51 protein-coding genes and 2 tRNA genes (2 of these 53 cut by a window edge) are annotated in these 57,671 nt (G+C 41.2%); 26 read left to right on the top strand and 27 right to left on the bottom strand.

Features of this window, described 5'->3' with window-relative positions; genetic code table 11:
• Positions 1-402, bottom strand: partial view of a ribosome assembly cofactor RimP gene (gene rimP, locus DX873_RS13705; protein ID WP_116185050.1) — the 5' portion only. The gene continues 60 nt to the left of window position 1, outside the view; the window shows 402 of its 462 coding nt (coding positions 1-402); its start codon is at positions 400-402; its stop codon lies off the left edge, out of view.
• A gap of 152 nt (positions 403-554) precedes the next feature.
• Positions 555-1,241 carry an ion channel gene (locus DX873_RS13700; RefSeq protein WP_116185049.1) on the bottom strand — a complete coding sequence of 229 codons (687 nt, stop codon included), beginning with the start codon at positions 1,239-1,241 and terminating at the stop codon, positions 555-557.
• Between the two features lie 207 nt (positions 1,242-1,448).
• Here DX873_RS13700 and DX873_RS13695 point away from each other — a divergent pair, with 207 nt between their 5' ends.
• Together DX873_RS13695 and DX873_RS18940 are read left to right on the top strand one after the other, a co-directional pair.
• Positions 1,449-3,935, top strand: coding sequence for a PA14 domain-containing protein (locus DX873_RS13695; protein WP_116185048.1), 2,487 nt, complete (start codon positions 1,449-1,451; stop codon positions 3,933-3,935).
• A gap of 86 nt (positions 3,936-4,021) precedes the next feature.
• Entirely contained in the window at positions 4,022-4,180 is a 159-nt protein-coding gene (locus DX873_RS18940; protein ID WP_181899514.1) for a hypothetical protein, read from the top strand.
• 22 nt (positions 4,181-4,202) lie between these two features.
• Here the strand turns inward: DX873_RS18940 and DX873_RS13690 are convergent, their stop codons facing one another.
• The 6 genes from DX873_RS13690 to DX873_RS13665 form a co-directional block, all read right to left on the bottom strand.
• The gene (locus tag DX873_RS13690; protein ID WP_116185047.1) at positions 4,203-5,822 is read right to left on the bottom strand and encodes an alanine/glycine:cation symporter family protein; all 1,620 of its coding nucleotides are present in this window, start codon (positions 5,820-5,822) and stop codon (positions 4,203-4,205) included.
• 103 nt (positions 5,823-5,925) lie between these two features.
• Positions 5,926-6,948 carry a hypothetical protein gene (locus DX873_RS13685; RefSeq protein WP_116185046.1) on the bottom strand — a complete coding sequence of 341 codons (1,023 nt, stop codon included), beginning with the start codon at positions 6,946-6,948 and terminating at the stop codon, positions 5,926-5,928.
• Between the two features lie 196 nt (positions 6,949-7,144).
• A complete protein-coding gene (locus tag DX873_RS13680; protein WP_181899513.1) occupies positions 7,145-8,116 on the bottom strand; it encodes an alpha/beta hydrolase in 972 nt (323 codons plus the stop codon).
• Complete coding sequence (locus tag DX873_RS13675) at positions 8,109-8,447, bottom strand: DUF3291 domain-containing protein (RefSeq protein ID WP_116185044.1); 339 nt, start codon at positions 8,445-8,447, stop codon at positions 8,109-8,111. Before DX873_RS13675 ends, DX873_RS13680 begins: the two co-directional genes overlap by 8 nt.
• A gap of 32 nt (positions 8,448-8,479) precedes the next feature.
• Positions 8,480-9,628: a serine hydrolase domain-containing protein gene (locus tag DX873_RS13670; protein WP_116185043.1), complete on the bottom strand. Its 1,149-nt coding sequence runs from the start codon at positions 9,626-9,628 to the stop codon at positions 8,480-8,482.
• 111 nt (positions 9,629-9,739) lie between these two features.
• Positions 9,740-10,873: a helix-turn-helix domain-containing protein gene (locus DX873_RS13665; RefSeq protein WP_116185042.1), complete on the bottom strand. Its 1,134-nt coding sequence runs from the start codon at positions 10,871-10,873 to the stop codon at positions 9,740-9,742.
• Between the two features lie 226 nt (positions 10,874-11,099).
• On the opposite strand from DX873_RS13665, the gene DX873_RS13660 reads away from it, so the two are divergent.
• Both DX873_RS13660 and DX873_RS13655 read left to right on the top strand, forming a co-directional pair.
• Entirely contained in the window at positions 11,100-11,960 is an 861-nt protein-coding gene (locus DX873_RS13660; RefSeq protein ID WP_116185041.1) for an alpha/beta hydrolase family protein, read from the top strand.
• A 62-nt stretch (positions 11,961-12,022) separates the two neighbouring features.
• The gene (locus DX873_RS13655; protein ID WP_116185040.1) at positions 12,023-12,586 is read left to right on the top strand and encodes a hypothetical protein; all 564 of its coding nucleotides are present in this window, start codon (positions 12,023-12,025) and stop codon (positions 12,584-12,586) included.
• A 25-nt stretch (positions 12,587-12,611) separates the two neighbouring features.
• Here the strand turns inward: DX873_RS13655 and DX873_RS13650 are convergent.
• Positions 12,612-12,683: transfer RNA gene (locus tag DX873_RS13650), tRNA-Gln, on the bottom strand.
• Between the two features lie 193 nt (positions 12,684-12,876).
• Here DX873_RS13650 and DX873_RS13645 point away from each other — a divergent pair.
• The gene (locus DX873_RS13645; RefSeq protein ID WP_116185039.1) at positions 12,877-16,209 is read left to right on the top strand and encodes a glycosyltransferase family 117 protein; all 3,333 of its coding nucleotides are present in this window, start codon (positions 12,877-12,879) and stop codon (positions 16,207-16,209) included.
• A gap of 23 nt (positions 16,210-16,232) precedes the next feature.
• Here the strand turns inward: DX873_RS13645 and DX873_RS13640 are convergent, their stop codons facing one another.
• The 4 genes from DX873_RS13640 to DX873_RS13625 all read right to left on the bottom strand — a co-directional run bounded on the left by DX873_RS13640 (position 16,233) and on the right by DX873_RS13625 (position 19,409).
• Positions 16,233-16,529, bottom strand: coding sequence for a thioredoxin family protein (locus DX873_RS13640; protein WP_116185038.1), 297 nt, complete (start codon positions 16,527-16,529; stop codon positions 16,233-16,235).
• A 163-nt stretch (positions 16,530-16,692) separates the two neighbouring features.
• Positions 16,693-17,196, bottom strand: a complete 504-nt coding sequence (locus DX873_RS13635) for a hypothetical protein (protein ID WP_116185037.1) — start codon at positions 17,194-17,196, stop codon at positions 16,693-16,695.
• 204 nt (positions 17,197-17,400) lie between these two features.
• Positions 17,401-18,633, bottom strand: coding sequence for a metallophosphoesterase (locus DX873_RS13630; protein WP_116185036.1), 1,233 nt, complete (start codon positions 18,631-18,633; stop codon positions 17,401-17,403).
• 56 nt (positions 18,634-18,689) lie between these two features.
• On the bottom strand, positions 18,690-19,409 hold the full coding sequence (locus tag DX873_RS13625) for a copper homeostasis protein CutC (RefSeq protein ID WP_116185035.1): 720 nt from the start codon (positions 19,407-19,409) through the stop codon (positions 18,690-18,692).
• A gap of 39 nt (positions 19,410-19,448) precedes the next feature.
• Here DX873_RS13625 and DX873_RS13620 point away from each other — a divergent pair, with 39 nt between their 5' ends.
• From DX873_RS13620 to DX873_RS13595, 6 genes are all read left to right on the top strand, one after another.
• The gene (locus DX873_RS13620; protein WP_116185256.1) at positions 19,449-20,438 is read left to right on the top strand and encodes an isoaspartyl peptidase/L-asparaginase family protein; all 990 of its coding nucleotides are present in this window, start codon (positions 19,449-19,451) and stop codon (positions 20,436-20,438) included.
• A gap of 33 nt (positions 20,439-20,471) precedes the next feature.
• Complete coding sequence (locus tag DX873_RS13615) at positions 20,472-20,951, top strand: GyrI-like domain-containing protein (RefSeq protein WP_116185034.1); 480 nt, start codon at positions 20,472-20,474, stop codon at positions 20,949-20,951.
• Between the two features lie 93 nt (positions 20,952-21,044).
• Positions 21,045-23,447 carry a penicillin acylase family protein gene (locus DX873_RS13610; RefSeq protein ID WP_116185033.1) on the top strand — a complete coding sequence of 801 codons (2,403 nt, stop codon included), beginning with the start codon at positions 21,045-21,047 and terminating at the stop codon, positions 23,445-23,447.
• Positions 23,448-23,496: 49 nt separating this feature from the next.
• Positions 23,497-23,700: a DUF6980 family protein gene (locus DX873_RS19215; protein WP_116185032.1), complete on the top strand. Its 204-nt coding sequence runs from the start codon at positions 23,497-23,499 to the stop codon at positions 23,698-23,700.
• A gap of 101 nt (positions 23,701-23,801) precedes the next feature.
• Positions 23,802-26,636 carry a DNA polymerase I gene (polA, locus tag DX873_RS13600; RefSeq protein ID WP_116185031.1) on the top strand — a complete coding sequence of 945 codons (2,835 nt, stop codon included), beginning with the start codon at positions 23,802-23,804 and terminating at the stop codon, positions 26,634-26,636.
• 270 nt (positions 26,637-26,906) lie between these two features.
• Entirely contained in the window at positions 26,907-29,453 is a 2,547-nt protein-coding gene (locus DX873_RS13595) for an adenosylcobalamin-dependent ribonucleoside-diphosphate reductase (protein ID WP_116185030.1), read from the top strand.
• Between the two features lie 52 nt (positions 29,454-29,505).
• Here the strand turns inward: DX873_RS13595 and DX873_RS13590 are convergent, their stop codons facing one another.
• Complete coding sequence (locus tag DX873_RS13590; protein WP_116185029.1) at positions 29,506-29,970, bottom strand: MarR family winged helix-turn-helix transcriptional regulator; 465 nt, start codon at positions 29,968-29,970, stop codon at positions 29,506-29,508.
• Positions 29,971-30,127: 157 nt separating this feature from the next.
• Here DX873_RS13590 and hppD point away from each other — a divergent pair, with 157 nt between their 5' ends.
• The 5 genes from hppD (at position 30,128) to hisC (ending at position 35,780) form a co-directional block, all read left to right on the top strand.
• Positions 30,128-31,264 carry a 4-hydroxyphenylpyruvate dioxygenase gene (gene hppD / locus DX873_RS13585; protein ID WP_116185028.1) on the top strand — a complete coding sequence of 379 codons (1,137 nt, stop codon included), beginning with the start codon at positions 30,128-30,130 and terminating at the stop codon, positions 31,262-31,264.
• Between the two features lie 14 nt (positions 31,265-31,278).
• A complete protein-coding gene (locus DX873_RS13580; RefSeq protein ID WP_116185027.1) occupies positions 31,279-32,436 on the top strand; it encodes a homogentisate 1,2-dioxygenase in 1,158 nt (385 codons plus the stop codon).
• Positions 32,437-32,587: 151 nt separating this feature from the next.
• Positions 32,588-33,808, top strand: a complete 1,221-nt coding sequence (gene fahA / locus DX873_RS13575; RefSeq protein WP_116185026.1) for a fumarylacetoacetase — start codon at positions 32,588-32,590, stop codon at positions 33,806-33,808.
• Complete coding sequence (locus tag DX873_RS13570; RefSeq protein ID WP_116185025.1) at positions 33,805-34,674, top strand: flavin reductase family protein; 870 nt, start codon at positions 33,805-33,807, stop codon at positions 34,672-34,674. The genes fahA and DX873_RS13570 overlap by 4 nt, the downstream gene beginning before the upstream one ends.
• A 2-nt stretch (positions 34,675-34,676) precedes the next feature.
• The gene (gene hisC, locus DX873_RS13565) at positions 34,677-35,780 is read left to right on the top strand and encodes a histidinol-phosphate transaminase (protein ID WP_116185024.1); all 1,104 of its coding nucleotides are present in this window, start codon (positions 34,677-34,679) and stop codon (positions 35,778-35,780) included.
• On the opposite strand, the gene DX873_RS13560 is transcribed toward hisC, so the two are convergent.
• The gene (locus DX873_RS13560) at positions 35,777-38,428 is read right to left on the bottom strand and encodes a DUF5916 domain-containing protein (protein WP_232520937.1); all 2,652 of its coding nucleotides are present in this window, start codon (positions 38,426-38,428) and stop codon (positions 35,777-35,779) included. The two genes, hisC and DX873_RS13560, sit on opposite strands and share 4 nt — an antisense overlap.
• Positions 38,429-38,667: 239 nt before the next feature.
• On the opposite strand from DX873_RS13560, the gene rplM reads away from it, so the two are divergent.
• The 4 genes from rplM (at position 38,668) to tsf (ending at position 41,761) form a co-directional block, all read left to right on the top strand.
• Positions 38,668-39,123: a 50S ribosomal protein L13 gene (rplM, locus tag DX873_RS13555; RefSeq protein WP_116185254.1), complete on the top strand. Its 456-nt coding sequence runs from the start codon at positions 38,668-38,670 to the stop codon at positions 39,121-39,123.
• Positions 39,123-39,509 carry a 30S ribosomal protein S9 gene (gene rpsI / locus DX873_RS13550; RefSeq protein ID WP_116185023.1) on the top strand — a complete coding sequence of 129 codons (387 nt, stop codon included), beginning with the start codon at positions 39,123-39,125 and terminating at the stop codon, positions 39,507-39,509. The genes rplM and rpsI overlap by 1 nt, the downstream gene beginning before the upstream one ends.
• A 207-nt stretch (positions 39,510-39,716) precedes the next feature.
• Positions 39,717-40,853: a 30S ribosomal protein S2 gene (gene rpsB, locus DX873_RS13545; protein ID WP_116185022.1), complete on the top strand. Its 1,137-nt coding sequence runs from the start codon at positions 39,717-39,719 to the stop codon at positions 40,851-40,853.
• Between the two features lie 83 nt (positions 40,854-40,936).
• Complete coding sequence (gene tsf / locus DX873_RS13540) at positions 40,937-41,761, top strand: translation elongation factor Ts (RefSeq protein ID WP_116185021.1); 825 nt, start codon at positions 40,937-40,939, stop codon at positions 41,759-41,761.
• 69 nt (positions 41,762-41,830) lie between these two features.
• Here the strand turns inward: tsf and DX873_RS13535 are convergent, their stop codons facing one another.
• The 4 genes from DX873_RS13535 to DX873_RS13520 are packed head-to-tail and all read right to left on the bottom strand — an operon-like array spanning position 41,831 to position 44,930.
• Entirely contained in the window at positions 41,831-42,655 is an 825-nt protein-coding gene (locus tag DX873_RS13535; protein WP_116185020.1) for a DUF4097 family beta strand repeat-containing protein, read from the bottom strand.
• A gap of 2 nt (positions 42,656-42,657) precedes the next feature.
• The gene (locus tag DX873_RS13530) at positions 42,658-43,521 is read right to left on the bottom strand and encodes a DUF4097 family beta strand repeat-containing protein (RefSeq protein ID WP_116185019.1); all 864 of its coding nucleotides are present in this window, start codon (positions 43,519-43,521) and stop codon (positions 42,658-42,660) included.
• 60 nt (positions 43,522-43,581) lie between these two features.
• A complete protein-coding gene (locus tag DX873_RS13525; RefSeq protein ID WP_181899512.1) occupies positions 43,582-44,373 on the bottom strand; it encodes a HEAT repeat domain-containing protein in 792 nt (263 codons plus the stop codon).
• Between the two features lie 2 nt (positions 44,374-44,375).
• Positions 44,376-44,930, bottom strand: a complete 555-nt coding sequence (locus DX873_RS13520) for an RNA polymerase sigma factor (RefSeq protein ID WP_116185017.1) — start codon at positions 44,928-44,930, stop codon at positions 44,376-44,378.
• A 153-nt stretch (positions 44,931-45,083) separates the two neighbouring features.
• Between DX873_RS13520 and pyrH the strand changes: the two genes are divergently transcribed.
• From pyrH to DX873_RS13490, 6 genes are all read left to right on the top strand, one after another.
• Complete coding sequence (gene pyrH / locus DX873_RS13515; protein ID WP_116185253.1) at positions 45,084-45,791, top strand: UMP kinase; 708 nt, start codon at positions 45,084-45,086, stop codon at positions 45,789-45,791.
• 41 nt (positions 45,792-45,832) lie between these two features.
• Positions 45,833-46,387 (top strand): ribosome recycling factor, encoded by a 555-nt coding sequence (gene frr, locus DX873_RS13510; protein WP_116185016.1) that lies wholly within the window; start codon positions 45,833-45,835, stop codon positions 46,385-46,387.
• A 70-nt stretch (positions 46,388-46,457) separates the two neighbouring features.
• On the top strand, positions 46,458-48,851 hold the full coding sequence (locus tag DX873_RS13505; protein ID WP_116185015.1) for an efflux RND transporter permease subunit: 2,394 nt from the start codon (positions 46,458-46,460) through the stop codon (positions 48,849-48,851).
• 93 nt (positions 48,852-48,944) lie between these two features.
• Positions 48,945-50,378, top strand: a complete 1,434-nt coding sequence (asnS, locus tag DX873_RS13500) for an asparagine--tRNA ligase (protein WP_116185014.1) — start codon at positions 48,945-48,947, stop codon at positions 50,376-50,378.
• 42 nt (positions 50,379-50,420) lie between these two features.
• Positions 50,421-51,878 carry an RNA polymerase factor sigma-54 gene (gene rpoN, locus DX873_RS13495; protein WP_116185013.1) on the top strand — a complete coding sequence of 486 codons (1,458 nt, stop codon included), beginning with the start codon at positions 50,421-50,423 and terminating at the stop codon, positions 51,876-51,878.
• The gene (locus DX873_RS13490) at positions 51,878-52,480 is read left to right on the top strand and encodes a hypothetical protein (protein ID WP_116185012.1); all 603 of its coding nucleotides are present in this window, start codon (positions 51,878-51,880) and stop codon (positions 52,478-52,480) included. The genes rpoN and DX873_RS13490 overlap by 1 nt, the downstream gene beginning before the upstream one ends.
• Here the strand turns inward: DX873_RS13490 and DX873_RS13485 are convergent.
• The 8 genes from DX873_RS13485 to DX873_RS13450 all read right to left on the bottom strand — a co-directional run.
• Positions 52,475-53,161, bottom strand: a complete 687-nt coding sequence (locus tag DX873_RS13485; RefSeq protein ID WP_116185011.1) for a porin family protein — start codon at positions 53,159-53,161, stop codon at positions 52,475-52,477. The two genes, DX873_RS13490 and DX873_RS13485, sit on opposite strands and share 6 nt — an antisense overlap.
• A gap of 197 nt (positions 53,162-53,358) precedes the next feature.
• Positions 53,359-53,841, bottom strand: coding sequence for an ExbD/TolR family protein (locus DX873_RS13480; protein WP_116185010.1), 483 nt, complete (start codon positions 53,839-53,841; stop codon positions 53,359-53,361).
• Between the two features lie 12 nt (positions 53,842-53,853).
• Complete coding sequence (locus tag DX873_RS13475) at positions 53,854-54,459, bottom strand: ExbD/TolR family protein (RefSeq protein ID WP_116185009.1); 606 nt, start codon at positions 54,457-54,459, stop codon at positions 53,854-53,856.
• A 14-nt stretch (positions 54,460-54,473) separates the two neighbouring features.
• Positions 54,474-54,911: a hypothetical protein gene (locus DX873_RS13470; protein ID WP_116185008.1), complete on the bottom strand. Its 438-nt coding sequence runs from the start codon at positions 54,909-54,911 to the stop codon at positions 54,474-54,476.
• 28 nt (positions 54,912-54,939) lie between these two features.
• Positions 54,940-55,674: a MotA/TolQ/ExbB proton channel family protein gene (locus DX873_RS13465; protein ID WP_116185007.1), complete on the bottom strand. Its 735-nt coding sequence runs from the start codon at positions 55,672-55,674 to the stop codon at positions 54,940-54,942.
• 78 nt (positions 55,675-55,752) lie between these two features.
• Positions 55,753-55,840, bottom strand: a tRNA-Ser gene (locus DX873_RS13460).
• Positions 55,841-55,907: 67 nt separating this feature from the next.
• Complete coding sequence (locus tag DX873_RS13455; protein ID WP_116185006.1) at positions 55,908-56,939, bottom strand: asparaginase; 1,032 nt, start codon at positions 56,937-56,939, stop codon at positions 55,908-55,910.
• 3 nt (positions 56,940-56,942) lie between these two features.
• Positions 56,943-57,671: the 3' portion of a TatD family hydrolase gene (locus DX873_RS13450; protein WP_116185005.1), read on the bottom strand. It continues 39 nt past the right edge of the window; the window shows 729 of its 768 coding nt (coding positions 40-768); the start codon falls outside the window, past its right edge; its stop codon occupies positions 56,943-56,945.

Genomic DNA, 57,671 nt, shown 5'->3' with positions numbered 1-57,671 from the left:
CTGTACTGTAACTTTTCCTTTACCCACTGGTTTGGGCTCACGCGCCTTCCATTCTAGGGTAATACTATTTTCTGTGGTCTGGGTCAGGGTTCCCTCACATTCTTCCTCTTTGGTCCTGACCTTTAATTTTCTACCAATATTCTTTTTGTACTGACGCGGAAGGATTAATGGCGATGTTGCTCCTGCGGAGGTGACTTCCAAGGAAAAATCCTCTTCTTCCCTGTCCAGATTGTGCTCAATGGCTCTACTGATTTTCATACAGTCCTGAAGATTGACCCCATCATCACCATCAAGAACCACCCTAACTGTATTGTCGCCACCTACAGTAAAATCAATCAAAAACAAGGTTGGATGCTCTTCCAGTGCCTTGTCCAACAAAGACCTTACTTTCTCCTTAAGCATAAATTCAAGTAATAAAAGAGGGGACCCAAAGTCCCCTCATGAATACTTCTATATCCGTTCAGTGGTGCAAATATAGGACATAAATATCGTTTCCACAAGCCATATAACGCCCATTAATAAATGGATTTAATTCAAGAAGAATACTTTATGTTTCAATTGTCTGCCGAATGCCGAATGTACTTTTCCACAACCACGGCGGTAACGATAACCAGATAGAACTGTCCAACAAGTCCAACCAGCATTGCAGCTTTTTGGGCAATAGGAATAACAGGAATGATTTCACCGTAGCCAATGGTCAATAACGTGATATACGAATAGTACAAAATGGCTTCACTAAAACCTACAAAATCTTTTGATTGCAACAGAGCCCCTTGGAATGCTCCGGGATGGGTCAACTCTATGGACATAAAAAGAAAGAAAGCCAAAAAACCCAACGAGATATAACCGCTCATCAATCCCAAGATTACATTTTTGTTGACTCTTTTTGCCCGCCACACTTGCTGGACAATATTCCATGCAACAACAATATGAAAGACAAAGTAAATGGACAATCGCATTAGAATATTGGCCTGGGATTCCTGACGATAGATCATGGAGCTACCAAAAATGCCAACAGAAACGGCAAATAACAGGATAAAGAACCATGTTAGTTTTTTGCGTTTGGAAATCATAAGGATTCCTGCCAAAATACTGATCAAATACAGTAAGGGTAAAACAGTGAATTCAAAAAAATCTGCTGGTACAATCAAAGAACCGAACAGTATGAGGAGCTGTGTGGTCAGAAAAATTTCAAACCTGATTTTATACAACCTTTTTACAGTTTTTGATAATGCCTTCATATAAAATTGCTTACGAACAAATTTAAGGATTGTGAAAAATTGAAATATGAATTCATTTTATAATCTGTTTATAGATTTCACCTAGCAATTCAGAAGTAAAAAAAGAATATCTCAACTTTGAAGTTAACATCCATATTCCCTTGTTTCACAACAATTATTTTCCGTAGCGGTTTTCCTACCTAGCTTTGTGTTTCAGAAACCGTTAGCATGGAGATATCCCCTTTCACATCCAGAAAGGTTAAGCGCTTATCTTTTTCACGCATACTTGTTCCCATTTTCTTTTTATGGGGCACACTTTCTCTTTGTGCACAAACCACCATTTGGAGTGAAGATTTTAATAGTTACGCCAACGGAACGGAAAGCGGTACGGCAACAGGCGCAGCCTATACCGACTGGACCACCGACCGCCCTGGGAGGCTCAATGTGAGAAACGGATTTATACGGGGCCGAAATTTGGATGCGGAAAGTACCTGGGCCACGGGGGCTATCAACATCTACGGATATACTTCGGTGAGTTTCAGTATGGATGTAACGGTGAACAACGCCAACAACTTTGAGCAGGGTTCGGATTATTTTATTGGGGAATATCGTATTGACAGTGCTGGTGCCTGGACAGAATTTGAAAATGCTTCGGGTGACGCAAGTCCCTCTGACCCCTTGGACCCCTCATACACTGTAAACCTACCAACAACAGGTTCCACCTTGGAAATCAGGGTCCGCATGTACAATACCTCCAATAACGAGCACTACTATATAGACAATGTTTTGGTAGAGGGTACACTCCCCTTATGTTCTGGGGAAGTGGATTTTGAGTTTTATGACAGCGTTCCCTCCGGGAATACCGTGGATAATATTCCAACATCGGGTGCTTTGGGCACAGGAGTTTTTAGCAGTTTTGATGTCGATGCGTTACAAAATCAAGAAGATCCAGGTGACACAAATACATTCAGCATTCGCTATATCGGATACATTCAGATAGATACCCCAGGTTCTTATACTTTCTATACCTCTTCCGATGACGGTTCAAAACTTTATATTGATGGAACCGAAATTGTGAGCAATGATGGCCTCCATGGAATGCAGGAAAGATCGGGAACGGTTTCATTGACCACTGGTTTACACGATATCATCGTAGTGTTTTTTGAAAATGGCGGAGCCGAAGCTTTAACCGTGCAATACGAAGGCCCTTCAATCTCCAAACAGAATGTTCCCTTTAGCAGTCTGTATTCCAATTGTGGAGTACCGGTTGTTCCTGATGAACCTCCAAGTATTACAGCAACAGGAGACCAAATATTCTGTCCGGGTTCCACCATCCAAATAATTGAAAGTGTATCTATTACCGACCCGGATGATACCACTTTAGATGCAGCTTATGTTCAGATTACCGCAAACTACGACAATACAGGTGACCAGTTATCCTTGACCGGAAGCCACCCTAATATAACCCCAAGTTGGGATGTTTCCGAAGGAAGACTGACCCTGACAGGTCCGGCAACGCTTGCAGAATTTGAAGCCGCCCTACTCGATGTTGTTTTTCAGACTACAGCAACCGTTTCTTCTGGAGAGACCCGAACCTTTTCAACGGTATTGAACGAGGCAAACTACCTTGCCTCCACGGGTCACTATTACGAATATGTACCCGCATTGGGGATTACCTGGACATCCGCTCGAGATGCCGCAGCGCTGCGCACTTTCTATGGACTTCAAGGATATTTGGTGACCATAGGTGCCCAAGACGAAGCAACCCTAGTGGGAAGTCAAGCTCCAGGTGCCGGTTGGATCGGTGCCAGTGATGAAGCTACTGAAGGAGATTGGCTTTGGGTCACAGGACCTGAAGCAGGAACGCTTTTCTGGCGTGGAACTTCCGGAGGAACCGCATTTGGTTTCGAGTTTTGGAACACTGGAGAGCCCAACCAATCAGGTAATGAGGATTACGCCCATATTACCGCACCGGGTGTTGGCCCGGATGGGTCATGGAACGATCTTTCAAACACGGGCGCCTCAAGTGGTGTATATCAGCCCCAAGGCTATTTGGTGGAGTACGGAGGCATGCCGGGCGACCCTGCTGCTCCCAATATTTCGGCCACCGCAACAATTACTGTTGACACAACAGCTCCAACGGCCAGCACCCCGACTCCAATCACAGTGTATTGCAGTGCCGATATTCCCGCAGCCGATATCAACATCATTACTGATGAAGCGGATAATTGCGACCCCAGTCCAACTGTAACACATGTCAGTGATGTTAGTGATGGAGGAACCAATCCCGAAATTATAACCAGAACCTATCGGGTTACGGATGCCATGGGCAATACAACCGATGTGCAACAAACCATAACCGTTACACCCTTTTCCTTCACTGCCCAACCGAGCGATCAAACCATAATTACAGGAAATAATGGCAATTTCTCCGTGACAACCAGTGGTCCTGACACCTATCAATGGGAAGTGAGTACAGATGGTGGTTCCAATTTTAATCCAATAGCGGACGGAGCTGATTACACCGGCACCCAAACAGCAAACTTGACCGTTACCAATCCGGGGACGGACAAAAATGGGTACATCTATCGAGTGATAGCTTCCAATGCAGCTGCATCATGTAGCGCAATCACCTCTAACAATGCCACCTTGTCCATAAACGTTGGAACCGTTATTACCAACCGAAGAATTACACACAGGGTCAATAGGAACTGATCAACACCGTGACATTCCGAGATGCAGGGGTCTAAACTTTCCGATTCATGCGTTAAATTGGCATATAAATTACCTTTCCACCAATAATGGCCTACAGTAAGGAAATAAAAAACGACGAGCTTTACGTTTACATGAACGGCAAGCTGATCTATAAGCGATGGTTGAAAACTGGGCAATCAAAAATTTTTGATGTCGCAGCTTATGATAAATACACTTTAAAATCCATCAAAAAAGATGAACCATAGGTTCATCCAACCATACTCTTTTTTATTCTGATTTCTTTTTTGACACCAAAGTGATGTATTTTGTGAATTCAGCTTTCACTTTGGGAAACAGAATCAATAGCCCAATCATATTCGGAAACACCAAGGCCAATATCATGGCATCGGAGAATTTTATAACCGCATCCAACGTGATTGCAGCTCCCAAAACCGTAAAAACCAGAAACAACAATTTATAGGTCAAATCGGTAAGCTTTCCACGACCGAAGAGATATTTCCAAGCCTGAAGTCCATAATAAGACCAAGATAGAATAGTGGAAAAGGCAAATAGGCAAACCGCAACCATCAAAACATATGAGGAACCTTTGATTGAATCCTCAAAGGCCAGCGAAGTAATATTGACACCTCCCAAGCGGCTTCCATCTTTTAAAAGTGCCTGACCGTCCACTACATTTCCGTACATAAATGTACCATCCATATTAAACAGAATAATGACCACTGCGGTCATAGTGCAGACCAAAACAGTATCAATAAAAGGTTCCAACAGCCCCACCAACCCTTCTGAAGCCGGGTAGGCGGTATTCACTGCGGAGTGTGCTATGGCGGCCGAGCCAGCTCCCGCCTCGTTTGAAAATGCTGCACGCCTAAAACCCTGAATCATCACGCCGGCAAATCCTCCTGTGATCGTGGCCCTCGGTGAAAAAGCTTCCGAAAAAATCTGGGCGATAGCTTCATCAACGATATCAATTTTGGAAAAAATAATGAACAGTGCGGCACCCACATATAGAATTGCCATAAAGGGCACTACTTTTTCAGTTACTTTGGCAATTCTTTTGATTCCTCCAATAATCACGATTCCTGCCAAAACTGCAAACACCAACCCTATTATACTTCCTGTTGCTGAACCGGTAAGTCCAAACAGCCCTATGATCTGGGCTGCAGCCTGATTGCTCTGAAAAGCATTACCCCCGCCAAAAGATGCCCCCACACAGAGGACCGCAAAGATTATGGCCAAAAATTTCCCTAAATGCCCCAGCCCTCTTTCCTTAAGTCCCTTGGACAAATAATACATTGGCCCACCAAAAACCGTCCCGTCTTTATCAATATCACGGTATTTTACCCCTAGGGTACATTCCACAAATTTTGTGGACATTCCTAACAACCCGGCCAGAACCATCCAAAAAGTGGCTCCAGGTCCTCCAATAGATATGGCAACGGCAACCAGTGCAATATTACCAAGACCAACAGTACCGGAAACTGCGGTTGCCAAAGCTTGAAAGTGATTGACCTCTCCCAGATGACCCTCATCCTTAATAGTTCCTTTTACATCTCCATCGACCTCATGCACGATGGTCTTCAACACTGACTTCTCCTTCTCAAGCTCATCATATTTTCCCCTAACCACCTGTATCGCTGTTGGAAAATGACGGATATTGACGAAACCGAAATAGAGAGTAAAAAAAAGAGCGCCCAAGATGAGAAGAATCAACACCAAAGGAATTCCATTGCCAAAAATTGCCACCTCAGCCAAGATCAATTTTTCCCACCAAATAGCAAAAGGCATAAAGCCTTCATTGATTCTTTCGTCCAATCCTTTTTCTGAAGAAGAAGCAATTATTTGTGTTGATGAAAGTAATTGTGTGCCAAAAAAATAAAATATTCCCATAATCCAAAAGTTTCTGAAATTTCACGAGCAGAATTGGATTAATCGGGTTTTGTCGGAATGAATATGAAAATGTCAGTAGCTGAAAAACTGACAAATCAGGAGTTTACCCTTCATTTTCTATGGTAATATTTTCCTTGGGAAGTAGTAGCCTGATTTTTCTTTCCCTTTGTTCCGACATTTCAAATAATGTAGTTTTTAAAGGAACAAAGTGTTTATCCTTTGTCCAGCAGTTTTTGCCAAAGAGTCCATCCAGCAAAGCTGAAATAAGTCTTTTTAACTCATTATGGTCATTAATATCATAGGTTTTGGAGACATCGAAATTTTTGGGTTTTATTTCGAGCCATCCATCGGCTTCGACAAGTTTACGTTCTGCAAAGAGCTTGAACAGTTTATATAGGGCCGGGGTAAGCGACACCACCCTATCTTCATTTCTTGAAAATCCTTGCATGGAAACCTGAAAGTTTTCTTTGTTTGGCAATCCGCTCTTTCTGAAAAAATGAAGTTTTAGCTGGTGCGGTGCAGGAATTACAGTTTCGGTGAGTTCCTTAACCCAACTTAGGGCCAAGGCAAAGAAAAGCATTATCAAGGATGTCTTAAATATGGCCGAGAACAACAATAGGTTAATGGTATCATCCAAAAGCTTGTACATCTGGGCCAATAGGGTAATAAAAACTGTAATTATGGAAAGCCAACCAAGTAGCGGCAACCTTCTTTTCACAAATGATTCCCATAAAACAAAGCCCAGGAAAAACAAGGTCAGTATGGCATAATAAACATCCAGTTCGCTGATTATCGATGCGGTGCTTGCCAGGAACATTTTATGGAGCGTGGGCAAAAGAGCAAAAACAAATGGCACTCCAATAACATAAGGCCAAAAATTGGACTTGATCAAAGGTTCAAACGGCTTGGGAAGATATCTAAACCACGGTAGGGCAAGGAGTATAAAAAGACTGTTCAGTAATGAAAATATGCTTCTAAACCCTTCTTTAAAATGCAGGCCCAGCCCCATGTTCTCCCAGGAAACAATTTCAACCAATCCGGAGAATGACCAACAAAGAATTGAAAGTGCCAACCATACTTGGCCAAAATCATCTTGTTTCTTGCCAATATGATACCAGATGGACATTAAAGCCAGGAATGCGAAAAAACATACGGAAAACTGCCACCAACCGTAGAAGGTGGAGACTTGAGTCAAAGAAACTACGTCCAAATTGTATTTATCAAGTTAAAGCTATTCACTAAAAATAATGAAAGTTTAAGCAACCCATAAAAACCTATCCTCTCAAAACCCTTTTAGGAACGGAGACCAGGTCATATTACAGTTATTCCCACTTGAAAATCCAATTGGAAATATCATGAATAAGTTGCATCGCCTCACCAATGTTCTTGGGATGGTTCCAAAATGTATGGAACATATTCTTATATGTTCTAAAATGTACTTTGGTATCCATTTTCAATAGATTGTTTTGGAATTCTGAAACTTGGCTGAAGAGAATCTCGGCACTTCCCACACTTACAAATGTTCTTGGCATGGAGATAATATTTGACTTGTCAAATGTCATGGGGTGCTCTGGATTTTCAGTTTTTTGTCCCAGATAAAGTCGATAACAATTCGTAACAAATGTTCGGTTTCCAACATCATTATCGGCATTGTAATTTATGGAACCTGCACTTGCCAATGGATCAATCCAAGGAGAAATTAAAACTGTTCCTGAAATCTTATCCTTTTCCACTGCTTTTAGATTTTTAAATGTTGATAAAACCAGTGCAGCTCCTGCAGAATCCCCCATCAAAAGTAAATCATCATAGTTTCCTGAAATGTCCCTCACAAAATCAATGCTTGAAGTGTGGGCCTTTGGATATAACATTTCTGGCGCCTTTGGATAATCAGGAACATATATGGCCAGGTTTGAGCAAGAACTCAGTTTAACTGAAAATTCCAAGGTCGCTTCCGGAGAACCCAAAACATACCCACCCCCATGAAAATAAATAATGGCACTATCGCTTTTATAGGGTTTTAGCGGAGTGATTTTCAAAAATACAGTTCCATTTAAGGTCGCATGTTCAATATTGACTTTCTTTCCCATCTTAGGTTTAGGGGTAAATTTTTTGGATAAGCTTTTAAGCCATGGCAGTCCATATTCATTGGAGGATAAAAGAGTCAATCGCGATGTGGCCCATATGATTTCTGTTTTCAAAGACCAATTAGGGTATTTTTTAATGTTAAAAATTCTTCGAAAAAGTACACGAGTAATGACAAATACTAGATTGAAGGTGTATTTTGATTCATTCATACTTGTGAATTTTACCAGAATGAGCCAGTAGAGTCTTAGCTTCTTTCCAATTTGGGAACTCATCCATATTTAGGATTGCAACTCTTATTTCCTTAGCAATGAATCTACTCTTGCCCATGGCATATAGGTGATTTCCATTTCGTGAGAAATTCTGCATTTCTTCTTTGTCTCTCCACAAGGTAATTGTATAGTGTTTTTTCCAAAACCCTGTGGTTCTATAGTCTATACATGAGGAGTTCTTTAATTGATTTATCACTTGTAGTGAAACCAGTGATAATCTGAAGAACAAAAGGGGCGATTTTAATTCGATGCTGGTTATTGCCAATACCATAATTCATTTTTTTATTGATGGCTAAGTATTCCCTAATTGCCCTTGTAATATTCCCTAACCTTTCTCACTATGGAGTAAGATAGTTCTTGACTAGCATCTCCATTATTGGTCAATATGATTATTTCAAGATTTAGGTTCGGGTTAATGGATAAAATACTGCGATACCCATCAAATCCACCAATATGCCAATAATCATTGGAGTCTGTAAGATTGGCATCTTGATGCCAATAATTGGTTCCTGTGCCTGTAATCCAACCAAGGCCATAATCCCCCAACCAGGAAATTGATGAGGAGGGTTGTATCATTGACTGTAGTGTGGTTTCAGAAACAATCTGATTTAACAGTATTGCCTCAACAAATAGATTAAGGTCATTGATGGTACTTACTATTCCACTTGGGCCATAAATCAGGGAATCAAAGCCTTTTACCTTAATTAAATTACCAAAATTTAGAGCGTAGTTGCCATTCTTATCTCCCAAATGTTCATTTTCATTAATAACAAAGGTGTTGCTCATTCCAAGTGGTGCAAATATGTTGGTTTGCATATAAGATGGGTAGCTCATTCTACTTATTCGCTCTATGATCAAGGCTAAAAAAACATAGCCGGTGTTGGAGTACTCAGCCGAAGTTCCGGGTTCAAAAAGTAGATTTTCTAATCCAGATATCGGAATCAAATCCAGCACTTGAGAAGTGGTAACTCCATCCAAAGTGGATAAATCATTGTTGTCATCAATATAATCCAAAAGCCCCGCACTATGGTCCAGCAATTGCTTTACGGATATACTACTAAAGGCATCGGATAACTCAGGAATAAAATCCATAACCTTGTCTTCTAAAGAAATCAAATCCTGCTCCACTAGTTTCATTATCCCTAGGGCCGTAAAGGTTTTGGTTATGGAACCAATTCGAAATCCAGTGTTGGAATTTATGGAAAGATTATCACTGGTTCTTGCTAGACCTTTGGTCTGTTGATAAACTACATCTCCATCTTTTCTTACTAAGACGGCAACTCCAGGTCGGTTAGAAGCCTGCTTTTCTAAAACATCGTCAATTACAGCAGAAAGATTTTGGGGTATATCATTGCTGCTATCATCGCTACTGCAACTCTGCAACCAGTAGATGAACATGAACAAAAGGGACGCATAGAGGTATTTCTTGATTATTGAAAACTCGTTTTTCATTTTAAATAGAAATTTGGATTGTTAATTGTTTTGCGCAAATATCCGTTCACGGTACACGATAAATGCCTCATGCGGTAATTTGAGACCAATTAACTTTTCGGAAAACCCTGTTCAGGAATTGAAATTATGCTGGGATTTTTGGAACTCCTTCGGAGATTGCCCCTCATAGTTCTTAAAAACCCGATTCATTGAAGCTTTAGAATTAAAACCACTTTCAATGCCTAAAGAAAGAATTGTGAACTTTCTATGATTTGGGTCTGAAAGCAATTTTTTGAAGTATTCAACACGGTAACGGTTTACAAAGTCATAGAAGTTCTTGTTTGACCTTGAATTGATTACTTGGGAAATTTTATGCACTGAAATATTGAGTTTTGAGGCTACGTCATCAATTTTTAATTGGGGCTCCAAAAAAACTTTCTCTTCATCAAACAATTGTGTGATTTCCTGGAAATGGAAATCGATACTTTCATTGTCCAGATTGGAAGACTGGTACTTCTCAATAGGCTGGGATTTTGTTTGGGAACCTAGCTGCTTGTGATTCATATCAGCAATGGTATATTGTCTTATTCCATTGTAGCACAGATAAAATAGGAGTAGTATAAAAATTATGTACTCAATCCCGAATGGAATTTCAATGTTATCAATTATTCCAAAGCTGAAACACAGAAAGACAACAAATCCAGATGAACTTAAACCAAGAAACGATAGTATAAAATAACGGAACCAGTTTAAATTGATATGTTCTATTGAGGAATGAACATTTTTAATCTTTGCGGTATAAGCGTTAAGTTTTTTTGCCAGCCATACCAGTAACACTATAACATATATATATTGGGTGATATAAAAGAAGAGCTGATATTTTGTTGGCCTATCAAATAAGGATTGCATATCAGCAAAGGAACTGTAATCATTGAACACCAAAATATCCAGCACCAAGAATACATTATAAATGATGGGGTAACAGAAAATCCACAACCAGTTTTTGTTGAGCTTGTTTTTTCCATCCAACAGAATGAGCCCGTATATCACGAGCACTGGAAAATAGTACGTATTGAAAAAGAGGACAATTAAATAGACCACAATGGAGGGCCATGTTTCCATTAAGATATGCGACCCGAGAATGCCCACAAAAAACAAGATTATGGCAATCAGGTAATAATCGCTCAAAACCTTGTTCTTTTTGTTTATGATGAACAAAAAGAATATTGACAGAATGGTCAAACCAATTACAATGGGAAAAATCATTGGGTTAAAATCATTTTTATTGACATCCCCTTCTTAAAGACGGACATTTCTAAAATACTCAAAATAGCAAAGTATGTTGAACAAGGCCCATATCCTATTTTGTTTCAAACTCTTCTTGCAAAAAATATAAGGTCTCATTAGCCAAACATAGACTCAAACTATAACATGAGGCATTTAGCTTTTCAAATATGTTCTCCTTTGCAACTCATCATAAAACTAAAACAAAATGAGATATTCGCTAATTTCAGTAATACTGCTAGGTTTTTTTATTTCCTGTTCCAAGGAAGATGATTCAATTCCCTCTGATCAGATTGAGCGCCAAGGTATATTTACGACCCAAGTCGAAAATGGCTCTATAGAAGGTGAATTGTTTTTACCTGATGGAAACGGACCCTTCCCAACAATGATTATCGTTCCAGGTTCTGGAGAAGAAACAAAAGCCGGTCTGACCAACTTTGTTTCCCTGTTTAATTCATTTGGCTATGGACTTTACATTTATGATAAAAGAGGTCTAGGTAATTCCACAGGCTCTTATCCCATCGAGATTCCTGAGAATCCATTGGAATTTTTGTCGGCACGTGCTGATGATGTTATCAGCATAGTGGAACTATTAAAGACACATGGGTTGATTGACACAAATAAGATTGGATTGTTCGGCTCTAGCCAGGGCACATGGGTCAACACAATTGCTTATGACAAAATTGGTAAAGACATTGGATTGATGGTAATGGCAAGCGGAGGAGCAACCTCAACTGGTATTGAACAACACTATGAAAATCTAATCGAACAATCCAACTATTCCATTGAAGATGCAAACGAGGCCTTAAACGAATATGACGGACCTCTTGGGTACGATCCAAAACCAACTCTAACAGAAACTGACGTGCCCACACTTTTTATTTTAGGTGGTAAAGATCAAAGCCATCCCACTTTATATGATAAGGCTTTGATAGAAGGAATGCAGAAATCAAAATTCACCATTCATTTCTATGAAAATGCAGACCATGACTTATTGGACATAGACACGCAGGCTTATCCCAGTATGTTGCTTCAAAATTTGGAGAATTGGTTGAATGACAACAAATAATCTGGATTTTAGAAGATTCACTGCCAATACAATAACGAATCAACCATTTTAATTTATAAAAGATGAACAGTAAAAGTGTATCCTTGGGAATCGTTGTATTAATCAATATTCTGTTTATTGGTTCAGCATTTATCTTTTTAGGGAAAATACCCGCGCTTATCTTTTCTTCGGCTTCCATAGGCGGATTTCTCCTTTGGATTTTCACCACCTTTAGAACACCCATATCCACTAGAAAGATAATTGTTCCATACCTATTCACGGTAATGCTATTCATCATTCATGTTTACGAAGAGTATATAACAGATTTTGAGGTTGCCATGACCGAAATCACTGGATTTCATATGTTGGAGAAAAATTTCGTGACCATTGCGGCCTTTGCAGCCCCAATACTATGGGTTACCGGCGCAATACTGATTATTAAAGAGACAAGGGTGGGACACTATTTACTATGCTTCTTTTTTGTGGCAATGACCATTTCGGAGTTGTCACATTTTGTCTTTCCTTTTATACATGATGGCACCTTTCACTATGTTTCTGGCATGTATACAGCAATATTTCCATTAATACCGGCATCCTATGGCTTGTATATTATGATGGAGTCTGTCAAAAAGAACAAAACCCCTTAAAAACGAAGTTTTTAAGGGGTTTCTGTTGGCCTACAAGGACTCGAACCTTGAACGACTGAACCAAAATCAGCTGTGTTACCAATTACACCATAGGCCAGTACCATAATTTAAGTTGAATCAACTTCAGCTTTCGAGCGTGCAAATTTATAACAAACTTTGGCTTCTACAAATAATTTCCAAAGAATACGGTCTATTTTTCTACCTGTCTGCTGTTAAAGCTTTTGCAAAATTGGTCAGGCTTCTCTCTTATATTTACTAAATTCGCCCCAACTCGGTTAACAACCATTCATATGTTCGCAAAAGACTTCAAAAAATGGGACACCATTCTAGGGTGGGTTTCCTTCCTAATAGCCTTTATCGTATATGCACTTACCGTTGAACCCACTGGGAGTTTTTGGGATGCCGGGGAGTACATTACCACTTCTGCAAAATTGCAGGTGGGCCACCCTCCAGGAGCGCCACTTTTACAAATGATAGGCGCCTTTTTCGCCCTTTTTGCCTTTAATGATCCTTCCAAGATTGCACTAATGGTGAATGCCGTCTCCGTGGTATCAAGTGCTTTGGCAGTTTTGTTCACCTTTTGGACCATAACCAACCTTACCAAAAAACTCATTTCAAAGAAGAAGGCCGTAACCAATAGCAAAGCTATTGCCATTTTTGGAAGCGGAATGGTCGGAGCGCTTGCCTTCACGTTTTCAGACAGTTTTTGGTTCAATGCCGTAGAAACTGAAGTATACGCTATGGCCAGTTTTATTATGGCCCTATTGCTTTGGTTGGGACTGAAATGGACGGACAATCTGGATGAACCCCGAGGACACAGATGGTTATTGCTCATTTGTTTTGTGATAGGACTCACTTTCGGAATACAGTTTATGGGCTTCTTGGCCATTCCCTCTATAGGACTCCTGTTCTATTTTAAGAAGTACAAGAAGACTACGGTTAAAGGCTTTCTACTGGCCAACCTAGCAGTAATCGGTGTGTTGATTTTGGTCTATAAGTTTTCCCTTACCTATGTCTTGAAACTTTTTGGTTGGAGCGAGGTCTTCTTTATCAACGAGGTGGGACTCCCCTTTAATTCAGGAACCATCATAATGGGGCTGATTTTCATCTTCGCCTTCTTTTTTGCACTTCGATATACCCGAAAAAATAACTTTCATACCGGAAACATCATTGTACTCTGTTTGATGTTTTTGATTCTTGGTTTTTCCTCATGGTTGATGCTTCCGATCAGAGCCAATGCCAATACCGTGGTCAACGAGAACAATCCTTCCGATGCACGTTCTCTTTTGGCGTACTACAATCGTGAACAATATCCCGGAGTGGACAGTCCGTTTTATGGCGCCTATTATTCAGACACCTTTGCACCTGCAGGCGAGGACAAGGACGATCGCCCCAAATACGAAAAAGATGAAAAACTGGGCAAGTATGTCATTGTGAACAACTACAAGAACGCAATGCAAGGGCCCAATGAAAAGCACGTTGGCATCATGCCCAGGATGTGGAGCGACCAACATGCCGAAAACTACATACGCTATTTTGGGGAACTGGATTTTAGGATAAAATCAGAATACATTTCCAATAATGATCTAAGGCAAGCCGTAGGACAATTTAAAACGGCTTATCAACAAGGTGAGCTAGATGCTGAACAATATGTTCGTTTTCTTAGGGAATTTGGTGAATACATTGAGGTTGAACCTCCAACCTTTGGACAAAACCTGCGCTATCTCTTTCAGTTTCAGTTTGGCTATATGTATATGCGCTACTTTATGTGGAACTTTGCTGGAAGACAAAATGATGTCCAGGGACGATATGATGAAAATGGACATTGGCTAAGCGGGATCGGATTCATTGACAGTCTTAGACTGGGTAGTCAGGACAACCTTCCTTCGGATTGGAAAAACAACAAGTCAAGAAACACCTATTTCTTCCTACCACTTCTGTTGGGAATCATTGGCATTGTATTTCAAATTTCTAAAAACCCGAAGCACTTTTGGGCGCTTTTGGTATTTTTCCTTTTCACCGGATTGGCCATACAGTTCTATACCAACCCCTATATCTTTCAACCCCGTGAACGGGATTATTCCTTGGTGGGATCGTTCTACGTGTTCTGTATTTGGATAGGAATTGGGGTATATGGACTGTATGATGAATTCCGAAAATTTCTGTCGGCCAAAATAGCCGCTCCCGTTATCACCACACTCTGTCTTTTGGCAGTTCCGCTGTTGATGGCCTTCCAGAATTGGGACGACCATGACAGATCAGGACGCTATACGGCGCGGTCCACGGCCAAGGCCTATCTGGATTCTTGCCAGGAAGATGTCGGTGCCATTCTGTTCACCATTGGTGATAATGACACCTTCCCGTTATGGTATGCCCAAGAAATTGAAGGACACCGCACCGATGTTCGTATTGTGAACACCAGTCTCTTTGCCACCGACTGGTACATTGACCAAATGAAACGCAAAGCATACGAAAGTGACCCCATTCCATCGCAATTGACCCATGATAAATACCGATATGGCTCAAGGGATGCTGTGTACTATCAGGGAATTACAGAAAGTAGGTGGAACATCAAGGATTTCATGAACTGGATTGGAAGTGATAAGCCCCAGACCAAATTCAAATACCTGCTGGAAAAACAAGGGGCCGACCTCAGCAACTATCCAGAAAGCAATCTGGATATTGTGTATTATCCCACCAACAAAATAAGGATTCCGGTCAATAAAAAGAACGTATTGGAAAGTGGCATCGTTAAGGAAAAGGATTCAGCCCTTATTGTGGACTATATCGATATTGATCTTCCGCAAAGTGCCCTTCCAAAAAACAGAATTCTAATGTTGGACCTTATTGCCAACAACGATTGGAAGAGACCTGTTTATTTCTCAGGAGGAAGTTTTGACCGAGCCGAATACATCTGGATGAAAGACTACCTTCAACTGGATGGATTGGTCTATAAATTGGTTCCCATTAAGACCAAAAATGAAAGCTCTTTTGAAATGGGACGTATTGATACCGATTTGATGTATGAGATTGTCACCAAATGGGATTGGGGCAATTCTGGGAGTGATAAAATTTATCACGATCCACAAACCCGATCACAAGGACTCTCTTTCCGAAGCAATTTAGCCCGTTTGATGGAAACCCTGATTGCTGAAAACAAAATTGACAAGGCCAAGGACATTATTGAAATAGCCATGACCAACATGCCTGTGGAACATTATGGCTTTTATGCCTTTGTTGAACCTTATGTAGATGGATATTACAAAGTTGGAGAAACGGAAAAGGCACATGCATTATTCGAAAAGCTGAAAAAAGTCTATCAAGAACGTTTAGAGTACTACGCCGGCGTACCCTTGGATGAGCAATACGAAAAAATTGATGACATCCTTGCCGACATGCAGGCCTACAGAAGGAACATTGATATCCTAATAGAAAACGGAGATAGGGAACTGGCCGAATCTGAAATGATCATCTTCAATGAATACATTGATAAATTCTCGCAATTTATGGGAAGTGACGATGATACCTTTGAAGAAGACCCGGTTCAAGACCCAGACCTTCAGGACTCAGTTCCTATGGATACCATAGAGGCCGTTCAAGATTCAGCAGTACTGGAACAATAAAAAAGCGAGGGTAAAACCTCGCTTTAAATATATTCGTTCAAGATGCCTATGAGTGTGTTGGCATCCTGTTCTCCACTTTGTCGCCAGACCATTTCACCCTTTTTGTAGATCATCAACGTAGGCAATCCCTTGATTCTCAAAGCCTGGGAAAGCTCCTTGTTTTTATCCACATCAATCTTGATCACTTTACCCTTATCACCAAGAGCCGCAGCAACATCGCGCAAAACTGGGTGCATGGAGGTGGACTGTTCGTTCCACTCCGCGTAAAAGTCCAACAGTACAGGGACGTTTACATCTATGAGTTCACCAAATTTAGACATGTGTATTCAATGGTTTACCAGCCAAAAGTAAGAAAATTTGTTAAAGTTTTACATGAAGTCAATGCTTTACCGTATTGAGACTCGTTAAATTCAAGTTAAAGCTTTCTTTTTCACTTTGGATACATCAATGCAGATTTATCGGTACCCTTAAGGCAAGATTCGTTCAATTTTTTTGATATATGGTGAAAGAATAGGCAATGTCATCCATTGCAGATGCGTCCCAGGGATATTGAATACGCATTGAACCATCATTTTCAATAGTTATTTCGGGATATCTGCTTTCTTCGGACATATCTCCGAATCTAAGCAATTTTAACTCGTAATTTGCATCAGGGAAATTGACATCATCAATTTCTCTAAATTCTCCCGGCCTCGTACTAGCAAGGACACAATTACCCTCATCAAGAACATGATTGTCTGTTTCAAAAGTACCATCTACAAAAAATGTGATTTTTTGAAAAACACCACATGGGTCATCAGCAGATTCTTCACTATTGTCATCATTGACCACACCTATCTGAAATGCGGTCCATTCACCAATCAATGGACTGTCGCTAAAATCATCTATCATTTCATCCTCATCATCACTAGTATTGTTATTATTTGAACAGTTGATGCTTAAAAAGCAACAAACAAAAACGATTAAATAAGCCGGTAGGGTTTTCACAACGTAGTTTTACGTCTTTAAGATAAACAAAAAATCATGCTTTTTTCGCATTGCGCAAAAATGACTTCCGATATTCTACTGTTTTGGGATAAAAACACAAGATATAGATAGTGAGGCTATTGGATAAAGCCATACTTTCAGCAAGAAGTGAATTAGCTTATGGATTGAGAAGAAAACCTCTGTAAAAAATAACTGCTAAATCAGTTAAGCATTTCGTTTTTTAAGGGTAATCACAGAAATCTCCGGCCAAATTCCAACACGTCCAGGGTAACCGATAAATCCAAAGCCTCGGTTTACATTAATGAACTGCCCTAATTCTTTGTACAGTCCGGCCCAATATTTATAGCGCCATTTTACCGGGCTCCATTTTACCCAGCCTGGAATCTCTACACCAAACTGCATCCCGTGGGTATGCCCACTTAAGGTCAAGTGGAAGTGATAATCGTCCTTGAGCACGATATCTTCCCAATGCGAGGGATCGTGGCTCAACAATATTTTAAAATCGTCTTTGGAAATACCTTCTTTGGCCTTATTTAGGTCCCCGGCTTTTTTAAATCCTCCCCGGCCCCAATTTTCCACCCCGACCAAGGCAATTTTTTGACCATCTTTTTCTAAATATCTATGCGAGTTTAGAATCAAATCAAAACCCATCTCTTTTTGCAGTGCTTTGAGGTCTTCCAAGTTCTGTACTTTGGCCTCTTCGGTCTTCCAACTGGTATAATCTCCGTAATCATGGTTACCCAAAATGGAGAACATACCATCTTTGGCCTCAAGTCGGGAAAAAACATCCTTCCAGGGTACCATTTCCGAAGTTTTGTCATTAACCATATCCCCTGTAAAGAAAATGACATCACTCTGTTGTTCATTGATCAGGTCGATACCGTAGGCCACCTTTTCCCTATCATCAAAACTACCACTGTGCACATCGGAGATTTGGGTAATCTGATATCCATCAAAAGCATCGGGAAGATCATCAAACTCCAATTCGTACTTTAATACTTGATAGTTGTATTTACCTCGGTACATGCCATAGAGCAAAGCTCCGAAGGGAATGGAGGCCAAACCTACCGCAATGGCGCTGACAAACTTTCTTCGCGAAGGGAAATAACCGGTCTGGGATTCGGACAATCCTACAATCTTATTATAGCCAAAAGCAAACAAGCGACCTATATCCTCCAACAACATAAAGGAGCCCAACACAATCGCCAAAAGAAAAAACGAAAAGAAAATACCGGATGCCACGGCCACGGTTCCCCTGAATCCATCTCCGGGTTCATAGGCTAATACCTTGATGATCAAAAACAACAAAGCGCCCAAAAAAAAGACCCCGTAGGCCCAATGCGCCCATTGATTTTTGAACACTGTCTTGAAGGCCTGAAAGCCATAAATGGCCATCACAATGTAGATTAGTGATAATATGATTACGAATCGAGGCATATCAATTTTTTTTGCAAAATTATTGGTAATTGGCTGAAATCAGGGCCGTTTTAAGTTTATTTAACGATTTGCACCACCTGATGCACAAGTGCTTCGTCGGTTTGGGGCACCTTGTTTTCCACCCAATGTTTGGACGAATTCATGCTGATATTGTTACGTAAATCCAAAGAATTAACAAAGTGGGTCCCTGATAAATGCAGGGCCCGTAACCCAGCCTCTTTAAACATTGAAGCATTTTTAGATGAAACTCCTCCACCTGCCATGATGGTCATTTCCGTCTGATCTTGCCATTTCTTTAAATTCTGAATACCAGATGCGGCAGATTCAAAGGTTCCCGACGTCAAGACGGTCGATGCACCAATTTCTTCCAATTGCCTTAAGGCAAGTTCGGGGTTCATCACCCAATCAAAAGCACGATGAAAGGTAAAATGTAAACCCTCGCCCAGTTCCACCAATGCTTTGGTGCGCTCAACATCCAGGGTAAAATCCGCTTTCAAAATTCCAGAAACAATCCCATCAACCCCCAACTCCCTACATTTTTCAATATCCGCCTTCATGACCTCAAACTCCATATCCGAATAGGTAAAGTGACCACTCCTAGGACGAATTAACAGATGGACCGGAATAGTAAGCTGTTTTTTTACCATTTCCAAGAGTCCAAAGGATGGTGTAACCCCTCCCACACTGAGTTCCGAACAAAGTTCAATACGGTCCGCCCCTGCCTTTTGGGCACTGATTGCCGATTCCAAAGAATTGGCACAAACTTCTACCAGCATTTGGCTATCTTTAATTCCCTAAAATTAAACAACCAGTCCATGAAACGACGCAAATTCTTGAAAAATTCCGGCTTAACCACAGCTGGGTTCTTATCTACATCTATTCTGGCCTCCTGTAAAACCGAAAACAAAATTGAACCTGAAAGCGCTACCCTCCCTCCCATCAGACCTGTGGCAGTTTGCACATGGAACTTCTTAAATGCCACTGCCAAAGCTTGGGAAGTACTTGATGCCGGAGGAAGTGCCCTCGACGCTGTGGAACAAGGAGTTCGAGTGGAAGAAGCTGACGTGACCAACGAAACCGTGGGCAAAGGGGGAAGACCGGACCGAGATGGCAATGTAACCTTGGACGCCTGCATCATGGACAAAGATGGTAATTGTGGCTCTGTAGTGTATCTTCAAAATATTGCACATCCCGTTTCTGTGGCCCGAAAAGTCATGGAAGAAACTCCCCATATTATTTTGGCCGGAAAAGGCGCAGAACAATTTGCCTACGAACAAGGTTTTAAAAAAGAAGACCTCTTTACAGAAAGTACTCGAAAGCAATATGAAGAATGGAAAAAGACCTCAAAATACGAGACCACCATCAATATTGAAAACCACGATACCATCGGTATGTTGGCCATTGATAAAAATGGTGACATTGCCGGGGCCTGTACCACTAGCGGCATGGCCTACAAAGTAGCAGGGCGCGTGGGAGACTCCCCGATAATTGGTGCTGGATTATTTGTGGACAACGAAGTGGGTGGTGCCACGGCTACCGGAGTTGGAGAAGAAGTCATCCGGACCGTGGGTAGTTTTTTGATTGTGGAGTTGATGCGACAAGGTATGAGTCCGCAGGAAGCTTGCGAAGAAGGTGTGAAACGCATTATGAAAAAGAACGAGGGCCGTGAGGATTTTCAAATTGGGTTTCTGGCCATCAATAAACAAGGTGAAACTGGAGGCTACTGCGTGCATCCCGGTTTTACCTACCGTGAATACAGTGAAAGTGGGCATGAGAACAATACCGTAAAGAGTTTTTATTCATAAAACCATAGGATTTAACCCCAACCAAAAACTAGTATGGTTCCCAGAATTGAAAAATTAAAAGAAAAAAAGTTAGTGGGGCATCACATAAAAATGAGCCTCATTCAGAATAAAACAGGGCTACTTTGGAAAAGTTTCGCTCCAAAAATCAAGGAAATACAGAACAAAGTGTCCCAAGACAAAATCTCCATGCAGATTTACCCGGCTAACTATTATAAAGATTTCAGCCCCGGCAATGAATTTGAAAAATGGGCTACGGTAGAAGTGGAAGATTTTGAAAGTGTTCCAGATGGAATGAACTCCTTCAATTTAGAGGGAGGTTTATATGCAGTTTTTGATTACAAAGGTTCCAGTACTGACACCTCCATATTTGAATATATCTTTAGGGAATGGTTGCCTGCATCCGATTTTCAAATTGATGACAGGCCCCACTTTGAGGTATTGGGAGAAAACTATAAAAACAATGACCCAGATTCTGAAGAAGAAATTTGGATACCTGTTAAAGAAAAAAGTTAAATCCAAGCTGAATCAATTTAAAGCTCAAACAAAACAACAATTAAAATGTCATATTTGATTAAAACATAAATCACCTTAGCAAAAACCGAAAGCATGAAACATCTATTCAAATTGGTTGTAGTTGTAGTCTTCCTATCCTGCAACAATTCTAATACTATCCCTGAAAACGAATTGCAAGCAGACGGACTTAAAGAACCCGTTGAGATTGTTAGAGATAAATGGGGAATCAACCATATTTATGCGAAAAACCAATACGACCTCTTCTATGCTCAAGGTTATACCGCAGCAGCGGATCGACTTTTTCAGTTTGAGATTTGGCGAAGACAAGCTACGGGTACTGTTGCTGAAATTCTTGGGGAAGAAGAATTAAACCGGGATATTGGTACACGCCTCTTTAAATTTCGGGGTGATATGACCACCGAAATGAATCACTACCACGATGATGGTGTTGAAATCATTACAGCTTATACTGATGGGGTAAATGCCTACATCGATGCTATTTTAAAGACACCGGAAAAATTACCAATAGAGTTCAAACTTTTGGACATACAACCACAAAAATGGACTCCTGAGGTAGTTATTTCAAGACATCAAGGTTTATTGGGAAATATCCTTCAAGAATTACAAATTGGGAGAGCCGTAGCTGAGCTAGGCCCTGAGACCGTCAAAGAATTGTATTGGTTTCATCCAAAGGAGCCTGATTTGACAATTGACCCCGGCATCAATACAGATTTGCTATCGGATGATATTCTTGCATTATACAAAGCCTACCGCAAACCTGTGGAATTCAAAAAAGAACATATTATTCCCGCTTATCAAAATACCAAAGAAGAAGAAACAATTTTATCGCTTTGCGAAGAAAAAAATGATTCTTTGTCCATAGGCAGTAATAATTGGGTAATTAAGGGCAGTCTTATGGCTGATGGCAACAGCTATATGGCCAATGACCCACATAGAACCATTGCCACACCGTCTTTGCGATATATGAGTCATTTAGTTGCGCCGGGTTGGAATGTTATCGGAGGTGGAGAGCCAGAAATACCAGGGATTTCTATCGGCCATAATGAGTATGGCTCTTGGGGGCTGACTGTTTTTAGAACAGATGGCGAAGATTTGTACGTCTATGAATTAAATCCTGACAATCCCAATCAGTATAAACATAAAGGCGATTGGGTGGATATGACCCAGATTTCAGAAACTATAAAAGTAAAGGGCCAAGAAGACCATACCGTACAATTATCCTATACCCTGCATGGCCCCGTTACCCATATTGATGCCAAAAACAATGTGGCCTATGCCGTACGATGCGCATGGCTGGAACCGGGAGGTTCTCCATATCTGGCTTCGTTGCGCATGGACCAAGCGAAAACATGGGAGGAATTTCGGGAAGCTTGTAACTATAGTCATATCCCAGGGGAAAATATGATATGGGCCGACAAAGAAGGAAACATTGGCTGGCAAGCTGTGGGCATTGCCCCTGTTCGCAAAAATTTCAGTGGCCTTGTTCCTGTTCCAGGTGATGGGCGATATGAATGGGACGGTTATTTGCCCATCATAGAAAAACCTAACGCTTACAATCCCACCGAAGGCTTTCTCGCTACAGCAAACCAAAATGTAACCCCAGAAGATTATGCCCATTGGGATGCCATTGGTTTCTCATGGTCAGACCCATATCGCGGAGACCGCGTGAACGAAGTATTGGGGGCAGATAAAAAAATGACCATGGAGGACATGAAGGCCTTACAAACAGATTATCTCTCAATTCCTGCAAGAATCTTAGTTCCTATGCTTGAGCATATCGTATTTGATGGAAAGGCTGCTGAGGCCAAAAAAAGGTTGGCCGATTGGGATTATAAACTCGAAGCTAGTTCCATTCCAGCTGCCATATATGTAGCTTGGGAAAACCAAATAAAAAAAATGGCAAATGAACGGTTCATTCCCGCTGAAGGAAAGGGCTTAGTTCCAGGAATTCAGCTGGCGCGAATTATGGAGTGGCTTAAAGCACCTGATGAAAGGTTTGGGGCAAACCCAATCTTAGGCAGAAATGAACTTTTGAGTAATGCCTTTAGCAAGGGCGTAGCTGACTTGGAAAAAGCCCTAGGCTCAGACATTGATTTGTGGCAATATGGACAAGAAAAGAACAAGCATACTTATATACAACATGCCCTGAGCGAAGCCGTAAATGATTCCACAAGAGCTAAACTAGATCATGGACCATTGCCTAGGGGTGGCAATGCCTACACTCCCGGCTCAACGGGCAGTAATTTAAAACAAAGCAGTGGAGCTTCTTTTCGTATTATTGTGAATACTGGGAATTGGGATGCTGCAGTGGGCTCCAATGGCCCAGGACAATCTGGTGACCCAGATAGTCCGTTTTATGACAACTTGTTTGAGCCTTGGGCCAATGATGAATATTTCCCTGTTTATTATTCTCGTAACAAGATTGATTCCGTAGCCACAAGCCTTACAAAATTGATTCCTGTGAAGAAACAATAAGTGGATGGGCATCTCAAGTTATAACCCTTAATTAAAGTTCAAATAGACGATGTCAAAAAAGAAATCATACTGCTGCGAAATGATGAAGACGAATACATCATTTAACTGTGATTTACACGTAGACAAATATGACTGTCCCGATACTTTGATTGACCATAACATAGAATCGAGCTATTTTTCAATAATTATTCATGATGGTGGAACTTCTGGAATAGAAATCAACTTTTGTCCATGGTGTGGATCCAAACTATAGAACTGAATTAAAAAAACAATACAAAAAAAACGATTATTAAAATCGTAATTTTAAAGTCTGTCCATTGCTTAATGCAAATTGTTAATTGACAACTAAAAACTATGTCCGACCAAAAAAGACTTTTCCTGCTAGATGCCTACGCGCTGATTTTTCGTGGTTACTATGCTTTGATCAAAAATCCAAGAATCAACTCCAAAGGCATGGACACTTCTGCCATTATGGGGTTTGTGAATTCCTTATTTGATGTAATCAAACGTGAAAAACCAGACCATTTGGCTGTAGCCTTTGATAAGGGTGGTAGTGTGGAACGCACAGAGCTTTTTGAAGATTACAAGGCCAATAGAGATGAGACTCCGGACGCCATTCGCATAGCCGTTCCTTACATTCAAGATATCTTAAAAGCCATGAAAATTCCTGTAGTGGAACTGGCAGGATATGAAGCTGATGATCTTATCGGAACCTTAGCCAAACAGGCCGAAAAAGAAGACTACAAGGTCTTTATGGTGACTCCGGATAAGGATTTTGGTCAGTTGGTGAGCGAAAACATCTTTATGTACCGCCCCGCTCGAATGGGAAATGGCATTGAAATCTGGGGAATTCCAGAAGTACAAAAACGCTTTGGGGTGCAACGCCCCGAACAGGTCATAGACTATTTGGGAATGATGGGCGATGCCAGCGACAATATACCCGGTCTTCCCGGTGTTGGGGACAAGACCGCCAAAAAATTCCTGGAAGAATTCGATTCCCTAGAAGGTCTGTTGAGCAATACGGACAAGCTGAAAGGAAAAATGAAAGAGAAGGTGGAGCAAAATGCTGAGCTGGGAAGGTTGTCCAGAAAACTGGCAGAAATCAAGATTGATTGCGATGTTACCTTTCAAGCTGAGGATTATGAAATGTGCCCTCCTGATGCGCAAAAAGTGCAAGAGATTTTTGATGAACTGGAATTCCGTCGACTCAAAGAGCAGTTTGTAAAAATATTTTCAGAGGAACCCCAGACCGAAACTACTTCTGCAAAGGTAGAGACACCCAAACAGGAACCCAAGGTGGCCGGAAGCGGACAATTTACCCTATTTGGTGGTGACCCAACCGAAGCACCAGCAACGATTAAAGACACCCACGGCAGAAAGACGGTCAATGATGTCCCTCATTTTTATCAAATGGTGCAGGATGGTTTGGCCATGGAGCTTTTCCTGGAAAAACTCATGGCACAGACCTCAGTTTGTTTTGATACGGAAACCACCTCCATCAACCCGCTCGAAGCAGAGTTGGTTGGTATTGCCTTTAGCTGGGATGTCGGTAAAGGATTTTACGTACCATTTCCCGAAGGGAAAAACGATGCCATGCCACTGATTGAAAAATTAAGGCCATTTTTTGAATCGGAAGCCATTGAGAAGGTTGGGCAAAACCTAAAATATGACATCAAGGTAATGCAGAACTATGGCGTGGAGGTCAAAGGACAACTTTTTGACACCATGCTGGCCCATTACCTCATCAATCCGGATATGCGCCACAACATGGACGTACTTGCGGAGACCTATCTGAACTATACCCCCGTTTCTATTACAGAACTCATTGGTAAAAAAGGCAAGAATCAGTTAAGCATGCGCCAGGTACCTTTGGATAAGCAAACCGAGTATGCTGTGGAAGATTCCGATATCACCTTTCAATTGGCACAACATTTTAGACCCGAACTAAAGGAAGCACAAACTGATAAACTTTTTAAGGAAATCGAGGTTCCCTTGTTACGTGTTTTGGCCGATATGGAAAGCGAGGGCATTAATTTGGATGAAGATTTCTTGAATGCGCTGTCCACGGAACTGGATGAGGACATCAAAAATCTGGAGGCCAAAATTTACGAGCAAGCCGGGGAACAATTCAATATTGCTTCGCCAAAACAATTGGGAGAAATTCTTTTTGGTAAAATGAAGTTGGTGGACAAACCCAAAAAAACCAAAACGGGACAATATTCTACTTCTGAAGATGTGCTTTCCTATTTGGCCAAGGACCATGGAATCATTCAAAATGTGCTGGACTATCGTGGGCTTGCCAAACTCAAAAGCACCTACGTGGATGCTCTTCCCAATGAGGTGCAGCAACATAGTGGTCGAGTTCATACCGATTATATGCAGACCGTAGCGGCAACAGGCCGCTTAAGCAGTAACAATCCAAACCTCCAGAACATTCCTATCCGAACAGAAAGAGGGCGGCAGGTAAGAAAGGCATTCATCCCTCGAGATGACGACCACGTGCTTTTGGCAGCGGATTATTCTCAAATTGAACTGCGCATCATCGCAGCATTGAGTGAAGAGGATACCATGATCAACGCTTTTAAGAATGGAGAGGACATTCACGCCTCCACAGCCTCCAAAGTATTCAATGTTCCCATTGAAGAAGTAACACGGGAACAACGTGGCAACGCCAAGACTGTGAATTTTGGAATTATTTATGGAGTATCTGCCTTTGGATTGAGCAACCAAACGGATTTAAGTCGGACCGAGGCCAAGGAACTCATTGAAACCTATTACAAAACCTATCCCAAATTACGCAATTACATTAGTGAGCAGATAGATTTTGCCCGAGACAATGGGTATGTACAGACTGTTCTGGGAAGAAGAAGGTACTTAAAGGATATCAATGCCGGTAACCAGGTGGTTCGCGGAGCGGCAGAACGAAATGCTGTTAATGCTCCCATACAAGGAAGTGCAGCTGATATCATTAAAATTGCCATGATCAACATCCATCAAAAACTTTCAGAAGGAGGATACAAAACCAAAATGTTGCTACAGGTACATGATGAATTGGTGTTCGACTGCTACAAACCGGAATTGGAGGCCATGAAAGAACTCATCAAGACCGAAATGGAAAATGCTTATAAGCTGGCAGTGCCTTTGGATGTAGAGGTAGGAATAGGGGAAAATTGGTTGGAAGCTCATTGAGGCATCTAAAAAAAGTCGGGAAAAATTTATTGTCCTAAACTACTTTGTCCTGTTTGAATCTCAGCAAAATCAACACAGGGAAGAAAAAACAGAAACTTGCATTTTTTGTCAACATTTTGCTGTTTATAAATTTTTAAATTGCTTAAAAACAGTGGTTTAACCCCTATTTTGTGTAAACTTCCTGATTTTTATCATGTTCCATATTTCTCATTTGTACCTACCTTTATCCTGCCCTTACGTCTACAAGTAAACCAAAAAAACTTTTTATCAATGCAAAACACCAAGGTCCGTTCCCACAAAAAAACCTATTCCCAAGATGAAGCTTTTAAAGCTTCCCTGGACTATTTTAATGGAGATGATCTGGCCGCCATGGTCTGGGTCAACAAATATGCCTTAAAAGATTCCGAGGGCAATATTTATGAGAAAACTCCAGATGATATGCACAACCGCATCGCGGAGGAAATCTCCAGAATCGAGAAAAAATACCCCAATCCATTGACCAAGAAGGAGGTTTTTGACCTTATTAAAAACTTCAGGTACATCGTTCCTCAAGGAAGTCCCATGGCCGGTATTGGGAATCCATTCCAAATTGCGTCACTATCCAACTGTTTTGTAATTGGTACAGAAGGTAAATCCGATTCGTACGGCGCCATCATGAAAATTGACCAGGAACAAGTACAGCTCATGAAAAGACGTGGAGGTGTAGGACACGACCTGTCCCATATCCGACCCAAGGGATCTCCCGTTAAAAACTCGGCGCTGACATCGACCGGCCTTGTACCTTTCATGGAACGCTACTCCAACTCTACCCGGGAAGTAGCACAGGACGGACGTAGGGGAGCTTTGATGCTCTCAGCTTCCATCAATCATCCAGATGCCGAGGATTTTATTGATGCAAAGACAGAACAAGGGAAGGTGACCGGGGCAAACATTTCGGTTCGTATTGATGATGGTTTTATGCAAGCCGTTGAGAGTGAAGGGGCTTATGTTCAAAAATTTCCGGTTTTCAGTGAAAAACCTAAGGTGAGCAAATCCATAGAAGCCAAACCACTTTGGGACAAGATCGTGAACAACGCTTGGCAATCCGCTGAGCCGGGAATTCTCTTTTGGGATACCATTTCCCGTGAATCTATTCCAGATTGCTACGCGGATTTCGGATACCGGACCGTTTCCACCAATCCTTGTGGTGAAATTCCGTTGTGTCCGTACGATTCTTGCAGATTGTTGGCCATCAATCTTTTCTCCTATGTTGAGCAACCTTTCACCAAGGAGGCTACCTTCAATTTTGAACTTTTCAAAAAGCACGTAGCCTTTGCTCAGCGAATCATGGACGACATTATTGATTTGGAACTGGAAAAAATTGATGCCATTCTGGACAAAATCAATAGCGACCCTGAACTGGAGGAAACAAAAGCTGTAGAACTTAGTCTCTGGAACAAAATTCGCCATAAAGCACATGAGGGAAGGCGTACGGGAATTGGAATCACCGCTGAAGGCGACATGCTCGCCGCGCTCGGATTGCGCTATGGCTCCGAAATTGCCAACGAGTTTTCTGTGGAAGTCCACAAAACCATTGCCTTGGAAGCTTATAGAGCTTCAGTAGAGACAGCCAAGGAACGTGGAGCTTTTGGAATTTATGATGCAGAGTTGGAGAAAGACAATCCTTTTATCCAAAGATTGCGAAAAGCAGATGAAAAACTTTATTACGAGATGCTGGAGCATGGGCGACGCAATATCGCTTTGTTGACCATTGCCCCTACGGGAACCACCAGCTTGATGACGCAAACCACTTCCGGAATTGAACCTGTCTTCTTACCTGTTTACAAAAGACGTAGAAAAGTGAATCCCAATGACAGAGCTGCCAAAGTAGATTTTGTGGACGAAGTTGGGGATTCTTGGGAAGAGTATATTGTTTTCCACCATAGATTCAAGCAATGGATGGAAGTTCAAGGAATAGCCACCGATAAAGACTATTCTCAAGAGGAATTGGACGACCTCATCAAAAAATCTCCATACTACCGGGCCACTTCCAATGATGTGGATTGGTTGAGTAAAGTACACTTACAAGGGGCGGTACAAAAATGGGTTGACCATAGTATCAGTGTCACCATAAACCTGCCCAATGATGCATCCAAAGAATTGGTCGGGAAACTCTATCTCGAAGCCTGGAAGTCTGGCTGCAAAGGAGTAACAGTTTACCGCGATGGATCTCGTTCCGGGGTGTTAATATCCGCTGACGACAAAAAAGAAGAGGGGAAATTGAACCCCTTCCCTACCAAACGGCCCCAAGTTTTACAGGCCGATGTGGTACGATTCCAAAACAATAAAGAAAAATGGATTGCCTTCATAGGCCTGATAGATGACAAACCTTATGAAATCTTTACCGGATTGGCGGATGACGAAGATGGTATCTTGCTACCTAGATGGGTAACCGAAGGTATGATTATCAAGAACAGGGACGAAGAAGGAGTTTCCCGATATGATTTTCAGTTTAAAAACAAAAGAGGTTACAAGACTACCATCGAGGGACTCTCCCATAAATTTGACCCAGAATATTGGAACTATGCCAAATTGATTTCGGGCACCCTACGCCATGGTATGCCCATTGAAAATGTGGTTGACGTTATCAATAGCTTACAATTGGATAGTGAATCCATCAATACCTGGAAAAATGGGGTAGCTAGAGCACTTAAACGATATGTTGCTGATGGCACTTTGGCCAAAGGTCAAAAATGTGATAATTGTAGTTCAGGAAATTTAATCTATCAAGAAGGATGTCTTACCTGCAAGGATTGTGGTTCTTCCAAATGTGGATAATCCAAAGATGAGATTTATTCAAAAACGCACTTCAGACCTTGGGGTGCGTTTTTTATTCCTCGTCATTGGAACCAAAACCAACATAATTGTCCCCGATTTGTTCTAAAACCTTAAGAAAGGTTTCAAACTCGAGGACATTCAAATCTTTAATGGCCAGTTTCCGAAGTTTTACCGCATGGGGCAATACCAGCTCAATGACGCTTCTCCCTTTTTGGGTCAATTCCAGTTTGAATCGTTTTTGATCACCGTCAAAACGGGTTTTATTGATCCAATCCTTGTTTTCCAGTCTACCAATTACCCTTGAAGTAGTTGCCCTGTTCCGGAAATTGCTGCGGACAATATCTCGTTGGCTTGCTTTATCTCCCAGCTCGTATATGCGGTGTAAAATCACCCACTGTTCAATGGTCATATCAACCTCAAGCTCCTCAAACTTTCTCAAGTAAGCATCTTGGATTTTGCGAAGCACAAGATCCAAATGAAGTCCTATCCCCTGTATTTCATCAATTTGGTTCAACATCGATCACTAAATTTAGTTAAACAACCTTATACCTGACAGTGAATGACTTTCAATTTTAACGCTATTTTTTTATTTCGAAGGCGTTTTGTTATTCAAAAATAATTATTTTTGTTGCATTAACAACAAAATATATTGAATTTCAAAAACATACAGCGACATGGAAACTTCTACTTTGGAACAACAAAAGGATAACCAGGCACAGGATTTCATGCCCATCAACGGAACAGATTACGTTGAACTTTATGTGGGCAACTCAAAACAGGCAGCTCACTATTACAAAACTGCGTTTGGATTTCAATCTTTGGCCTATGCCGGATTGGAAACAGGACTAAAGGACAGGGAAAGCTATGTGGTTGTTCAGGATAAAATTAGGTTGGTCCTTACTTCGCCCCTAAAAAGCGGCACCAAAATTGGCAAGCACATTGACCAACATGGTGATGGCGTAAAAGTTGTTGCACTTTGGGTAGATGACGCCACCTATGCGTATGAGACCGCAATGGCTCGCGGGGCCAAATCCTATATGGAACCCACAACCGAAGAAGACAGTACCGGTAAAGTGGTACGCTCTGGAATTTACACCTATGGTGAGACCGTTCACATCTTTGTTGAGCGCAAAGATTATAACGGAACTTTCCTTCCAGGATTCAAGAAATGGGAAACCCCAGACTACAATCCTACATCTACCGGATTAATGTTCGTGGACCACATGGTAGGCAACGTAGGTTGGAACAAAATGAACCACTGGGTGAACTTTTATGAGGATGTACTTGGGTTCAAAAACATACTATCTTTTGATGACGATGATATTTCCACTGAGTATACCGCTTTGATGAGCAAGGTAATGAGCAATGGAAACGGAAGAATTAAGTTCCCAATCAACGAACCGGCTGAGGGCAAGAAAAAATCCCAAGTTGAGGAATATCTAGATTTTTACGAAGGCGAAGGCGTGCAACACATTGCCGTGGCCACCGATGACATTATCACTACAGTTCGCGATCTTAGGAGCAGAGGTGTGGAGTTCCTCAGAGTTCCCGAAACCTATTACGATGCGGTAACCGATAGAGTGGGAAAAATTGATGAGGATATTGCCCCACTTCGTGAATTGGGAATTTTGGTGGACCGTGATGATGAAGGGTACTTGCTTCAGATTTTTACAAAACCTGTGGAACCAAGACCTACCATGTTCTTTGAAATCATTCAAAGAAAGGGCGCAAAATCATTCGGAAAAGGTAACTTTAAGGCATTGTTCGAAGCCATAGAGCGCGAACAAGAGGTACGTGGAACACTTCACTAACTAAAAACAACAGTATGCCGATATATCACAAACTCGGAAAAATTCCGCAGAAACGGCACGTCCAGTTTGAAAAACCCGAGGGCGGTCTGTATTACGAGCAGTTGTTCGGCACCATCGGTTTTGATGGAATGTCGTCCCTACTCTACCAAGTACACCGTCCAACTCAGGTAAAGGAAATTGGCAAGGCCTTGGATGTGAGTCCCAAAATAGCAGTGGAAAAAAACATCACCTCCAGAAAACTTATCGGTTTTGATGTAAAGCCACAAAACGATTTTTTGGATGCTCGTGAGCCTCTTTTAGTCAACAGTGATGTACATGTTGGACTTGCGGCTCCCAAAAAATCCCTAACGGAGTATTTTTACAAAAATGCCGATGCAGACGAGATGCTCTTCATCCATAAAGGTTCTGGAACCCTCCGGACTTTTTTGGGAAACATTCCTTTTGAGTATGGGGACTACCTCATCATTCCAAGAGGGATGATCTATCAAATAGATTTTGACACTGAGAACAACCGTATTTTGTATGCAGAATCGTTTGACCCGATTTATACTCCCAAGCGTTACCGAAACTGGTTTGGGCAAATGCTAGAGCATTCTCCATTCTGTGAACGGGATTACAAGCTTCCCCAAGATTTGGAAACTTATGATGAAAAAGGAGAATTTTTGATCAAGGTAAAAAAACAGGGGATGTTGCACCAATTGGTCTATGCCACCCATCCGTTTGATGTTGTGGGATGGGACGGTTATAATTTCCCTTATGGTTTTTCCATACATAACTTTGAACCCATCACTGGTCGCGTACATCAGCCACCTCCGGTGCACCAGACCTTTGAAACCAGTTCCTATGTGATATGTTCGTTCTGTCCAAGGTTATATGACTATCATCCAAAGGCCATTCCGGCTCCCTACAACCATTCCAATATTGACTCGGATGAAGTACTTTATTATGTTGATGGCGATTTTATGAGCAGAACGGGAATAGCCCCGGGACATATTTCCTTGCACCCTGCGGGAATTCCTCACGGACCGCACCCAGGCACCTACGAAGGAAGTATCGGCAAAAAAGGCACGGAAGAACTGGCGGTAATGATCGATACCTTCAAACCTTTGATGGTAACCGAAAATGCCCTTAAAATTGATGATGGGAATTATTTTAAATCTTGGGTGGAGTAAACATTAAATACAGCACTATGTCATTTCGAAAGGAGTCCCAACAGTTATCGGGACGATTGAGAAATCTGGAATTGAGATTTCTCACTTACGTTCGAAATGACAAATTATAATCGATTCCTTCCTTCACAGGAATGACATTAAAAACGAATTCATGATCATACATATACCGGAAAATTCAGATTTTTCCATACACAATATCCCTTTTGGAATTTTTTCCACTAAGGACAGAAGCCCAAGGGCCGGAGTAGCCGTTGGCGACCATATTTTGGACTTGGTGGCTGTAGCTGAACTTGACGTTTTCAATTTCAATACTGCAGTGCTGGAGCGCGAAGACCTAAATGATTTTATTTCATTGGGAAAAGAAATCACTTCTAAAGTGAGGACAGACATTCAATCTTGGTTGCAAGATGATAATTCCATTTTGGCGGGTAAACCAGAACTTTTCGTAAAGCAATCCGAAGCTCAAATGCACATGCCTGTGTGTGTTGGTGACTATACCGATTTTTACTCCAGTATTGAACATGCCACCAATGTGGGCAAAATGTTTCGAGATCCCGAAAATGCCCTGTTGCCCAATTGGAAGCACATTCCCGTAGGTTATCATGGAAGAGCCAGCTCTATTGTTGTTAGCGGACAACCTATACACAGACCTAAAGGTCAGACGCTTCCCAAAGATTCCAATACACCTGTTTTTGGACCTTCTCAACGTTTGGATTTTGAACTTGAGATGGGATTTGTTGTGGGCAAAAACACTGCAATGGGAGATACTGTCACTACTAAAGATGCCGAAGATTATATCTTTGGAATGGTATTGTTCAACGATTGGTCCGCCAGGGACATTCAAAAGTGGGAGTATGTGCCGCTGGGGCCTTTTTTGGCCAAGAATTTCGCTTCCTCTGTCTCACCATGGATTGTGACTTTAGATGCTCTGGAGCCGTTCAGGACTGCAGGCCCCAAACAAGAACCAAAGGTTCTGCCCTATTTGGAATACGAAGGGGATAAAAATCTTGATATCAACCTTGAAGTGGCCATAACACCGGATAGTGGCGAAGAGACTACAGTATGCCACAGCAACTTCAAATATATGTACTGGAACATGGCACAGCAATTGGCCCACCATACCGTGAATGGTTGCAATGTACATATCGGAGATATGATGGCTTCCGGAACCATCTCGGGAAAAGATGAAAATAGCTATGGCTCCATGCTGGAACTGGCTTGGATGGGAACCAAACCCGTGAAGATGAAAGATGGTTCAGAGCGAAAATTCATTAATGATGGAGACACGGTCACCATGCGAGGTTTTGCTCAAAAAGATGCTATTAGGGTAGGATTTGGAGAGGTTTCAACTAAAGTGCTTCCGGCCAAATGATAAAAACCGTAGATCCATCTCAGATTCCTCAACCGGAGCTCCATGGCATACTATTGACAGCCGTGGCACCCAGGCCCATTTGTTTTGCCAGCACAGTGGACAAAGAAGGAAATGTGAACCTGAGTCCATTTAGCTTTTTCAATGTATTCAGCTCAAACCCACCCATGTTGATTTTTTCGCCAGCACGTAGTGGAAGGGACAACTCCATGAAGCATTCCCATCAAAATGTGAAGGAAGTACCTGAAGTGGTCATCAATATTGTCAACCACGATATGGTAGAGCAGATGTCGCTCGCCAGCACAGCTTACGAGAAAGGAGTAAACGAATTTGTTAAAGCGGGATTCACGCAGGTACCCAGTGAGAAGGTGACACCTCCAAGGGTTGGAGAAGCCCCAGTATCCTTTGAATGCAGTGTACAAGAAGTCATTGAATTGGCCCAAAGCCCAGGTGCCGGAAATTTGATTTTGGCCAAGGTTGAGCTCATCCATATCAATGAAAATTACCTTACCGAAGGTAATTTGGATACCAAAAAGCTAGATTTGGTGGGCCGTATGGGAGGTAGTTGGTACATTAAGGCCAATGGCGATGCCCTATTTGAAATCCCTAAACCGATCACCACTAAAGGTATAGGTGTCGATGCTCTTCCGTTGGGAATTCGTGAGAGCGACATACTAACGGGCAACAATTTAGGACGATTGGGCAATCTAGAAAAACTTCCTTCTGCTTCAGAAATTGAGGCAATTGGGAACACGAAAGAAGTACAGAATCTGACGAAAAAAGAAATCCATGTATTGGCCCAGCGGATTTTGGAAGAAGGAAACACACAGAAGGCCCTTACACTTTTGTTGCACGCAGAAAACTTATAGAAATGACAAAGAAGGGGATCGAATCTATCTTCAAACCACATCTTGAACCCAAAGAAGTATACAAAGGGGGTAAAAATATTCCTCCCAGTAACAAAAAAATATACAAGCTCTCTTCAAACGAAAACCCTCTAGGCGCTTCGCCAAAAGCTGTTGAAGCGATTAAAGCAGCTTTGAACAAAATAGATCTGTATCCAGACCAAACTGATATTCGGTTGCGTGAGGCCCTTGTAAAGGATTTTAACGGTCAACTGGACAGTGATCAGTTTATTACGGGCAACAGTGGTTCCGAGATTATTGATATGGTTCTGAGGGCTTTTATCAATGAAGGAGATGAGGTCATCTTTTCCAATCCTTGTTTTTTGCCCTACTCTGTTTTTTCGAGATGGTATGGTGCAACCCAAATTGATGTTCCTTTAAAGGAACCAGATTACAGCTTGCATGTTGAAGGTATTTTGAATGCCATCACCGAAAGGACCAAAATCATTTTTTTGACCAGTCCCAATAACCCGACCGGGACCTATATTCCCAGAGCGGTTTTGGAAGATTTTCTATCTAGGATCCCCAAAAACGTTGTAGTCATATTTGATGAAGTGTACCAACATTTTGCCGATGCCGAAGATTACGTATCCGCCCTGCCCTACGTGTTGGATGGCCAAAACGTTATAGCGCTGAACAGTTTTTCCAAAACCTATGGTCTAGCGGGTCAGCGGGTAGGTTATTGTTACACCACAAAAACCATAGCCAATTACCTTCGTCTGATCCATAAGCCATTTTTACTGCCTTTAACTTCTATGGAAGCCGCAATTGGCGCTTTAGAAGACCAAGAGTTTATCGCTCAAACGGTAGAAACTGTTTTGGAAGGGAGAAAGTTTTTGGCAGCTGCTTTTGAAGAACTGGGAATTAAGTATTGGCCAAGTCAGGCCAATTTCTTTATCATTGACCCTCCCCTTCCAGAAATGGAATTCACAGATAAAATGATGGACGAAGGTATCATGGTGCGACCTGTTTCGCAATTTGGTGCTCCAGGAAAGGTCAGAATTACAATTGGGAACCAAGAAGCCAACAAGGCCTTGGTTAACGCGCTCAAAAAAATAAGCTCCCTTTAAAACACAAAACGATAGGTAGCCTTTAGCAGAAAAATGTTCTGCGGTTTTTGTCCAAAAACATTATCTCCCAAACTGGATAAGAGTCCAGATTCTGGGTCACCATCTCGGGATACATCTTGTGACCATACAAGAAAGATTTCAGAGCCAGGGATATACTCCCATCGGATGACCAAATTGGAGCGAAACTGTACGAAGGAGAAATCAGGATCATCAAAACTAAAGTCCTCTGCACCATCCAAATTCTCATCTATGGAATACGTGCCGTCCGCAAAGGAAACCTGACTCCCTTCATATTGGGTAAATCTATCCTCAAAAGAGCCTGCAGTGGCATTGGTGACATGCTTAAAGTTGGAATACCTTCCTCTGGAAATAAATGGTTGCCCCCAATATTGAATGGTTAAATTTGGATTTATGGTATAATTCAATCTAAAGGACATACTCAAGGTACGCTGATCTATTTCCCCGTTCAAATATCTTGGGGTCCCGTTCACTTCATCAAAATTATCAATGAATTGAAGTTTATCATGGTTGATACGCAATGACGGAAATGCCGAAATGCGCAGAGCATTTATTGGCTGATAGGTAAAGCCTGCCTCAATATTGTACGATTTAAAAGAATCATCCAGAGCCTTTCTTCCATTTTGAAAGGCACTGAAACGAAGTTTTTTTCTATTATCAGTTCTGATACTGTTCCAAAAACTCATCCACGGAGACAATCTTAGTCTAGGACCTCCGCGTAATGCAAAGTTGGAATATTGTTTAGGGGCATAGTTTAAACCTAGGTTAGTAAACCAGTTGCCCTTCCAATTCTGCCAACTGTTGGTGTTGAACTGAAGGTAGTTATGGTTGCCATCAAAATCCCAAGCGGTCCAATGGTTGTAATTGATACCTACACGTCTGAAGGTACTGTCCGGTTTCAATGTTTGATAACCAATCCAGGTGTAATGGCGAATATCATCTGCTTGCCTTTGGAAACCGATATCATTCAGTTCCAGTTCAGGCGACCTCCAAGTTCCGCCCGATTCAAACCTCCAATGCCCATTTCCAATTTTACCAATCTGAATGTTCCCTCCTGTTCCAGTCATGGATGTTCTGGTAGTGTCCACAACCACATGGCCAGCATCGACCCTTTGGAATAAATGGGTAATGGATTCCTGGGTATTTCGAATGGCCTCTTCGCTACCCTGGACGTGACTGAAGGTAATGTTCCCACCAACATACCAATCCCTATTGTGCCACTGATGTTTGAAATCCAGAGCACCGGTATAGGCAGATTTGTGCAAAAAGTCCAATTCGGAGGTTAGGTTGTCCCTATTGGTCCCCGTAAAGATTCCACCGATATAGGAGTTTCGTTCATTAAAGTCCTTCTGTAGCCTCCCCACAAAATAGTTGGTCAAAGGCTCTACCATTTCGCGTCTCCTTACTCCATTTTCATTACTTATGGATGCAAATCTTCGGGAGGTTACACTTTCCAGTATACCTATGGCCCATCCATTCTTTGTTTTTCCACTAAATTTTGCCGCTCCAATTATTGGGGTATTGTCTGGCTGATCTACATACTCACCATCTTCTGTATCTGGGGAGCCCTGCGGACTTCTTCCAATCCGTCTAGAATAAAAAATGTTATCAGAGCCAAAGGTATTTCCAGCTTCTGATCTGGATACATTGAAATCAAAAATGTTCTTGTTCTCCACAAAAAAGGGCCGCTGTTCTCTAAAGAAAATCTGAAATCCATCCAGAGCAATGGCAGATGGGTCCGCTTCCACCTGACCAAAATCGGGATTGACCGTAAGGTCGAGGGTAAGATCGTTTGTTATTCCTATTTTGGCATCAAGACCTACAGTGAGGTCACTTTCGTTTCCATCCCTAAAGGGATTTCCTTCCTCTGCCTCATAGGTCTCTCCACTAGTTACCGTATAGGGCTGAACTTCCAACTGTTTTTGGGGCTGAATGTTTTTCAATCCATGCAGCTCCCCAAATTCGCTTACCCATCCGGGCTGGTCTATAGGCTTTCTTTGCCATAGAGAACGTTCCTCGGCTCTAAAAAAACGTCTTGTTGACTGCAATCCCCAAACTTGGTTTTCCGCGTCCCCAAACTTCAATTGGCTCAAGGGAATCCTGATTTCGGCTGTCCAACCCTCTTCATCAATATTGGTTCTAGCATACCAGATTGGATTCCAACTTGAATCCCATGTGTTACCGTTATTTGAAACAAACTCATCTCCTTTAACACCCGCTGCAGTAATAGTAAAGGAGAAAGCCGTTCTTTTATCATGATAGCTATCAATATTGAACTCTACCCAGTCACCTTCAAAACCATCTCTTCGCGATAAACGCTTTACAATTTTCTCTGGTTCGGAATCATAACATCTGACCCCGATATAAAGGTTTTTACTGTCATATATGATTTTGAACTTTGTTTGATCGGAGGGCGGAGTGTTTTCATCAGGTTGCCATTCTACATAGTCCCCTCCCCACTCTACAAGGTTCCAAGCGGCATCATTTAACAACCCATCTATACTAGGTGTTGTTTCTGCCCCCAAGTTTTTTGTAACATAAATCTTTTTGGGAACCACCTGAGTGGAATCTTGGGCTTGCGTAAAAATTGGAAATAGGGCTAGTGCAAGGATAATACCAGATAGTCTCACTGTTCGTTTTGGATTTGATTAGTTGAAATAAAGACCTAGTAAAATCAAATGAGTTACAGTTGAGTAAAATTTTAACTTTTTTTAACATTGAAAATTGCAACCCTTCTATTTTTGCAGGAAATTGGACGGAATTAAAAACAAAAAAATATTCCCAATCAACCGTTTGTAATTCAATCTAATAATTGTACATTTGCAGCCCGTTTATCGGGATAGGTTTCAAATTCAATAATATTCAAGAAGTGGATACATTAAGTTATAAGACTGTTTCTGCCAATAAATCTACCGTTGACAAGCAATGGTTGTTGGTTGATGCTGAAGGACAAACACTGGGAAGATTGGCCTCCAAAGTGGCTAAATTGCTTAGAGGTAAATACAAAACCAATTTTACCCCCCATGTAGATTGTGGAGACAATGTTGTTATCGTCAATGCTGAAAAAATTGATCTTTCTGGAAAGAAATGGGACAACAAGGAATACTTAAGGTATACTGGTTATCCTGGAGGTCAACGTTCCACATCTGTTAAGGATATGTTGGAAAAACACCCAGAACGTATCATTGAGAAATCTGTTAAGGGCATGCTTCCAAAAAACAAACTTGGAGCGGAGCTTTTCAGAAATCTTAAAGTATACGCAGGACCAGAACATGGTCATGAGGCACAAAAACCAAAAGCAATAAACCTAAACGACTACAAATAATGGAAGTGGTTCATAAAATTGGTAGAAGAAAAACTGCAGTAGCAAGAGTTTATGTTTCCGAAGGAAAAGGCAACATTACCATTAACAAAAGAGATCTTAAAGATTATTTTACTACTGCTACCCTTCAATATAAAGTAAAACAACCTTTCGCTTTGACCGAAACTGAGGACACTTACGATGTAAAAGTAAATGTTTATGGTGGTGGAATTACAGGTCAAGCTGAAGCTGTTCGCCTTGCACTATCAAGAGCAATGTGCGAAATAAATGAGGAAAACAGAACTGTTCTTAAACCAGAAGGACTTCTCACAAGAGATCCAAGAATGGTGGAAAGAAAGAAATTCGGACAGAAGAAAGCCCGTAAGAAATTCCAGTTCTCCAAACGTTAATATTCGGTGCTTTGCACCACATTATTATAAAAGTTCATTGAAAACCCTGATATGTTTCAGGGTTAAATTTTTAACCAAGTTGTCGTTGTTCCAAAAAGGAAAAAAATCGACTTTTTGGAATTTAGTTTAGCATCTAAATGGATAGGGCGAACGTATGTGACCACCAATCCATTGCTACTACAACGGAACGTAAACTAATTACAAAAGATGGCAAGTAAAATTGAAGTCAAAGACTTACTAGAAGCTGGTGTACACTTTGGACACCTTACCAGAAAGTGGAATCCCAACATGGCTCCCTATATCTACATGGAGCGTAACGGAATTCACGTAATCAACCTTTACAAAACAGTTGCAAAACTTGAAGAGGCCAATGAGGCTCTTAGAAAAATTGCAGCATCAGGCCGAAAAATACTTTTCGTAGCCACAAAAAAACAAGCCAAGGACATTGTTGCTGACAAGGTTTCCAAGGTAAATATGCCCTATATCACCGAAAGGTGGCCAGGTGGTATGTTGACCAACTTTGTGACCATCAGAAAGGCCGTAAAGAAAATGGCCTCCATTGATCGCATGAAGAAAGATGGTACGTTCAACACGCTTTCCAAAAAAGAAAGACTACAGGTTGATCGTTTGCGTGCAAAATTGGATAAGAACCTTGGTTCTATAGCTGATATGACACGTTTACCTGGTGCAATTTTTATTGTGGACACCATGCGTGAGCACATTGCGGTCAAAGAAGCTCAAAAATTGAATATCCCAATTTTTGCAATGGTGGATACCAATTCTGACCCAAGACCTATAGATTATGTAATCCCTGCAAATGATGATGCCGGTAAATCCATTGAGGCCGTTCTTACCGAGGTGACCAATGCAGTTGCAGAAGGTTTGGCAGAAAGAAAAAATGAGAAGCAGGAAGGCAAACAAGAAGAAGAAACTGTAGCAAAAGCTGCTGCCCCAGCTGCTGAGAAAAAGGAAGAAGCACCAGTTGCTGAAACTAAGGAAAAAGTAGCCGAGGTAGTAAAAGAGGAAAAGGTAGAGGAAGTGGTTGAAGCCAAAGAAGAGCCAAAAGCCAAGAAAGCTGAAAGCAAAACTGCTTCAGATGACCTTACCAAAATTGAAGGAGCTGGACCCAAGGCTGCAGAAGCCCTAGTTAACAGTGGTATTGATAGCTATGCTAAGCTTGCAGAAGCTGACCCAGAAAAAATCAAGGAAATCTTGACAGAGGCCAGCTCAAGAATGGCACATTTGGACCCTACTTCTTGGCCAAAGCAAGCAAAAATGGCTGCTGATGGCAAATGGGATGAACTAAAAGAATGGCAAGACAATGCCAAAGGTGGTGTTGAATAAACCCAACAACTGATTTAACATTGTCCTAAACCGAAACACTTAAATAGTGTTTTACTTTACATAAATTTTTAAATATCAAGAAAATGGCAAAGATTACCGCCGCAGAAGTAAATAAATTAAGAAAGGCCACCGGAGCTGGAATGATGGACTGCAAAAAAGCTTTGGTCGAAGCTGATGGTGATTTTGATAAAGCAATTGAGATCCTTAGAAAGAAAGGACAAAAAGTAGCTGCAAAAAGAGCGGACAGGGATTCCTCTGAAGGTGCTGCAATTGCAAAAGTAAATGCCGACAAAACTGCCGGAGTTATTATCTCCTTGAACTGCGAAACCGATTTTGTGGCCAAAAACGAAAGTTTTGTAAAATTGGCCCATGATTTGGCTGATTTGGCTTTGGATTGCAATTCTAAAGATGATTTTCTTGCAGCCTCATTCAATGGAATGACTGTAAATGAAAAGCTAACCGAGCAAACTGGTGTTATCGGGGAGAAAATTGAAATAGGAAGTTTCGAGAGGTTGAGTGCTCCTTTTGTAGGCTCATACATTCACGCAGGTAACAAAATTGCAACGTTGGTTGGACTATCTGCCTCTGTTGATGGAGCTACCGAAGCTGCCAAAGATGTAGCAATGCAAGCTGCGGCCATGAACCCGGTTGCTTTGAACGAAGAAGGTGTAGATCAATCTACAATTGATAAGGAAATTGAAATTGCCAAAGATCAATTGCGTCAAGAAGGAAAGCCAGAGGCCATGTTGGATAACATTGCCAAAGGAAAGTTGAAGCGTTTCTTCAAAGACAACACTTTGGTTAACCAAGCCTTTATCAAGGATAACAAACAAAGTGTGGCCCAATACGTAAAATCCGTTAATTCCGATTTGGAAGTAACTGGTTTTTCCAGAGTAGCATTGGGTTAATTCAACAACATAGCTTAAATAAAAAACGCCCCTTAAAAGGGGCGTTTTTTTATACCATACTTTTTTCTGCTACTTAGATCTAATAAGAATATCTCCGTTAAAGGTCTTGAAGATCATTTCCGGGCCACCACCATTGATCTTGCCTCTAACCCACTGCTCAACACTTACTTTATAGGTTCCAGAATTCTCATTTTTGCTGACTTCAGGTTTAGTTTCAGATACTTCCATTTCAAAATCTGTAAATACCTCCCCCATATCAGATTTAGCTTTCACATCTGCCTTGAGCGAACTGGGAAAAGTAATGTCCAAATCACCATTCAAACTGCTAAAGGCCATGTTGGCTCCACTCTCAATACTGTTGAAGTTTACCTTGACATCCCCGTTGACCGTATCGGCCGAAGCAGAACCAGATACATCCTGTAATGTGATTTCACCATTTACATTGCTGATTTCCATTTCTCCATTAACCCCATTTACCAAAATATTACCATCGTTTACCGTTGAAAGTTTCAAAGAAAAATTTCTGGGCACCTTTACTTGTAAATTTGTGATGCGGTTCCATTGCTCATTCACTACCTGCACAACATTGTTCTTTTCCTCTGCACTGACATTAAGTGACGAACCATTGATTCGTTTCATTCCATTTCGATTGTTATCCTTTTTATCTTCTTGATAATGCCTTTTTTCACTTCCAAAAGATGCCTTAATAATGACCTCCGCACCTTCGTAGGCATCTACCGTAATTGACCCCGTAATTTGATCTATTACCAATTTTCCAGGACTTCCTGGACTACTTAAAGGAACCGTGAATAAATCAATTGCCTTCTCTTGGGCCAAGGTTACATTGGCAATGAGCAAAAGCAAAATGATTTGTACTGTCTTAAATTTTATCATGACTATATTTTTTTGATGATTACATCTCCGTTTAACGTTTCAAAATTGAATTCCACCCCACCATTGCCTATTTGCACCACAGGCTTGGCTTCATATTTATATTTCCCCATTTTTTTGTTTCCCGTATCCTTTTTAGTACTGCTGTATTGTTTGTTGATATCAAAATCCGTATACAGTTCACCATTCATACTTTTAAAAGAAATATTGGCAGATAGCGATTTTTGATAGGAGATATTGATATCTCCATTTAAGGAGTGATATTCAGAATCGCTTGTTGGGTTTTTTGCGTACGAAATATCTACCTCTCCATTGATGCAGCTCAGCTTTGTGGTTCCTGTAATATTATGAAGGGATATACCTCCATTGATGTTGGAAACCTCTAAGTAATTTCCCTTGGTGTTCTTTATGCTGATTTCCCCATCGTTGATCGTACTGGTGTTGATTTTGACCGAATTGGGCACCTTCAATTTAAAATTAAGTTTGTGGTCATAAGAAATATCATCATTGTTGTTGCACCAATTGTACCGTAACTTCTCTTTGTCAAATTCAATGTAGGGAGCATCCGGATAAAGAATCACTCTCTTTTCTTCTTCCACAACTTTAAGTTGTAATTCTTTTTTTCCCAACTCTAAATCCTCGGTATTTTTCGCCGAAATTGTTCTTTCCACTTCTAAAAGAACCTTTTCCCCTTGATACCCTTCCACAGTAATGGACCCAAAAACATTTTTTACCACCACCAGATTATTCATGTTGTTTTGGAGCATAATTTCTTTTTTGATTACCTCCTTGAATTCTTTTTTCTGGGCCTCAGCGGCCAATGTGCCTACCCCTAAGGAAAAACACAGCATTAAAATCAACTTTTTCATCTTTTAATATTTGACTGTTCGTAATTTGATTTTGCCCTAAAAGGACGATTGATAAATAAACTATATGATTGATTGTATACTTTTCTCTATTCTCTTTTTGACAGTGGTGTCGACTTGTTTTTCCTTGAGCAACTGTTTAAAAGGTTCTATCGAAGCCTTTTCCTGAAGAGCCACCATAAGATTGGCCAATGTAATCTGGATTATGGGAGATTCCTGATGTGGAATGGCCTGCACCAATCCCTGTCTTACTACAGGGTTGTCCACATAATTGGTCAAAGACTCTATTGCCGCCAAACGCACATTAACATTGGCATCATTGTTCAAGGTCTGTAGCAAAGCCTGTATCACAATATTATCCGCATCTTCAATCTTATTGGCCTCGCTTACCCCTTGCAATCTTTGGTTGGCCGATGGTTGCTCTAAAAGGGTCAATACCAGTTTTTGACGCACATCAGCGGTTTCATCAGTGGACACCATAATCTCGCCAGGTTGTGCCTCTTGGGAATTGAAATAGAGCCCGACCAAAAAACCTACCCCCAAAAGCAGCACACCATAGACCAATTGTGGCTTCAAGACTGTGAAGAAACCAGAGAAAATCCCGTTCCAACCACGCTTCTTTTTGCTTTTCTCAATTTCTTGACCCAACATGCCATAAAAGGTTTCATCCATTTCAGTAGATGGGTCTGGAGTTTGCATTGCATCAACCTTTGTCCAAATGCTTTCCAACTGCTTGTATTCTTCTTTGTAATTGGGGTTCTTTTCAAGAAACTGACGAAAATCCTCTGCGGCTTCATGGGACATTTCCCCGGACATAAAATCCATTGCCAGTATTTCAAATTTTTCCTTGTCCATAATCATGTCATTTCAAGTTGTAAAAAAATTGTTCTCAAATCCTTGAGAGCTCTATGGACCCTTACCTTGGCAGCTCCCTCAGAGCATCCCAGCACTTCTGCAATCTCATGGAACCTCATCTCCCTATACTTGCTCAGCAGTAATATTTCACGCTTTTCAACGGGCAAACGAGTTAAGGCCTTTCGCAACAACACTTCATTTCCTTTTTGCTCAAGAGCATCATCAAGGTCGTTGGCCGATTTCACTTCGGTATCTTCGAGAAGAACTTTCCGATAGGTGCTTTCCTTTGATATTTTCTTATAATGATCGTGATTGACGTTCCTGGCCATACGAAACATCCATGCGGTAAAAGCCCCTTCACCAGTATAGGAGTTCCTGTATTTCAAAATCCTTAAAAATACATTTTGAACAAGGTCCTCACTTACGGAAGGATTGTTTCCAAGGTTGTAGAAAAAACCAAACAACCTTTTTTTATACCGTTCGTACAACAGACCCAACTTGTCCAAGTCTCCGCTCTTCACTTTCATCATTAGAAAATTATCTGATAGATCTTGCAATTTTGCTTGGTTTTGAAGGGTATACTTTTGTTTTGGGAAAAGGTTACAGAATGTATGGAATTTTTATTCATTTTTCCTTTTTCCGCACTCCTTTTTAAGGGACCTGTCCTAAATATTTTTGATTATTTTTGTCCCGACTTCAAGACATCCTTAATGCAATACAAAAGAATTCTTTTAAAACTGAGTGGTGAGGCCCTAATGGGAGAAAAACAATACGGTATTGATGCCAAACGCCTCTCCGAATATGCGGAAGACATCAAAGCTGTTGTCGACAAAGGAGTGGAAGTGGCCATCGTAATCGGAGGCGGAAATATCTTTAGAGGACTCTCTGGAGCAAGCCAAGGGATGGACCGTGTACAGGGAGACCATATGGGAATGCTTGCTACTGTAATCAATGGATTGGCCCTGCAAAGTGCTTTGGAGCTTCAAGGTGTGGAGACACGACTCCAATCAGCCGTTAAAATCAACGAAGTTGCCGAACCTTTCATTAGAAGAAGGGCCATGCGCCATTTAGAAAAAGGCAGGGTGGTGATTTTTGGAGGGGGAACCGGTAATCCCTACTTTACAACAGATTCAGCTGCGGTTTTAAGGGCCATTGAAGTTAAGGCAGATGTTATTCTAAAAGGAACAAGAGTGGACGGAATCTATACTTCCGATCCCGAAAAGGATAAATCTGCCACCAAGTTTGATTCCCTATCATTCAGTGAAGTACTTTCTAAAGGTCTAAAGGTTATGGACACCACAGCCTTTACCCTTAGCCAGGAAAATGAGCTTCCTATTGTTGTTTTTGATATGAACACCAGAGGAAACCTAATGAGAATAGTTTCAGGGGAAAAAATTGGAACCGTTGTGAATATCTAAATTGGCATGTACTTTGATTGCCATCTTTAAAATATAGAAATATGGATGAAGAAGTAAAGTTTATACTGGACAGCACAAAAGAAAGTATGGAAGCGAGCATGGTCCATTTGGAAAAAGCCTTGGTAAAGATTCGTGCAGGAAAGGCCAGTCCAATGATGCTCTCTACCGTTATGGTGGAGTATTATGGTTCGCTCACTCCTCTTTCCCAAGTATCCAACATCAATACTCCAGATGCTAGGACCATATCTGTTCAGCCTTGGGAAAAAACCCTTCTTACTGAAATAGAAACGGCCATTATGAATGCCAATTTAGGGTTCAATCCCATGAACAATGGTGAAATGGTCATCATCAATGTACCACCTTTGACCGAGGAGCGAAGAGTTCAGCTAGTTAAACAAGCAAAATCTGAGGCCGAAGATGCCAAAGTTGGAATTAGAAGTGCAAGACAAGAAGCCAACAAGGAATTAAAGTCTCTGGAAATTTCAGAGGACCGATTGAGCAATGCCGAAGTGGATGTACAGGAGCTGACCGACAACTTCATTAAAAAAGTGGATGCTATTCTTTCTGTAAAGGAAGCAGAAATCATGAAGGTTTAAGAACTTTGAACGCTTGGTTTCTTAGGAACACACGTTATCATTTTTTACCTTTGCGCCCAATTAAAACTACATGGTAGCAAAGCTTACTCAAGGATTTTGGCCAAAGGTTGCAAGACTCATGCTCCGCAACAGAATCCTCATTCTTTTGGGAATTATAGGATTCACCGTTTTTTTGGCTTTACAGTGGAAAAATATCCAGTTTTCCAATACCGAGGTCAACATCCTTCCCGATGACCACCCTGCTAGCATTAGATACAATACCTTTACGCAAATATTTGGCGAAGAAGGCAATGCCATTGTACTGGCCATAAGGGACTCTGCCCTGTTCACTCCTGAAAACTTTAACCGATGGAACAAGTTGAGCAAACAACTTGAAGCCTTTCCAGAGATAGATTTTGTTGTATCCACCGACAACCTAAGGGTATTGGAAAAAGACCAAGATCAGCAAGCTTTTGTTATGGAGCCGCTCATCAAGGAGAATCCCGAAACCAAAGAAGAAGTCAATAAACTTAAGAACCATCTTTTAAACGAGCTTCCTTTTTACGATAACTTGGTCTACAACCCTAAAAGTGAAACCATACAAACCATAGCTTATTTGGATAAGGACATCATGAGCACCCCCGTTCGAAACGAGTTCATATTGAACGATCTGGGGGATTTGGTGAAAAATTTTGAGGAAGAAACCCAAATGGATGTGCGGGTTTCCGGTATGCCCTATATCAGAACCTGGAACACCAAGTCTATCATAGATGAAATTGGGATATTCATTGTGGCTGCCCTTTTGGTCACCTCTTTGATTTTCTTCTTTTTCTTCAGAAGTTTTCGGGCAACGTTCATATCTATGTTTGTTGTGATTATCGGGGTAATGTGGGCTTTCGGTTTTTTGGGACTTTTACAATATGAGATTACCATTCTTACCGCCCTTATCCCCCCTTTAATCATTGTAATTGGCATCCCCAACTGTATTTTCCTCATCAACAAATATCAACAAGAGGTCAACAAACACGGGAATCAAGCACTTTCACTCCAGCGAGTCATCTCCAAAATTGGAAATGCCACCCTAATGACCAACATGACCACCGCTTCGGGGTTTGCCACCTTTATTATTTTGGACAGTGACCTACTAAAGGAATTTGGAATAGTTGCCTCCATCAATATTATTGGAATCTTTACACTATCCCTCTTGATCATCCCCATTCTTTATAGTTTCATGCCGCTTCCTAAGACCAAGCACCTAAAGCATCTGAACAAAAAGTGGATGGACCTCTTTGTGAGTTGGATGGAGCGCATGGTTCGTCATCATAGAATTGGGGTTTATATAACAGCAGTAGCCGTTTTAGTGTTGAGCATCATTGGCATTTATCAAATCAAGATTACAGGAAGCCGAATAGAAGACCTACCAAAGAACACGCATTACTTTAAAGATATCCGCTTTTTTGAGCAAGAGTTTGATGGAATTATGCCGATGGAAATAGTTGTGGACACCAAAAGAAAAAATGGAGCGACCAAACCGGCAACTTTAAGAAGGATGAATCAATTGGGTGAAGTTATTGAAGAGACTCCTGAGCTTTCCAAACCCATTTCACTTGTAAATCTGGTCAAATACTCCAAACAGGCTTTTTATAACGGAATTCCAAAATATTATCAGCTCCCGACCTCTCAGGAGAACACTTTTATCATGGATATGGTCAGTAGGTCTTCCAGTGATGACAATCTTTTGGAGAGCTTTGTGGATAGTACCGGCCAAACCGCTCGCTTGACCACGTTTATGCGTGACGTCAAAATTGAACGAATGGAGGAAATTGAAGGAGATGTGCAACAGGCTATTGACAAGTTCTTCCCATCAGAACGATACGATGTCTTCATGACAGGAAAGGCCTTATTGTTTTTAAAAGGAACAAGATATTTGGTAAAAAACCTTCTGCTTTCCCTGGCATTGGCCATTGGTTTGATTTCACTTTTTATGGCCTATCTATTCCGGTCTTTTAGAATGGTAATCATATCCCTGGTGCCCAACTTATTGCCCTTGGTCATTACCGCAGGTATCATGGGGTATTTGGGAGTTCCCATAAAACCTTCCACAATTCTGGTGTTTAGTATTGCCTTTGGTATTTCAGTGGATGATACCATACACTTTTTAGCCAAATACAGACAGGAGCTTACAGCCAATCGTTGGCAAATTAAAAAATCTGTCTACGCCGCATTGAGAGAGACCGGAGTGAGTATGTTCTATACCTCCATTGTACTCTTTTTTGGGTTTTCCGTATTCATTATTTCCAGTTTTGGGGGTACCAAGGCGTTGGGAGGGTTGGTCTCGGCAACATTGCTCTTTGCCATGCTTTCCAATCTGATTTTGCTTCCGTCCTTGCTCCTTTCTTTGGAAAGAAGCATTGCAAACAAACAGGTTCTTAAAAAGCCCCAGATTGATATTTTGCCTAAGGAAGACAATCTGAAAGACAAATAACATCCAAGAAACCCCCGATATTTCTGGACGAATCATTGGTATCTTTTTTAACCAAAGACCTATCTTTACCGCTTAATTTACCATAAGCGACAAATGAAGTCTTATTCAGTAAAAGAACTACTTTCAAAGCAGCCCGTAGGAGATACCGTTGAAGTAAACGGATGGGTAAAAACATTCAGAAGCAATAGGTTTGTTGCCCTTAACGATGGATCAACCATCAATAATCTGCAATGTGTTGTTGACTTTGAAAATCTGGACGATGCACTGCTCAAGCAAATAACCACGGGAGCTGCTTTAAAAATAAGCGGAACATTAGTGGAAAGTCAAGGAAGGGGACAAAGTGTGGAGATACTCGCATCCAAAATTTTTGTCCATGGTGCAGCCGATCCTGAAACCTACCCCATTCAACCTAAGAAACATTCCTTGGAATTTTTAAGGGAGAAAGCCCATTTACGGGTGCGTACAAACACATTTTCCGCTGTGATGCGTGTTAGGTCAGCCATGGCCTTTGCCATTCACAGTTATTTTCAGCAAAATGGCTTTTACTATATGCATGCGCCGATCATAACGGGTTCCGATGCTGAAGGCGCAGGAGAAATGTTCAGGGTAAGTGTCCTGGATGCTAAAAATCCACCATTGGACGAAAAAGGGGAAGTGGATTACGGACAGGATTTTTTTGGAAAAGAAACCAATCTCACGGTTTCAGGACAATTGGAAGCGGAGACCTATGCCATGGGACTCGGTAAAGTGTACACCTTTGGTCCAACATTTAGAGCGGAAAACTCCAATACTTCCCGCCACTTGGCAGAGTTTTGGATGATCGAGCCTGAAATGGCCTTTTATGACCTTGACGCCAACATGGACCTTGCGGAGGATTTCATCAAATGGATTCTAAAATATGTTCTTGATCATTGCTCCGAGGACCTGGAATTTTTAGAAAAGCGACTTTTGGACGAGGAAAAATCCAAACCACAAAATGAGCGGTCTGATATGGCACTCATTGAAAAACTGAAATTTGTTGTTGACAACAATTTTAAAAGGGTTTCCTACACCGAAGCCATTGACATTTTAAAGAACAGCAAACCCAACAAAAAGAAAAAATTCCAATTTCCAATTGACGAATGGGGAGCCGATCTTCAAAGTGAACACGAACGCTTTTTGGTGGAAAAACACTTCAAATGTCCCGTTATCCTTTTTGATTATCCCGCAAATATCAAGGCATTCTATATGCGATTAAACGAGGATGGAAAGACAGTACGGGCCATGGATGTTCTATTCCCGGGCATTGGGGAAATTGTTGGTGGCTCGCAACGTGAAGAGCGTCTAGAGGTACTTCAACAAAAAATTAGTGAGCTTGGAATAGATGAAAAAGAACTTTGGTGGTATTTAGATCTAAGAAGATTTGGAACCGCTGTGCACAGTGGATTTGGTCTCGGTTTTGAACGAATGGTCCAATTTGCCACAGGCATGGGGAACATCAGGGACGTAATCCCCTATCCAAGAAGCCCGCAGAACGCGGAGTTTTAAATTGAATTCTTAAATTTATAAGAAGGAAGATTTTAAAGCATCATGCTAAAACAGCATCTACAATTTAAGCTTTCCCAAAAGCTATCTCCGCAGCAGATTCAGCTCATGAAGCTCATTCAACTGCCCACACAGGCTTTTGAACAGCGCTTGAAGCAAGAACTGGAGGAAAATCCTGCACTGGAAAGTGGAAAGGCGGAAAAGGACAGCTTGGATGACAATTACGATGACTCTTTCGATGATACTTCGGATAGCGAAAGCATAGCGGCTGAAGACATCAATATTGATGACTATTTGAGCGATGATGAAATACCGGACTATAGAACGCAGACCAGTAATTACAGTCCGGATGATGACGAAAAGAGCATCCCTTACGCTTCAGGAACTTCTTTTAACCAGCATTTGCTCAACCAACTCAACACCATCTACCTTGACGATGAGGAATGGGCCATTGCAGAGTTCTTGGTAGGCAGTGTGGACGAGAGCGGGTATATTAGAAGACCGTTGTCCGATATTATGGACGACCTGGCCTTTACCCAAAACATTTATGTAGAGGAGAATAAAATAGAGACCGTATTAAAGGTGGTACAAGCATTGGACCCACCTGGTGTTGGAGCAAGATCACTTGACGAATGCCTTATTATTCAACTAAAAAGAAAGGAGAAGAAACCTGCAGTTGAACTAGCCATTACCATATTGGAGAAATCCTTTGAGCAGTTTACCAAAAAACACTACGCCAAACTTCTGCAGAAATACCATATCAATGAAGAAGAGCTAAAAGAGGCTATTTCAGAAATTGAAAAACTCAACCCCAAGCCTGGCGGATCCTATGAGGGAAGTACGAGAATAATAGAGCATATTGTCCCTGACTTTTCCATTAGGATAGTAGAAGGTGAACTAGACTTGACATTGAATGGCAGAAATGCCCCGGAACTGCATGTATCCAAGGAGTACAGCAATATGCTGGAAGGGTATAAAAAATCCAAGGAAAAGACCAAGTCCCAGAAAGACACCGTACTCTTCATCAAGCAAAAGCTGGATGCTGCCAAATGGTTCATTGATGCGATAAAACAACGACAACAGACACTTTTTGTCACCATGAATGCCATCATGGATTACCAAAGAGAATATTTCATGACCGGGGATGAACGTAAACTTCGCCCCATGATCCTTAAAGATATAGCAGACCGGATCAATATGGATGTTTCCACGGTTTCCCGAGTTGCCAACAGCAAATATGTGGATACTCCCTATGGCACAAAACTCATCAAGGAATACTTTTCCGAAGCCATGAAGAATGAGCAAGGGGAAGATGTTTCTACACGAGAAATCAAGAAAATACTTGAAACTGTAATCGGAGAGGAAGAAAAGAAAAAACCTCTAACGGATGATAAATTGGCGAAAATCCTAAAGGAACGCGGATACCCCATTGCCAGGCGCACAGTGGCCAAATATAGAGAACAGCTGGGAATTCCCGTGGCCCGGTTAAGAAAGCAGATCTAATGCGCCATTTTTTCAACATTATATCTTATACTTTTCACCCTTTGTTCATTCCCATTGGCGGAACCATCATTTACTTCATGATAACGCCATATAGCACTTTGGAGATACAAAGTGGCAATATTCTGCCCATTTTTATCCTAACGGTCATCATACCCATTATCTTTTTTCTAATTCTGAAGAATTTGGGAGTCATCAATTCAATATTTCTACCCACTCTTCAAGAACGTAAGTACCCTCTATACATTAGCTGTGTGCTGCTGTTGATGATTTTATACAAAGTCATCCCCAACAACTATGTCCATGAATTGTTTTTCTTTTTTATTGGACTGTTGACCGCAACGGGAGCGGCCCTCATTCTATTGTTCCTTAAAGTAAAGACCAGTATGCATTTATTGGGAATGGGCAGTATCTTGATGTATATGATCGGCCTGAGTATACATTTTGAGAAGAACATTACGCTTGCCATAAGCCTCTTCATACTATTGACCGGTTTGGTGGCAACTTCAAGGTTGTATTTTAAGGCTCACAGTAAAGTGGAACTTTTGATTGGGTTCTTGGTGGGAGTTTGCTCCCAACTCATTATCCTGAAGTATTGGTTATAGGATGTAAAATATTACCCCAATGCGCAACGCCCTAAAATCAATGGAGCTTCCGTTGTCCAACACCGTGCCATCCTCCAAGAGTGGATTAAGCGCGTAATAGGCGTGAATGTTCCAGGTGTTGTATCCGAAGTTGAACATGAGACCGTACTGAATTTTTCGAATATCATCATTCGAAAAACCTATGGTCTCGTCATCTGTTACCAATCTGGACCGCCCAGAAAAGACATATCCAACCTTGGCACCCGCATAAATTCTCCAAAACTTATAGTCCGCCGGCGTAGAGGTACGCCATCTAATTTCCAATGGCACTTCCAATGCATGGGTCTCAAACTTACTTCTTTTTAGGCCTTCCGAATCCAGAATTTCATAGACAATATCTTCACCAACCTGTCTTGCTCCAATGTTGCTATAATAAGAATTGGTAGCGTAGCCAATACCCAACCCCAGACCAAAGTTTCTGCTTGCGTTGAGTGGAATATCCTTGATAAATCCAGCTTGTAGGTTATAGGAAAGATTACGTTGTGCAACATCCATTGGTCTTTCTAAAAGGAAATTGAACCCTAAACCAATATAAAATTGATCCTCCAGGTATTTGTCATCATAGGTTTCTGTAGGCGCTTGTTGGGAATACCCAAAAAGAATTGCGAAGAAAGCCAGCAGCAGAGTTAATAATCCTTTCATTTTTACCCAAAAACTAAAAACAACCCAAATTACACATTTGGATTGTTTTGAGCCCCGTGATTGGGAGATTAATTCTTTATGGAAAATCTTCTTATCTGTATTTTAATCCAAAGAAAGACAGTTACAAAAGTCCATAAACCAAAAAACGCCCCAAACAATGTTGTCTGGAGCGTTTTCCACTAAATCTAAGTTATTGTCTACTGTAAATTATTAAAAGCGTTTCCTTCGTAAGTGGTGTAGTTCACCTTTAAGGCATTTACTTCTCTTAATTGTTGTTTAATATCGGTGATAAGACCCATGTTGGCATTTTTATCGACCTTTAGAGCAGTAGTCAATACATTTTGCAATTCCTGAGGCTTTTTGGCTCTCTCCGCTAGGATATAAGATCCTACCTCATCTACACTTGCAAATTTGTCATTCAATTGGATTTTTGGTTCTGTACCAAAAACCTTTTGATATTCCTGAGTTGGTTTACCGACATAGATATAGATTACCCTGTCTTTTTTCTCCAACTTTTTGATTTCAGTGGCATTGGGAAGCGTATTCTCTACCAACAGTGAGCTATCCTTCATCGTTGTTACTGTCATAAAAAAGAACAGTAACATAAAAACGATATCTGGTAATGAAGCAGTTGACACCGCTGGCAGTTCCCCGTCCTTCTTTTTCGTAAACTTTGCCATAAATTTTAAAATTTAGTTACTGGTGGTTTCTGCTTCAGATAGCTTCTGTGGAAACATATCTTGAATTCGCTTTACTTTATCCTTAAGATCATCTCTAATACTTGATGGAGTCTCTGGGTTTAGATACTCAGCTTCCATTTCAGTAAAATCCCTCCCAAAAATTCTTTGGGCTTCACGATCCCTCAGGTCATTGTATGCACCAACCAATTCATTTTGAACGGTGATATATGTGCTATACTTGGTCTCACGATCGTTCTTTAACGAAATAATCGCTTTTGTAGGGTTATCTGAAGAGGACTGATCCTTTCTTCCCTTGCAATAGTTGCAAGATCCATCAGCACCGTTTTCAAGAAATGCAATTGCCGCATTTCTCAGGTCCTTTAAATCCATCAACTGATCTTCAACCAATAATTGACCATTTTTGTTGATATTGACCGTAAAAATGTTCTTCTGCCTGATAACTACATCTTGATCAGGCGGCTCTATTGGCGGTAACATTCTATCCAATCCTGCATCTGTTTCTATGGTTGTGGTAACCAAGAAAAAGATTAGCAGAAGGAAAGCAATGTCGGCCATGGAACCTGCATTTACTTCCGGTGCTCCTTTTCTTCTAGGCATAACTTGACGTGTTTTTACTTAACGAACATTTTCTTCAATCCGGGCAATACCATCAATGCAACAGCTATTGTGGTAAGGATAAAGAAAACATTCAGTCCCATTCCTATATTCTTTACGGTACCCTCCGTGGTTTCAATACCTCTTTGGGACATGGCGTCAACAACAGCCATATTGTCCGAAGAAAGTCCATAGGAAATGGCTACGATTATGGCCAATCCACCAATGGCGAACAATGCCTTTTTAATACTTCCCGGGGTAGAGAAGAGTTTTTTGAATCCAAAAAACACTGCTGTAACCACCGCTATTGCCAACAACAGGTACATGATTACGAACATAAAGTTCATTGAACCGCTGTTAATGGCATTTGGATCATCAGCATCTGGAAGAGAGAACCAAAGTACGGCTGCAACCAACCCGATGACTATGAGTACTATTTTAACTATTTTGTTCATGATTCTCGATAGTTTATGAGGTTCGTAATTATTTCTTGTGCGCCGCCAACATATCAATCAAGGATATGGAGGAGTCTTCCATGTCATTTACGATGCTATCGATTTTTGCAATGATATAGTTATAGAAAATCTGAAGTATAATCGCCGTGATCAAACCAAATACGGTAGTCAATAACGCCACCTGGATATCACCCGCAATCAAAGAGGCACTCAAGTTACCTACCGCAGCAATTTTCTGGAAGGCCTGAATCATACCAATTACCGTTCCCATGAACCCAAGCATAGGTGCAATGGCGATGAACAATGATAACCATGATACATTTTTCTCAAGTTGTCCCATTTGAACACCTCCATAAGCAACAACTGCTTTTTCCGCAGACTCCAATCCTTCTCCAGCTCTATCCAAACCTTGGTAGAAAATAGAAGCAACGGGGCCTTTGGTGTTTCTGCATACTTCTTTAGCTGCTTCTACACCTCCAGATGCAAGAGCATCCTCAACTTGCTGCTTAAGTTTGGTGGTATTTGTAGTTGCCAAATTCAAATAAATAATTCTTTCAATGGCAACAGCCAATCCCAAAATCAAACACAAAAGTACAATCCCCATAAAGGCAGGACCTCCTTGGATAAATTGTTCTTTCAATACTTGGGTGAAACCTTTGCTAGCCTCAGCCGCAGCTTCATCCTGCAACATTGCGGCAGACGCAGTTGTAGTTCCCAAAACAAACATTCCGGCAGCAGCCAGAGTAAAGGATATTTTTTTCATTTCTTTCAAACTTAAATTTAGTTAGTTAATAATGTTAAAGATATAAAAATTTTGTAATTGAAAAATTAAAATACCTAGCAGAGAGGAAGGGATTCGAACCCTCGATACACTTTTGGTGTATACACACTTTCCAGGCGTGCGCCTTCGACCACTCGGCCACCTCTCTAATTACCTCAGTTGGGCCGACCAAGAAACAAAAAAATAATTATTTATAGAAATTTGAGGCGTTAATTTTACTGCATTTCACCCCTTAAAGGTGTTTCAAAAACTGTCTTGAAGAGTTTGGGGGAAATCTTGGCCCCTAACAGGTACATTGCCTTGGTAATGGCAGCTTCTGTTGTAATGTCCTTTCCATTAATCAGTTGCATTTCACGAAGCTTTTCACTGGTCTCATAATGACCCATGACAACCGCCCCTCCAGAGCATTGTGTTACATTAATAATATGGAGGCCATTTTCTACCGCTTTTTTTAATTCTTGCAAGAACCAATCTTCCATTGGGGCGTTGCCTGCACCATAGGTTTCCAATACCAGTGCTTTTAAACCAGGTATGCCCAATACGGATTTTAATACTTGTTGATTCAATCCAGGGAACAGTTTCAGAATTACCACGTTGTCATCTAAATTCTTGTGGACCTTTAAAAGTTTGTTCTTAGGAACCGGCTGAGACAGATTTGACCGGTGCACTTTTAAATGAACTCCTGACTCCACCAAAGGTGGGTGGTCAAGAGAGGCAAACGCCTCAAAATGCTCCGCATTGATCTTGGTGGTCCTGTTGGCCCTGTACAGTTTATATTCAAAATAAAGGCCTACCTCCTGCACCACTGGTTTGCCCTTTTCTTGAAGCGAAGCAATTTCAATGGATGTTATCAGGTTTTCTTTTGCGTCTGTGCGTAAATCCCCAATGGGCAATTGGGAGCCAGTAAAGATTACCGGTTTTGCCAAGTTCTCCAACATAAAACTGAGCGCCGAAGCCGAATAACTCATGGTATCGCTTCCGTGCAGGACCACAAAACCATCATACTCCTTATAATTTTCCTCTATGATGGACGCAATCAAGGCCCAATACTTCGGATTCATATTGGAAGAGTCAATGGGCTCTTTAAAGGATATACCTTTTAAGGTACAATCCAGTTGGTCCAACTCTGGAATGTTCTTGATGAGCTCATCAAAATTAAAGGCCCTCAACGAACCAGTTTTGTAATCTTTGACCATCCCGATGGTACCACCGGTATATATGAGCAGAATGTTGGTTCTTTTTTCCATGGTTTAAATACCAAAAACTGTTTTGGAATTTTCTGTTGTAATCTCAGCTATTTCTTTTTGGGACTTACCATAAATTTCCGAAAGCTTGTCCAGGACATTGGTTATATATGAGCTTTCATTACGCTTTCCTCTATAGGGCACGGGTGACAGATATGGCGAATCCGTCTCCAAAACTATATGTTCCAAATCAATCTGATTCAAAAATTGGTCAATTTTCCCATTTTTAAAGGTGACCACCCCTCCTATTCCCAATTTCATATTGTAGGACAGTGCCTTTTGCGCCTGTTCCAAGGTTCCGGTAAAGCAATGGAAAATCCCGTAGAGATCATCACTCTTTTCTTGTTCCAGCACCTCAAAAATCTCATCAAAGGATTCCCGGCTATGTATCACTATGGGCAATTTATGCTTTTTGGCCAACCGAATCTGATATACAAAGGCTTCTTGTTGTTGTTTCAAAAAGGTTTTGTCCCAATAGAGATCGATTCCTATTTCGCCCACAGCATAAAACCTTCGTTGTGATAGCAATTGTTCCACATGGGCCAATTCTTCTTTATAGTTCTCCTTGACATGGGTGGGATGCAGGCCCATCATCAAATATATCCTATCGGGATAGTCAGATTCTAAATCCAACATGCTTTGTGTATAGGTGGAATCGATAGCCGGGATAAAGAATCTTTCTACGCCATTATCCAGAGCTCTTTGGATCATGGCATCACGGTCTTCATCAAAGGC

It is taken from the genome of Flagellimonas nanhaiensis (assembly GCF_003382275.1).
GTDB lineage: Bacteria > Bacteroidota > Bacteroidia > Flavobacteriales > Flavobacteriaceae > Flagellimonas > Flagellimonas nanhaiensis.
The sequence above is the reverse complement of the archived record's forward strand: the minus strand, read 5'-3'. Positions and strand labels throughout refer to the sequence as shown.

Bases quoted from the DNA above. Each gene is read 5' to 3' on its own strand.
- DX873_RS18940 (WP_181899514.1), top strand. From the start codon at position 4,022: ATGGCCTACAGTAAGGAAATAAAAAACGACGAGCTTTACGTTTACATG.
- fahA (WP_116185026.1), top strand. From the start codon at position 32,588: ATGATCATACATATACCGGAAAATTCAGATTTTTCCATACACAATATC.
- DX873_RS13580 (WP_116185027.1), top strand. From the start codon at position 31,279: ATGCCGATATATCACAAACTCGGAAAAATTCCGCAGAAACGGCACGTC.
- DX873_RS13615 (WP_116185034.1), top strand. From the start codon at position 20,472: ATGGTTCCCAGAATTGAAAAATTAAAAGAAAAAAAGTTAGTGGGGCAT.
- DX873_RS13530 (WP_116185019.1), bottom strand. From the start codon at position 43,521: ATGAAAAAGTTGATTTTAATGCTGTGTTTTTCCTTAGGGGTAGGCACA.
- frr (WP_116185016.1), top strand. From the start codon at position 45,833: ATGGATGAAGAAGTAAAGTTTATACTGGACAGCACAAAAGAAAGTATG.
- DX873_RS13675 (WP_116185044.1), bottom strand. From the start codon at position 8,447: ATGGTATTGGCAATAACCAGCATCGAATTAAAATCGCCCCTTTTGTTC.
- DX873_RS13690 (WP_116185047.1), bottom strand. From the start codon at position 5,822: ATGGGAATATTTTATTTTTTTGGCACACAATTACTTTCATCAACACAA.
- DX873_RS13455 (WP_116185006.1), bottom strand. From the start codon at position 56,939: ATGGAAAAAAGAACCAACATTCTGCTCATATATACCGGTGGTACCATC.
- DX873_RS13625 (WP_116185035.1), bottom strand. From the start codon at position 19,409: ATGCTGGTAGAAGTTTGTGCCAATTCTTTGGAATCGGCAATCAGTGCC.
- DX873_RS13700 (WP_116185049.1), bottom strand. From the start codon at position 1,241: ATGAAGGCATTATCAAAAACTGTAAAAAGGTTGTATAAAATCAGGTTT.
- DX873_RS13665 (WP_116185042.1), bottom strand. From the start codon at position 10,873: ATGATTTTTCCCATTGTAATTGGTTTGACCATTCTGTCAATATTCTTT.
- DX873_RS13610 (WP_116185033.1), top strand. From the start codon at position 21,045: ATGAAACATCTATTCAAATTGGTTGTAGTTGTAGTCTTCCTATCCTGC.
- hisC (WP_116185024.1), top strand. From the start codon at position 34,677: ATGACAAAGAAGGGGATCGAATCTATCTTCAAACCACATCTTGAACCC.
- DX873_RS13485 (WP_116185011.1), bottom strand. From the start codon at position 53,161: ATGAAAGGATTATTAACTCTGCTGCTGGCTTTCTTCGCAATTCTTTTT.
- DX873_RS13645 (WP_116185039.1), top strand. From the start codon at position 12,877: ATGTTCGCAAAAGACTTCAAAAAATGGGACACCATTCTAGGGTGGGTT.
- DX873_RS13670 (WP_116185043.1), bottom strand. From the start codon at position 9,628: ATGAAAAACGAGTTTTCAATAATCAAGAAATACCTCTATGCGTCCCTT.
- DX873_RS13590 (WP_116185029.1), bottom strand. From the start codon at position 29,970: ATGTTGAACCAAATTGATGAAATACAGGGGATAGGACTTCATTTGGAT.
- DX873_RS13660 (WP_116185041.1), top strand. From the start codon at position 11,100: ATGAGATATTCGCTAATTTCAGTAATACTGCTAGGTTTTTTTATTTCC.
- DX873_RS19215 (WP_116185032.1), top strand. From the start codon at position 23,497: ATGTCAAAAAAGAAATCATACTGCTGCGAAATGATGAAGACGAATACA.
- DX873_RS13525 (WP_181899512.1), bottom strand. From the start codon at position 44,373: ATGGACAAGGAAAAATTTGAAATACTGGCAATGGATTTTATGTCCGGG.
- DX873_RS13490 (WP_116185012.1), top strand. From the start codon at position 51,878: ATGCGCCATTTTTTCAACATTATATCTTATACTTTTCACCCTTTGTTC.
- asnS (WP_116185014.1), top strand. From the start codon at position 48,945: ATGAAGTCTTATTCAGTAAAAGAACTACTTTCAAAGCAGCCCGTAGGA.
- DX873_RS13595 (WP_116185030.1), top strand. From the start codon at position 26,907: ATGCAAAACACCAAGGTCCGTTCCCACAAAAAAACCTATTCCCAAGAT.
- DX873_RS13480 (WP_116185010.1), bottom strand. From the start codon at position 53,841: ATGGCAAAGTTTACGAAAAAGAAGGACGGGGAACTGCCAGCGGTGTCA.
- DX873_RS13535 (WP_116185020.1), bottom strand. From the start codon at position 42,655: ATGATAAAATTTAAGACAGTACAAATCATTTTGCTTTTGCTCATTGCC.
- rpsB (WP_116185022.1), top strand. From the start codon at position 39,717: ATGGCAAGTAAAATTGAAGTCAAAGACTTACTAGAAGCTGGTGTACAC.
- DX873_RS13680 (WP_181899513.1), bottom strand. From the start codon at position 8,116: ATGAATGAATCAAAATACACCTTCAATCTAGTATTTGTCATTACTCGT.
- pyrH (WP_116185253.1), top strand. From the start codon at position 45,084: ATGCAATACAAAAGAATTCTTTTAAAACTGAGTGGTGAGGCCCTAATG.
- DX873_RS13655 (WP_116185040.1), top strand. From the start codon at position 12,023: ATGAACAGTAAAAGTGTATCCTTGGGAATCGTTGTATTAATCAATATT.
- DX873_RS13685 (WP_116185046.1), bottom strand. From the start codon at position 6,948: ATGTCCATCTGGTATCATATTGGCAAGAAACAAGATGATTTTGGCCAA.
- DX873_RS13465 (WP_116185007.1), bottom strand. From the start codon at position 55,674: ATGAAAAAAATATCCTTTACTCTGGCTGCTGCCGGAATGTTTGTTTTG.
- hppD (WP_116185028.1), top strand. From the start codon at position 30,128: ATGGAAACTTCTACTTTGGAACAACAAAAGGATAACCAGGCACAGGAT.
- tsf (WP_116185021.1), top strand. From the start codon at position 40,937: ATGGCAAAGATTACCGCCGCAGAAGTAAATAAATTAAGAAAGGCCACC.
- DX873_RS13620 (WP_116185256.1), top strand. From the start codon at position 19,449: ATGAAACGACGCAAATTCTTGAAAAATTCCGGCTTAACCACAGCTGGG.
- DX873_RS13570 (WP_116185025.1), top strand. From the start codon at position 33,805: ATGATAAAAACCGTAGATCCATCTCAGATTCCTCAACCGGAGCTCCAT.
- DX873_RS13470 (WP_116185008.1), bottom strand. From the start codon at position 54,911: ATGAACAAAATAGTTAAAATAGTACTCATAGTCATCGGGTTGGTTGCA.
- DX873_RS13695 (WP_116185048.1), top strand. From the start codon at position 1,449: ATGGAGATATCCCCTTTCACATCCAGAAAGGTTAAGCGCTTATCTTTT.
- rpoN (WP_116185013.1), top strand. From the start codon at position 50,421: ATGCTAAAACAGCATCTACAATTTAAGCTTTCCCAAAAGCTATCTCCG.
- DX873_RS13505 (WP_116185015.1), top strand. From the start codon at position 46,458: ATGGTAGCAAAGCTTACTCAAGGATTTTGGCCAAAGGTTGCAAGACTC.
- DX873_RS13630 (WP_116185036.1), bottom strand. From the start codon at position 18,633: ATGCCTCGATTCGTAATCATATTATCACTAATCTACATTGTGATGGCC.
- DX873_RS13475 (WP_116185009.1), bottom strand. From the start codon at position 54,459: ATGCCTAGAAGAAAAGGAGCACCGGAAGTAAATGCAGGTTCCATGGCC.
- polA (WP_116185031.1), top strand. From the start codon at position 23,802: ATGTCCGACCAAAAAAGACTTTTCCTGCTAGATGCCTACGCGCTGATT.
- rpsI (WP_116185023.1), top strand. From the start codon at position 39,123: ATGGAAGTGGTTCATAAAATTGGTAGAAGAAAAACTGCAGTAGCAAGA.
- DX873_RS13640 (WP_116185038.1), bottom strand. From the start codon at position 16,529: ATGTCTAAATTTGGTGAACTCATAGATGTAAACGTCCCTGTACTGTTG.